The 57,671-nt window shown below is 46.0% G+C and carries 48 protein-coding genes (2 of these 48 running past the window's edge); 15 read left to right on the top strand and 33 right to left on the bottom strand.

Going from position 1 to position 57,671, the window contains the following annotated elements; all coding sequences use genetic code 11:
• The 4 genes from L3Q72_RS07360 to potA form a co-directional block, all read right to left on the bottom strand.
• On the bottom strand, positions 1-733 hold the 5' portion of the coding sequence (locus L3Q72_RS07360) for an extracellular solute-binding protein (protein WP_275132001.1). The gene continues 323 nt to the left of window position 1, outside the view; the window shows 733 of its 1,056 coding nt (coding positions 1-733); the start codon lies at positions 731-733; its stop codon lies beyond the left edge, outside the window.
• An 82-nt stretch (positions 734-815) separates the two neighbouring features.
• The gene (potC, locus tag L3Q72_RS07355; protein WP_275132000.1) at positions 816-1,586 is read right to left on the bottom strand and encodes a spermidine/putrescine ABC transporter permease PotC; all 771 of its coding nucleotides are present in this window, start codon (positions 1,584-1,586) and stop codon (positions 816-818) included.
• On the bottom strand, positions 1,583-2,446 hold the full coding sequence (potB, locus tag L3Q72_RS07350; RefSeq protein WP_275131999.1) for a spermidine/putrescine ABC transporter permease PotB: 864 nt from the start codon (positions 2,444-2,446) through the stop codon (positions 1,583-1,585). Before potB ends, potC begins: the two co-directional genes overlap by 4 nt.
• The gene (gene potA / locus L3Q72_RS07345; protein WP_275131998.1) at positions 2,433-3,548 is read right to left on the bottom strand and encodes a spermidine/putrescine ABC transporter ATP-binding protein PotA; all 1,116 of its coding nucleotides are present in this window, start codon (positions 3,546-3,548) and stop codon (positions 2,433-2,435) included. The genes potB and potA overlap by 14 nt, the downstream gene beginning before the upstream one ends.
• Positions 3,549-3,886: 338 nt before the next feature.
• Between potA and L3Q72_RS07340 the strand changes: the two genes are divergently transcribed.
• The gene (locus tag L3Q72_RS07340) at positions 3,887-4,726 is read left to right on the top strand and encodes a hypothetical protein (protein WP_275131997.1); all 840 of its coding nucleotides are present in this window, start codon (positions 3,887-3,889) and stop codon (positions 4,724-4,726) included.
• Positions 4,719-5,516, top strand: coding sequence for a glucosaminidase domain-containing protein (locus tag L3Q72_RS07335; protein WP_275131996.1), 798 nt, complete (start codon positions 4,719-4,721; stop codon positions 5,514-5,516). Before L3Q72_RS07340 ends, L3Q72_RS07335 begins: the two co-directional genes overlap by 8 nt.
• Positions 5,517-5,720: 204 nt before the next feature.
• On the opposite strand, the gene ttcA is transcribed toward L3Q72_RS07335, so the two are convergent.
• The 11 genes from ttcA to ccoN form a co-directional block, all read right to left on the bottom strand.
• Complete coding sequence (gene ttcA / locus L3Q72_RS07330) at positions 5,721-6,581, bottom strand: tRNA 2-thiocytidine(32) synthetase TtcA (RefSeq protein ID WP_275131995.1); 861 nt, start codon at positions 6,579-6,581, stop codon at positions 5,721-5,723.
• Positions 6,582-6,704: 123 nt separating this feature from the next.
• Positions 6,705-7,652, bottom strand: coding sequence for a universal stress protein UspE (gene uspE / locus L3Q72_RS07325; protein WP_275131994.1), 948 nt, complete (start codon positions 7,650-7,652; stop codon positions 6,705-6,707).
• Positions 7,653-7,805: 153 nt separating this feature from the next.
• Positions 7,806-8,558, bottom strand: a complete 753-nt coding sequence (locus L3Q72_RS07320) for an FNR family transcription factor (protein WP_275131993.1) — start codon at positions 8,556-8,558, stop codon at positions 7,806-7,808.
• Positions 8,559-8,691: 133 nt separating this feature from the next.
• Positions 8,692-9,360, bottom strand: coding sequence for a sulfite exporter TauE/SafE family protein (locus L3Q72_RS07315; RefSeq protein WP_275132083.1), 669 nt, complete (start codon positions 9,358-9,360; stop codon positions 8,692-8,694).
• Positions 9,353-9,523, bottom strand: a complete 171-nt coding sequence (ccoS, locus tag L3Q72_RS07310) for a cbb3-type cytochrome oxidase assembly protein CcoS (RefSeq protein ID WP_275131992.1) — start codon at positions 9,521-9,523, stop codon at positions 9,353-9,355. Before ccoS ends, L3Q72_RS07315 begins: the two co-directional genes overlap by 8 nt.
• Entirely contained in the window at positions 9,516-11,891 is a 2,376-nt protein-coding gene (locus L3Q72_RS07305) for a heavy metal translocating P-type ATPase metal-binding domain-containing protein (protein ID WP_275131991.1), read from the bottom strand. The genes ccoS and L3Q72_RS07305 overlap by 8 nt, the downstream gene beginning before the upstream one ends.
• A 32-nt stretch (positions 11,892-11,923) precedes the next feature.
• On the bottom strand, positions 11,924-12,397 hold the full coding sequence (locus tag L3Q72_RS07300) for a FixH family protein (RefSeq protein ID WP_275131990.1): 474 nt from the start codon (positions 12,395-12,397) through the stop codon (positions 11,924-11,926).
• 23 nt (positions 12,398-12,420) lie between these two features.
• A complete protein-coding gene (ccoP, locus tag L3Q72_RS07295; protein WP_275131989.1) occupies positions 12,421-13,398 on the bottom strand; it encodes a cytochrome-c oxidase, cbb3-type subunit III in 978 nt (325 codons plus the stop codon).
• Entirely contained in the window at positions 13,395-13,580 is a 186-nt protein-coding gene (locus L3Q72_RS07290; RefSeq protein ID WP_275131988.1) for a cbb3-type cytochrome c oxidase subunit 3, read from the bottom strand. The genes ccoP and L3Q72_RS07290 overlap by 4 nt, the downstream gene beginning before the upstream one ends.
• A gap of 10 nt (positions 13,581-13,590) precedes the next feature.
• Positions 13,591-14,211: a cytochrome-c oxidase, cbb3-type subunit II gene (ccoO, locus tag L3Q72_RS07285; RefSeq protein WP_275131987.1), complete on the bottom strand. Its 621-nt coding sequence runs from the start codon at positions 14,209-14,211 to the stop codon at positions 13,591-13,593.
• A gap of 12 nt (positions 14,212-14,223) precedes the next feature.
• Complete coding sequence (gene ccoN / locus L3Q72_RS07280; RefSeq protein ID WP_275131986.1) at positions 14,224-15,651, bottom strand: cytochrome-c oxidase, cbb3-type subunit I; 1,428 nt, start codon at positions 15,649-15,651, stop codon at positions 14,224-14,226.
• A 370-nt stretch (positions 15,652-16,021) separates the two neighbouring features.
• Between ccoN and L3Q72_RS07275 the strand changes: the two genes are divergently transcribed.
• The 7 genes from L3Q72_RS07275 (at position 16,022) to L3Q72_RS07245 (ending at position 24,598) form a co-directional block, all read left to right on the top strand.
• Complete coding sequence (locus L3Q72_RS07275) at positions 16,022-17,236, top strand: FIST N-terminal domain-containing protein (protein WP_275131985.1); 1,215 nt, start codon at positions 16,022-16,024, stop codon at positions 17,234-17,236.
• Positions 17,233-19,305 carry an ATP-binding protein gene (locus tag L3Q72_RS07270; RefSeq protein ID WP_275131984.1) on the top strand — a complete coding sequence of 691 codons (2,073 nt, stop codon included), beginning with the start codon at positions 17,233-17,235 and terminating at the stop codon, positions 19,303-19,305. Before L3Q72_RS07275 ends, L3Q72_RS07270 begins: the two co-directional genes overlap by 4 nt.
• 110 nt (positions 19,306-19,415) lie before the next feature.
• Positions 19,416-21,167, top strand: coding sequence for an acetate--CoA ligase (acsA, locus tag L3Q72_RS07265; protein WP_275131983.1), 1,752 nt, complete (start codon positions 19,416-19,418; stop codon positions 21,165-21,167).
• A gap of 10 nt (positions 21,168-21,177) precedes the next feature.
• Positions 21,178-22,161, top strand: a complete 984-nt coding sequence (gene pdhA, locus L3Q72_RS07260) for a pyruvate dehydrogenase (acetyl-transferring) E1 component subunit alpha (protein ID WP_275131982.1) — start codon at positions 21,178-21,180, stop codon at positions 22,159-22,161.
• A gap of 1 nt (position 22,162) precedes the next feature.
• Entirely contained in the window at positions 22,163-23,143 is a 981-nt protein-coding gene (locus L3Q72_RS07255; protein WP_275131981.1) for an alpha-ketoacid dehydrogenase subunit beta, read from the top strand.
• 10 nt (positions 23,144-23,153) lie between these two features.
• Entirely contained in the window at positions 23,154-24,377 is a 1,224-nt protein-coding gene (locus L3Q72_RS07250) for a dihydrolipoamide acetyltransferase family protein (RefSeq protein ID WP_275131980.1), read from the top strand.
• Positions 24,359-24,598: a phosphopantetheine-binding protein gene (locus L3Q72_RS07245; protein WP_275131979.1), complete on the top strand. Its 240-nt coding sequence runs from the start codon at positions 24,359-24,361 to the stop codon at positions 24,596-24,598. The genes L3Q72_RS07250 and L3Q72_RS07245 overlap by 19 nt, the downstream gene beginning before the upstream one ends.
• A 70-nt stretch (positions 24,599-24,668) precedes the next feature.
• On the opposite strand, the gene L3Q72_RS07240 is transcribed toward L3Q72_RS07245, so the two are convergent.
• From L3Q72_RS07240 to matP, 5 genes are all read right to left on the bottom strand, one after another.
• Positions 24,669-25,253: a hypothetical protein gene (locus tag L3Q72_RS07240; RefSeq protein ID WP_275131978.1), complete on the bottom strand. Its 585-nt coding sequence runs from the start codon at positions 25,251-25,253 to the stop codon at positions 24,669-24,671.
• Positions 25,254-25,269: 16 nt separating this feature from the next.
• The gene (locus tag L3Q72_RS07235) at positions 25,270-25,551 is read right to left on the bottom strand and encodes a DUF211 domain-containing protein (protein ID WP_275131977.1); all 282 of its coding nucleotides are present in this window, start codon (positions 25,549-25,551) and stop codon (positions 25,270-25,272) included.
• A 251-nt stretch (positions 25,552-25,802) separates the two neighbouring features.
• The gene (locus L3Q72_RS07230; protein WP_275131976.1) at positions 25,803-26,066 is read right to left on the bottom strand and encodes a hypothetical protein; all 264 of its coding nucleotides are present in this window, start codon (positions 26,064-26,066) and stop codon (positions 25,803-25,805) included.
• A 29-nt stretch (positions 26,067-26,095) separates the two neighbouring features.
• Positions 26,096-26,404, bottom strand: a complete 309-nt coding sequence (locus tag L3Q72_RS07225; protein ID WP_275131975.1) for a DUF3634 family protein — start codon at positions 26,402-26,404, stop codon at positions 26,096-26,098.
• Positions 26,405-26,415: 11 nt separating this feature from the next.
• A complete protein-coding gene (gene matP / locus L3Q72_RS07220) occupies positions 26,416-26,865 on the bottom strand; it encodes a macrodomain Ter protein MatP (protein WP_275131974.1) in 450 nt (149 codons plus the stop codon).
• Between the two features lie 173 nt (positions 26,866-27,038).
• Here matP and L3Q72_RS07215 point away from each other — a divergent pair, with 173 nt between their 5' ends.
• Positions 27,039-28,688 carry a Lon protease family protein gene (locus tag L3Q72_RS07215; RefSeq protein WP_275131973.1) on the top strand — a complete coding sequence of 550 codons (1,650 nt, stop codon included), beginning with the start codon at positions 27,039-27,041 and terminating at the stop codon, positions 28,686-28,688.
• A gap of 66 nt (positions 28,689-28,754) precedes the next feature.
• The gene (gene fabA, locus L3Q72_RS07210) at positions 28,755-29,273 is read left to right on the top strand and encodes a bifunctional 3-hydroxydecanoyl-ACP dehydratase/trans-2-decenoyl-ACP isomerase (protein ID WP_275131972.1); all 519 of its coding nucleotides are present in this window, start codon (positions 28,755-28,757) and stop codon (positions 29,271-29,273) included.
• Between the two features lie 139 nt (positions 29,274-29,412).
• On the opposite strand, the gene rmf is transcribed toward fabA, so the two are convergent.
• From rmf to proQ, 12 genes are all read right to left on the bottom strand, one after another.
• A complete protein-coding gene (gene rmf / locus L3Q72_RS07205) occupies positions 29,413-29,586 on the bottom strand; it encodes a ribosome modulation factor (RefSeq protein ID WP_275131971.1) in 174 nt (57 codons plus the stop codon).
• A gap of 164 nt (positions 29,587-29,750) precedes the next feature.
• Positions 29,751-31,784, bottom strand: coding sequence for a DUF3466 family protein (locus L3Q72_RS07200; protein WP_275131970.1), 2,034 nt, complete (start codon positions 31,782-31,784; stop codon positions 29,751-29,753).
• A gap of 4 nt (positions 31,785-31,788) precedes the next feature.
• The gene (locus L3Q72_RS07195) at positions 31,789-33,705 is read right to left on the bottom strand and encodes an ABC transporter ATP-binding protein (RefSeq protein ID WP_275131969.1); all 1,917 of its coding nucleotides are present in this window, start codon (positions 33,703-33,705) and stop codon (positions 31,789-31,791) included.
• 22 nt (positions 33,706-33,727) lie between these two features.
• Positions 33,728-35,848 carry a bifunctional 23S rRNA (guanine(2069)-N(7))-methyltransferase RlmK/23S rRNA (guanine(2445)-N(2))-methyltransferase RlmL gene (rlmKL, locus tag L3Q72_RS07190; protein WP_275131968.1) on the bottom strand — a complete coding sequence of 707 codons (2,121 nt, stop codon included), beginning with the start codon at positions 35,846-35,848 and terminating at the stop codon, positions 33,728-33,730.
• A 534-nt stretch (positions 35,849-36,382) separates the two neighbouring features.
• Entirely contained in the window at positions 36,383-36,925 is a 543-nt protein-coding gene (locus tag L3Q72_RS07185) for a cell division protein ZapC (RefSeq protein WP_275131967.1), read from the bottom strand.
• Between the two features lie 168 nt (positions 36,926-37,093).
• The gene (gene pyrD / locus L3Q72_RS07180) at positions 37,094-38,104 is read right to left on the bottom strand and encodes a quinone-dependent dihydroorotate dehydrogenase (RefSeq protein ID WP_275131966.1); all 1,011 of its coding nucleotides are present in this window, start codon (positions 38,102-38,104) and stop codon (positions 37,094-37,096) included.
• Between the two features lie 277 nt (positions 38,105-38,381).
• Complete coding sequence (locus L3Q72_RS07175) at positions 38,382-43,223, bottom strand: NAD-glutamate dehydrogenase (protein ID WP_275131965.1); 4,842 nt, start codon at positions 43,221-43,223, stop codon at positions 38,382-38,384.
• A 173-nt stretch (positions 43,224-43,396) separates the two neighbouring features.
• Positions 43,397-43,615, bottom strand: a complete 219-nt coding sequence (locus tag L3Q72_RS07170) for a DUF2835 domain-containing protein (protein ID WP_275131964.1) — start codon at positions 43,613-43,615, stop codon at positions 43,397-43,399.
• Between the two features lie 226 nt (positions 43,616-43,841).
• Complete coding sequence (gene pepN, locus L3Q72_RS07165; RefSeq protein ID WP_275131963.1) at positions 43,842-46,448, bottom strand: aminopeptidase N; 2,607 nt, start codon at positions 46,446-46,448, stop codon at positions 43,842-43,844.
• Positions 46,449-46,595: 147 nt separating this feature from the next.
• Entirely contained in the window at positions 46,596-47,258 is a 663-nt protein-coding gene (locus L3Q72_RS07160; RefSeq protein ID WP_275131962.1) for a lipocalin family protein, read from the bottom strand.
• Positions 47,259-47,399: 141 nt separating this feature from the next.
• A complete protein-coding gene (gene prc, locus L3Q72_RS07155) occupies positions 47,400-49,394 on the bottom strand; it encodes a carboxy terminal-processing peptidase (RefSeq protein WP_275131961.1) in 1,995 nt (664 codons plus the stop codon).
• A gap of 17 nt (positions 49,395-49,411) precedes the next feature.
• Positions 49,412-50,053: an RNA chaperone ProQ gene (gene proQ / locus L3Q72_RS07150; RefSeq protein ID WP_275131960.1), complete on the bottom strand. Its 642-nt coding sequence runs from the start codon at positions 50,051-50,053 to the stop codon at positions 49,412-49,414.
• Between the two features lie 265 nt (positions 50,054-50,318).
• On the opposite strand from proQ, the gene L3Q72_RS07145 reads away from it, so the two are divergent.
• The 3 genes from L3Q72_RS07145 (at position 50,319) to rsmF (ending at position 55,762) form a co-directional block, all read left to right on the top strand.
• Positions 50,319-51,623 (top strand): paraquat-inducible protein A, encoded by a 1,305-nt coding sequence (locus L3Q72_RS07145; RefSeq protein WP_275131959.1) that lies wholly within the window; start codon positions 50,319-50,321, stop codon positions 51,621-51,623.
• The gene (locus L3Q72_RS07140) at positions 51,616-54,255 is read left to right on the top strand and encodes an MlaD family protein (protein WP_275131958.1); all 2,640 of its coding nucleotides are present in this window, start codon (positions 51,616-51,618) and stop codon (positions 54,253-54,255) included. The genes L3Q72_RS07145 and L3Q72_RS07140 overlap by 8 nt, the downstream gene beginning before the upstream one ends.
• A 79-nt stretch (positions 54,256-54,334) precedes the next feature.
• Positions 54,335-55,762: a 16S rRNA (cytosine(1407)-C(5))-methyltransferase RsmF gene (rsmF, locus tag L3Q72_RS07135; protein WP_275131957.1), complete on the top strand. Its 1,428-nt coding sequence runs from the start codon at positions 54,335-54,337 to the stop codon at positions 55,760-55,762.
• Positions 55,763-55,916: 154 nt separating this feature from the next.
• Here rsmF and L3Q72_RS07130 read toward each other — a convergent pair whose 3' ends face one another.
• Positions 55,917-56,750: a S1-like domain-containing RNA-binding protein gene (locus tag L3Q72_RS07130; protein WP_275131956.1), complete on the bottom strand. Its 834-nt coding sequence runs from the start codon at positions 56,748-56,750 to the stop codon at positions 55,917-55,919.
• 193 nt (positions 56,751-56,943) lie between these two features.
• Between L3Q72_RS07130 and L3Q72_RS07125 the strand changes: the two genes are divergently transcribed.
• Positions 56,944-57,671, top strand: partial view of a 3-deoxy-7-phosphoheptulonate synthase gene (locus L3Q72_RS07125; RefSeq protein WP_275131955.1) — the 5' portion only. 325 nt of this gene lie beyond the right edge of the window; only the first 728 of its 1,053 coding nucleotides appear in the window; the start codon lies at positions 56,944-56,946; the stop codon falls past the right edge of the window.

The following is a 57,671-nucleotide window of genomic DNA, read 5'->3' as shown; positions in this document are numbered from 1 at the left end:
TGGCACCTTCCTGACGCGCTGTATAAGCTGAGCCGTTCCAAAGCATACCAAGAGGTGTTTCACCTGCCAGGTATGGGTTAGCCGGGTAATCAGAGTTAAACACCAGAACGTTAGGCATCAGCTTCTTTAACTCTTCATAGGCCGCTTTGATTTCATCCGGATTGGTTGTGTTAGTGGAATAACCAAGCTTAACCAGTGCGATATGGAAAAACTCACGCGAGTCATCCATCATCATCAACTGACCTTCCCACTTCTGATCCCACAGGTCATCCCAGCTGCGAATGTTGGTTGCATCGAGCATATCGGAGTTAATGCCGATACCGGTTGCGCCCCAGATATACGGAATAGAGTAGTCGTTGCTCGGGTCGAAAGATTTGTCCAGATAGTTTGGATCCAGATCGTTAAAGTGAGATAGCTTTTCCTTATCTATCTTTTGCAGCATGCCTTCTTTACGCATTTTGGAGACAAAATAGGTAGAAGGAACCACAAGGTCATAACCTTTGCCCTGAGTTTTCAGCTTGGCATACATGGTTTCGTTTGACTCATAAGTGGAGTAGATAACCTTGATGCCTGTTTCTTTAGTAAAGTCCTGCAGGACAGAACTCGGGATATACTCAGACCAGTTATAAAAATAGAGCTCTTCGTCGGCAGCAAAGCCAGGAGCCGAGATTAACGCACCGGATACCGCTGCAACTCCCAAAGCCCGAGCAAAAAGTTTAGACCAGTTGTTCATGATATTTCCATCTCACTGATAATTGTGTTGACACATATGTACATGATTTAATGCAAAAATACAATTGATTCATTATCTGTATTTATCGGATTTTTTCTCTTGCCAGAAACTGGGAAAATATCACCAAAACAAGAGAAACCAATAGCATAACGGTAGCCAGAGCATTTACCTCTGGGGATATTCCCACTTTAACCATGGAATAGATTTTTAACGGCAGTATTTCATAGGTCGGCCCGGTAACGAAGGAGCTGATAATCACATCATCCAGCGACAGGGTAAAGCTCAGTAACCAGCCTGCGGCCACCGCAGGTTTAGCCAGGGGAAAAATGATTTGCTTAAGGATGACCCATTCACCGGCTCCCAGATCCTTCGCCGCCTCAAGCATTTTTACATCAAAACCATTCAGGCGGCTGTAAACAGTGACCACAACAAACGGCAGACAAAAAGTGATATGAGCAACCAGAAGAGTTAAAAAGCCAAGCTGGGCGCCAAGAACCAGAAACAGTGCCAGCAGAGAAATCGCCATTACGATATCCGGTGACATCATCACGATAAACAGCAAACCATTTACCATACCTTTGCCCCGGAACTGATAGCGGAACAGGGCGACGGCAGTAAGGCTACCCAGCACAGTTGCAGCGGTTGCGGAAAACACAGCAATATTTAACGAATGCCAGGCGGCCTGAATCAGACTGTCGTTATTTACCAGTGCGCTATACCATTTTGTGGTAAAGCCTCCCCATTTAAAGCCAAACTTATTGGCGTTAAATGAGTTGGCAATCAGCACAATAATCGGCAGGTACAAAAACAGGTAAACCAGGCCCATAAAGCTGAAGTTAAATAATTTTTTCATGATTCCAGCTCCACTTTGCGATTTAGCATGCGCCCGGCTCTGTAGTAGGCATAGAGCAACACCGCCATTGCCACAGTAAGAGAGATACTGGTGGCTGCGCCAAATGGCCAGTCTCTGGCGTTTAGCACCTGACTTTTTATTACGTTACCGATCAGCAGATTCTTGGCTCCACCAAGCAGGTCTGAAATATAGAACATGCCAAGGGCAGGGAGCAGTACCAGCAGGCAGCCACCGATAATTCCCGGCATAGTCAGCGGCAGAATCACTCGGATAAACGTCTGGATCTTATTTGCGCCCAGATCTCTGGCCGCTTCAATATAAGTATGGTCCAGTTTTTCAATCGCAGAATAGAGCGGCAGAATCATAAACGGCAGCAGAATGTAAACAAGGCCAATCATCACCGCAGATTCGCTGTACATAATCCGAAGCGGTTTGTCGATAATATCAAGGGCGATCAACGCCTTATTAAACACGCCCTGAGTGCCGATGACCGCTTTTAATCCGTAGGTACGGATCAGTGAGTTGGTCCAAAAGGGAACAATCACAAGAAACAGCATCACCGGACGCCACTTTTCAGGCATTTTGGCCACGATATAGGCAAACGGGTAGCCAATCAAAAGGCAGAGCAGGGTAGCAACAGACGCCATATAAAAGGAGTGCAGCAGAACCTTTGCGTAGAGCGGATCAGCCAGCCTTGCGTAGTTGTTAAGAGTGAAGGTTAAATCAATAAGACTGGCTTCGTCACGGGTCAGAAAACTGGTACCGATTATCATCAGGTTTGGCAGCATGACAAACAGCAGCAGCCAGGTAACGATAACGTAAACAATGACCTTTTCCAGGCTCAGCTTATTCATTTTCATCTTTTAGTACCACTTCCCAGCTTTCAACCCAGCTAACCGACACCTTCTGGCCAAGAGAGTGGTCCACATCCGGGTCGTCCTCGTTAAAGAACTCGCTCACCATCACTTTAGTGCCGGACTCAAGTTCAACGACGGAATCCAGTGTCATCCCTTTGTAGGTTCGTTCAATCACTTTTCCCACAATTCCGCGGTTTTCGTTCTCGCCAATCTCTTCCAGACGCAAGTCTTCCGGACGAAGCAGAACCTGAAGTTTTTCTTCAGTGTTAAGTGCTTTATCGTAATGGACAACGGACTCAACCCCCTCGATTTCCGCAAGAATCTTAGACTGATCCAAGCGCTTTAATGGCTTTGCGCTGAAGAGGTTAATCTCACCGATAAAGCGCGCAACAAACAGGTTGCACGGCTCTTCATAGATCTCTTTCGGTGTACCGTCCTGCTCAATAACGCCTTCGCGCATGACGATGATACGGTCGGACATGGAAAGTGCTTCTTCCTGATCGTGAGTGACAAAGACAAAAGTGATACCCAGTTGTCGCTGCAACTGCTTAAGCTCTATCTGCATCTGCTTGCGCAGTTTATAGTCCAGAGCGGACAGGGATTCATCCAGCAGCAGCACCCTTGGTTTATTAACCACAGCGCGGGCAATGGCGATACGCTGCTGTTGTCCGCCCGATAACTGGTGTGGCTTTCTTTGTGCCATGGCCTCAAGCTTCACCATCTTTAAGGCGTCGTTTACTCTTAGCTCGATATCTGCTGCCGGGACCTTTTGCATTTTCAGGCCAAAAGCAACATTTTCAAAAACCGTCATATGTGGGAAGAGGGCATAGCTCTGAAAAACCGTATTCACCGGACGAAGCTCTGAAGGGGTATCTGTGACATCTTCGTTATCCAGTACGATATGGCCGGAATCCGGAGACTCAAAACCGGCAATCATTCTTAAAACGGTGGTTTTACCGCATCCCGATGGTCCCAGGATAGTAAGAAACTCGCCGTTATTAACGGAAAGATTCAACCCGCTGATAACGTCTTTACCATCAAAACTTTTAGAAATACCTTCCAGCTTTACAACCGGATTATCTGAAACTGAAACATTGTTTTTCAATGCAACGAATCTCCAAAACAGGGAAAAAAATAAGTATAAGATAGAGAAACTTGGTTTCGGCTATTGATACTACGACGCGTTGTGAACAGATTCCTGCAACCGCAGGAATGACTAATCGATTACAATAGCGGACAAGATATTACGCTTCTATTTTGTCCTGATAAAGCTTTTATCCAAGATTATTACTGCGCTTTCTGTAAATTTTACAGATACAGTACGAGCGAAGATTTAACAATGATTTGAAATAGATTATCTTTCAAGAAAGCGCAACAATTAAGTATACTTACAATATCGACAACAGAGAGGCAGCAAAGCAGTTCGCTGCCTCGGAATTATTTATGAATAACAATATTGAAAAAAGCTTTACTCTTGGTGGCTCCGTAGAAAAAGCCCTGTCGGGCAATTACGAGCTCAGTCCGGTAGCCGTTTTCCAGGAAGCGTGGAAGTTTACTATCCGGAATTTTCTTTCGTTTTCCCCGTCCATTCTTACTTTACTTATGGTTCAGGGAGCCATTTTCTATATTGCCCTGAAATTACAGGTAGGTGATCCGGCAGCTTTGCTGGAGATGTTTCTTCACCCTGAGACCTTAGACCCTGCCATATTTCAGGCAATCTTTGTGGCTAACTTCAGCTATGAAGTCATTAGTGCACCTATTTACGCCGGAGTCAGCCTGATGGCAATGAGCCATGCTGCCGGTTTAAAAACGTCACCAAGACATATTCTGAAGGGGTTGCAGTTTACCGTACCTCTGATTCTTGCAACGCTTGTGGCACTGACTCTGCAGGGCATTGCCGGCACCATAGTTCCTGTTTTATCTATGTATCTTGGTCTGGCATTTAGCAACTCTGTCCTGCTGATTTGTGAAAAACGCGTGCCTCCGATGCAATCTCTTCTGCTCTCTTTAAGAGCGATTAATAAGAAGCTGTTCCCAATAATTGCGATTTACATGCTGCTAATGTTGCTATTTATCGCATCTGTTGTATTTTACGGCATCTTTTTAGTGGTAGTTCTGCCGCTGTTTTTCCATGTAAAAGGCATTATTTACCGCAATATGTTTGGCATTTCATTGAAGATCATCGCCACTGACAACAGTGACGATACAACGCCACCGGATAGCACCCAAACCCCTGACAACAACACTGAAAAACCGACAGGTTCAGACACTTTTGATGCGTAATTTAGTTAGTATTTTCGTAGCGATATTTATTGGTATCGCTACGCTTTACCCTTTTCTTAACCCTGATTATCTTCCGGACAACCAGACAGCTCAGACAGAGCCCGAAACGGCTCCAGCTCCGGACTTTACTGCTCACACTGACGTAAATCAGAAAAAGCAGGCTTTCTTTGACTTTATGAGACCAAGTATTGCAAAAGCAAATGCCAACGTATTAAAACAGAGAGCAACACTGGAGGGCATTAGCAAGTCGTTTGAAGGTGGCTCCATAACTCCAGATCAACTGACAGAAGCTAAACGCTTAGGAAAGCTCTATAACGAAGCCATAGTTAGTGACATTGTCACAGATGTGTGGCTGAAAAATATGCTTCTAAAAGTCAATGTGTTACCCGAGTCTTTAGTGTTAACGCAAGCCGCTAACGAGTCAGCATGGGGAACATCCCGTTTTGCCAGAGAGGCAAATAACTACTTTGGCCAGTGGTGTTACACCAAAGGTTGTGGTCTTGTTCCTCTTCAGAGGGTGGAAGGAGCAACCCACGAGGTAGCGAAGTTTGATTCTGTGTATGGTTCGGTTAACGCCTATTTCCTGAACGTAAACCGGAACAGAGCCTACAGCGAGTTAAGAGAGATTCGCAGCCAGCTTGCGCAGCATGGTGACAGCCTTACCGATGTGAACGCGGCTAATCAGCTCACACAGGGATTACTTCGTTATTCGGAAAGAGGGCAGGAATACGTTAATGATCTTCAGTCTATGCTCAGAGTAAACAGCAAGTACTGGAAAACAGAATCCTGATAACTTTTCAGAATTAGCAGAGAACAGTTAATTTTTGTATAACCAACCCCCTCTAATTCCTGGCTCTTATACACAAGTTTAAGGAGTCAAAGAATGCTCCTCCCCTTAGCCTCGAAAAGCCAGATTTTCGAAGAAGTAACATCGAAGGGGAGGCAGGGAGGGGTTGTTTCTCATGGGTTTAGTTTTAGTGGTTTAATCATGAGCTTAAAGGTTGGTAACATCCAGCTTTAGTGTATCACCTTCACCAACTGCTTCCTGCTTTGAAATCGATTTAAAGTCATGCAGTTCTGAGTCTGCAAGATGGCTGGGAACGACATTCTGCATTGCTCTGAACATAGTCTCCAGTCTGCCCGGGTGCTTTTTGTCCCAACCGCTCAGCATCTCTTTAATACTTTCTCTCTGACTGTTTGGCGTGATATCGATACCGCACAGGTTACCCGGAATAATCGGGTAATCACGCACGTTGGCGTACTTAATAATGTCTTTTTCACGGCAGTAAGCCAGAGGGCGGATCACAACATTTTGCCCGTCATCGGAGATCAGTTTAGCCGGCATACCTTTCAGCTTGCCACCGTGGAACATATTAAGGAAAAGCGTTTCCAGAATATCGTCTCTGTGGTGCCCAAGAGCGATCTTTGTTGCTCCAATCTCTTTCGCTGTACGGTAGATAATGCCACGGCGCATACGAGAGCAGAGCGAACAGATCATTTTCCCTTCTTCAAGCTTTTCATTAACCAGAGTATGGATGTCTTCTTCAACTATCAAATAAGGTACGCCCATCTCTTCAAGGTACTCAGGAAGAATGTGAGACGGGTGACCCGGATGCTTTTTATCGATGTTAACGGCGATAAGCTCAAAAGAGACCGGCGCGCTTCGCTGCAGGCTGATTAGGATATCCAGCATGACATAACTGTCCTTACCACCTGAAAGACAAACCATGACCTTATCGCCTTCCTCTATCATGTTGTAGTCGGCAATGGCTTTACCGGTTGCACCGCGAAGACGCTTCTGAAGTTTGTTGATGTTGTACTGTTGCGATTTAGTAGGCTGTTGCTGTTCGGTCATGGTATTGATGTTCTTGAAAGTAAATCGAGACGGGTATGATACAGATAATTGCCGGGATTGGTATTAATCCAGTGATAAAAATCCCCGGAGCAGGTCCGGGGATTGAGATGTTCAGATGTGGAATTAATCAACCTGATTAGGATCGAGAGGGCTGATATATCCCTTTGGTTTCAGGGCGAGAATGTCACAATTGATTTTATCGATAACATGCTCTGCGGTGTTACCGATAAATACCGCTGACAGCCCGGTTCTTCCCGTTGTTCCCAGAATCACTAAACCGGCATCCAGCTCTGTTGCGATTTCAGGGATAATGTCTTCCGGTAATCCTTGCTCAACTTTAGTCTGCTCTTCGCTGTAACCGTGCTTATGTCTGAGCGCTTTCATAGACTTAAGGTGATGTCCGCGCACCGCGTCAGTATAGCTGGCCGGATCAAACTCAGGAAGCTCAATGGTGATATTTGCCGGTGTCACCGGGTAAGTATTAACAAGGCATGGATTCGCATCCAGCCGGTTACACAGACTTTTCAGCTGCTCGACAATACAGTCATTGAGCTCCAGATGGGTCGGATTTTCCGATCCCACATGAACCGCAGCGATGATATTACCGTTTTCCGGCCACTCATGGTTTTTAACCAGAAGCACAGGGCAGGGACACTTGCGCAGCAGGTGCCAGTCGGTCGGAGTAAAGATAACGGATTCCAGTACATCGTGTTTCCGGGTTCCTTTAATTAATACATCATGCTCACCAGAGAACACTTCGGTAATAATTGCTTCATAAGGACGGTTATGCCAGACCACCTTAACATCGAAGTCGACACTGTCATCAACATAAGGCTCGGCGACTTCACGCATCCAGCTTTCACGCTGATGAATGACGCCTTTTCGCATCGCATCACGCTCTTCGCTGGACAGCATTGACGTCATTTCATAGGAGAAATCATAGATAGAGAGGAAAAACGTGATATGGCTTTTCGTGGTACTCTTCTGAGCAAGTTGCATAGCCCGGGACAATGCAGATTGAGTTTCATTGTTGACATCAGCAACAACCAGAATCTTGCTATAAATACTCATAAAAACTCCTTTTTTATGGAGAATAACCAACGAGTTAAAAGATTATTATTTGATCTAACTGTAGCTTATTTATGGGATATTTATTAGTAAATTAGGCAGTTAAGGGGCAGAAATATGAAGTGGCTCTTGCGAGCCACTTCAAGGATAGGAGAATTACTCTTCGCTTGTTGCAATTCCGGCAAGAATTTTAAGCTCTTCGTGGTCAAGGATGGTGATGTACTTGCCTTTTACACTCAGAATATCGGACTTCTGGAAACGGCCAAGCAGACGGCTGATGGTTTCAACAGTCAGGCCCAGGTAATTACCGATATCACCACGGGTCATTGTCAGTCTGAATTCACGAGGGCTGAAACCACGCTGCGAAAAACGGGTGGATAGATTGTAAAGGAACGCAGCCAGTCTCTCTTCGGCATTCTTCTTTGACAGAAGCAGGATCATATCCTGATCGCCTTTAATTTCACTGCTCATCAGACGCATGATTTGCTGACGAAGCTTAGGCATTTTTCCTGACAGGTCATCCAGAATTTCATATGGAATTTCACACACCATTGACGTTTCCAGAGCCTGAGCAAAAGAGGGGTGAGCACTGCCGTTAATCGCATCAAAACCCACCAGATCACCTGCAAGGTGGAACGCTGTGATCTGCTCATCACCCTGTTCGGTAATGGTGTAGCTTTTTATGGTGCCTGAACGGATGGCGTACAGTGACTTGAGTTCGTCACCAGCTTTAAACAGTTCCTGACCCTTCTGGATTGGCTTTTTACGTTCAATTATCTGGTCGAGCTGATCAAGCTCAGATTCACTCAGGGTGAATGGGATACACAATTGAGAAATACTACAGTCTTGGCAATGAATTGCACAACCGCCGGATTGAATTCTTTTTGTTGCTGGTTTTTCCGAAATCATAACTTCCAAGTCACTATTTGATATACATCAATATTTTATCACCGCAGCCGAATAAAGGATAGTTAAAAAAGTCTTTACATTACAGTGGGATGATTAAACATGGTGAATGTTCTTGAGTATTTGCATAAAAATCTTATAGGAGTGGTGCCGTACTGACAACGATATAGATCCCATAAGCCAAAAGTATTAGAGCACCAATTTGCCTAAACCAGACCGAATTTCTGAGCTGATTTGCATGAGTGGCACCAAAACCGACCAATAGCATGGAAGGTAAGGTGCCAAGGCCAAAGCAGAACATGATCAAAGCACCATTAAGCGCACCACCGGAAACGGCAGCCCAGGTTAATGTTGAATAAACCAGACCACAGGGAAGCCAGCCCCATAAAAAACCAAGCGGCAGTGCGTGAAAAGGGCTACGCAGCGGCAACAGTTTTTTAGTAACGGGCGCAATGTGCTTCCAGATATGTTGTCCTGCTTTTTCTACAGTCAGCAAACCCTGCCACCATTTACCTATATACAGAGCTAATACGATCATGACGACAGCGGACAGAAGCCTTAGCCAGTTAAGCGCAGAATTGCCCGTTAAGATTTGTGAGGCTGAAGCAATGGCTCCTCCAACCACCAAACCCATCAGCATGTAACTGAGTAACCGGCCAAGGTTGTAAAAAACAGGCGTCAGATATTTACCGGAAGAGGAGAGAGAGCTCATTCCCACAGCCGATGCAATACCGCCACACATACCAACGCAGTGAGCAGAGCCCAGCAGCCCGATCATCAGTGCGCCAATCCAGTCGTTATTTATCATTTTCGTTTAGCTCTGACGTTTCATCTTCTTCAAACAAAATATTTGAACCCTGCCGTTCCAGATCTTCATATTGATTGCTTTTCACTGCCCATAAAAACACGGCAACCGCGATGCAGACAAATAAGATAGCGATAGGTATCAGAATATAAAGGCTAGCCATTTCGTTTTAATAACCTTAGTGAGTTTGAAACCACAATAATTGAGCTTGCTGACATACCGACCACAGCAATATAAGGCGCAACCAGGCCAGATACTGCAAGCGGCAGTATCAGAACATTGTACCCCAGTGACCAGAGTAAGTTCTGCCTGATAATGCGCCTGGTTCTTAACGCCAGCTCGCGGGCCTCAAGCAGCTTTATCAGCTTATCACCAAGAAGCACCATATCGGCAGAGGCTTTGGCGATATCGGTTCCGCCCCCCATAGCCACAGACAGGTGAGCACCAGCCAGCGTGGGGGCATCGTTAATACCATCACCGACCATCAGAGTAATATCATCCGCTTTTAACTGACGCAGATAAGCAAGCTTTTCGTCAGGAGATGCCTGAGCCACAACCGAATCAATACCGATTTCTTTTGCAACGGCAAGCGCATTACTTTCTGAGTCTCCGGTCAGCAAAGTGGTTTCTATCCCTGCAACGGATACTTTTTCGATAAACTCCCGGCTTTCTTTGCGAATAGGATCTTTATAGGTAAAAGTGGCGATATGCTCGTCATCGATCGACAGATAGACAGATGAACTGTCCGCTGTACTCTGACAACTTAATGCAAAATCTGCGTTACCGATTTTACACACCTGTTTATTCCAGATCCCCTGAACTCCTGAGCCTATAATGTTTTTGGGTTCGCTTATCTGAACATCAACCAAGCTGAATTTTGCAAACGCTTTTGCGATAGGGTGATTAGCGTTTTTTTCCAGGGCAGAAGCAAGGGCAAGTGCCTTATTTTCTGTCCAGCCGTTAAACACTTCCACAGAATCTATCTCGATTTTTCCCTCTGTTAATGTACCGGTTTTATCGATAACTAAGTGGTTAACCTTGCACAAGGTTTCAAAAACATGGCTTTTGCGTAACAAAATGCCGATGTCACCCATTCGCGACGTAGAGCAGGTGATGGCGGTAGGCGTTGCTAAAGAGAGGGCGCAAGGACAGGTAGCAACCAGCACCGAAAGCATCACCCAGAAGGCATCTTCAGGCTGGTGTTGCTGCCAGTAAAGCCAGGTAGCGCTGGCGATTAACAAAATCGCGCCAACAAAGTAACGGGCAACCACGTCAGCTATCTGGGCTATCTTAGGCTTGGAGAGTTGCGCTTCGTCCTGCAGTCTGACTATATTGGAGAGCACCGAATCAGATTTGCCGGAGAAGACTTCCAGCTCAAAGGTTTCATCGGTATTTAACGTTCCGGCATAAACCTTATCGCCGGGCTCTCTGACCACAGGAACGGATTCACCGGTGAGCATAGATTCATCCACATGAATACGGCCGTTTTTAATCACCCCATCTGCCGGTATATGTTCGCCTGCCAGAACGCGAATTTGATCGCCGGGTTTCAGTGAGCGAACCGGGATCTGCTCTCCATCCAGTTTGGTTGCCATATTGGGCACAAGTTTTAACAGGTTGGAACTGGCGGCTGCCGCTTTTCGCCGGGCTCTTAACTCAAGAAAACGCCCCAAAAGCAGAAAGAAGGTAAACATCGAAACGGATTCGAAATAGACTTCGCCCTGCTCAGTCACCACCGCAATCAGGCTGGCAACATAAGCAAAAATCAGCGCGATGGAAACCGGAACATCCATCCCAAGAGTTTTCCCGCGGATACTTCTCCAGGCATTCAGATAAAACGGCAGGGCAGAGTAGAGCAATACCGGCGTAGCAAATATCAGGCTTACTACCCTCAGGTATTGTTTAAACTCCGCATCAAGATCGCCAAATATCTCAAAATAGAGCGCAACGGCCAGCATCATTACCTGCATGGTCGCAAGACCTGCAATTCCCAGCCGGTAAAGGTACTGCTTCATCGATTGCTGATAACTGGCTTCCTGACGATCCGATTCAAAGGGCGATGCTTTATAACCAAGCTGGTGAATAGCCGAAAGAAGCTCACTAAGTTTTGCGGTTGAATTGTCCCAGCGGAGAATGGCCCGGTTTGTAGTTGTATTTACCCGGATGGAATCCACACCCGACTGATCGTTAATCTGTTTTTCAATAAGCCAGGCACAGGCAGCACAGGTAACGCCTTCAAGGGAAAGGGTCACCTCTGAGCAATTCTCACTGGTGCGGACAAATTCTGACTGAACCTCTTCGTTGTCATAATTCACCAGAGACTGCAGCTGCTCAGGAACCAGTTCTGCTTTTTCAGCCACCTCAGTACGGAACTGGTAATAACTTACCAGTCCACTGCTGACAATGGTTTCCGCCACGGCCTGACAACCGGGGCAGCACATCTGGCGAACTTGTCCAAGTATTTCCACCTGAAAGTGACTGCCTTCAGGCACGGGTTCTCCGCAGTGATAACAATTACAACTTTCTGTCATCGGCGTTTTCCAATTTTCTAATGGAACGTTTTTTATAATGGGACAGGTTCAGACGACGGGAAGGTCACCTTTCCCTGAATTAGCCACTCTTTTGAATAGGGCTCCAGTTCAATAAACCAGGGGCCGGACAGCGATTTATCCAGCGTGTGCCTGTATACCCCCTTGGCATCTGCCGTAAGCAGAAGTTTAAAGTCTTTATCTGCTAATGTCCGGTGGGTAAAAGTAACATTAAGCGCGACAAAATGCTCAAGCTGGCCTTTATCCAGAGTAATACGGAAATCTTTACCGTCGGATTTAACAACCGCTTTTAAATCCAGGCTTTTTGCCGCTTTTACCCGGGTAAGGTCGATGTTAATCGCCTTACCCTTTTTATAATAATCTTCAGCAACCAGAGAAACGCTATTACTGGAAAAAATGGAGAGTGTAACGAAACTTCCTATCACGGCGCAGGAAGGAAGCGTTATCAGAAACCATGGCCAGAACTGCTTATACCAGGGATGTTCCATATGTTTGACCCTCAGTTTTCCGGTTATTTCTCTTTGTTTTGCAGGCTCCACACATAAGCAGAGACAAGCTGAACCTTATCCTCGCCAAGTATGTCCTTCCAGGCCGGCATTACACCTGCGCGGCCATTGGCTACGGTATCGGTGATTTCTGCACGGGAGTCACCAAACAGCCAGTATCTGTCCGTTAAGTCTGGTGCACCTACCGCCGGGTTACCTTTACCATCTGTACCGTGACATGCCGCGCAGACTACGAAGCGTTTTTTACCGGCTGCAGCCTCACGGGCATTGACTTTGCGTCCGGAAAGACTCAGCGTATAAGTAACCACTTCCTCGATTCCCTGTTCTCCAAGAGCATCTATCCACGGCGGCATCTGACCGACACGGCCATGCAGGACAGTGTTCAGAATCGCTTCAGGTTCACCACCGTACAGCCAGGATTCATCTGCAAGGTTAGGGAAGCCTTTCTGCCCCCGGGCATCCGAGCCGTGACACTGTGAACAGTTTTGCAGGAACAGACGCTGGCCCACTTTTAGTGCCTCTTCATCTTTGGCAATTTCCGGCAGAGAGCGGAAGTCAGAGCCGTTATCCTTATAGGCAAACTGTTTAAAGGTTTCACCGTAATGGGACTCTGCGGTATCCAGCTCTTTGGCATACTCATCTAGCTGTTTGTTCTTCTGAGCATTGGCAATTGACGCTTTTGATTCCGCCAGGTTTTTTACGCTCTGATCTGAACTGGTCCAGCCGAGAAAGCCTTTAAAATTGCCAAGACCGGGATACAAAGCAAGGTAGATAACGGCAAACACAAAGGTTCCGATAAACAGAAAGCTCCACCATTTTGGAAGAGGGCTGTTAAGCTCACGAATACCATCATATTCGTGGCCCATATCTTCACCTTCGGGAACGCCCATATCATCCTTAAGACACCAGGCAAGAATGACAGCACAGCCAACCAGAGTGCCAATCGTAATTACAATAATCCATAGACTCCAGAATGTTGTCATTTGTTGGTCACTCCCTGCTCTGATTCAGAAGAAGAGGATTCTGATTCTTCATCGTCAAATATCAGATTTGCATCTTCTTCAAAACGGGCCTTGCGTTTTTTTCCGTAAGCCCACCAAACCACACCAAGGAAACTGACAAAGATAATCAGGGTCCAGATGCTGTGAAAAGTACCAATATCCATCTCTTTCCCCTTACTTCATTGCGTGACCAAGCGATTGCAGATAAGCAATCAGTGCTTCCATTTCGGTTTTACCGGCAACGTCCTGCTCAGCGTTAGCAATCTGTTCGTCGCTGTAAGGCACTCCGAAGTTGTCGCGGAAAACTTCCAGCTTTTTCTGAGTCAGCTTTCCGTCCAGCGTGTTTTCCTCAAGCCAGGGGAAGCCGGGCATATTTGACTCAGGAACCAGAGCACGCGGGTCGATAAGGTGAACACGGTGCCACTCATCGGAATAACGGCCGCCAACACGGGCCAGATCCGGACCGGTACGCTTAGAGCCCCATAAGAAAGGATGCTCCCATACCGATTCACCGGCAACGGAATAGTGACCATAACGCTCGGTTTCAGCCCTGAAAGGGCGGATCATCTGACTGTGGCAGACGTTACACCCTTCGCGGATGTAGATATCACGGCCTTCCATCTGCAGGGCGGTATAAGGCTTCAGATTATCTACAGGTTCATTAGTCTGCTTCTGGAACATCAGGGGAACAATTTCCACCAAGGCTCCCAGGCTGATCGCAAATATAATTAAGATCGCCAGCAGGCCAACGTTCTTCTCGACAATCTCATGGCGATTATTTGAATTATTACTCATTCATCAATCTCCTTATGCCGTCTGTTCAATAGCCTTAAGGCTATTTTTCGGTGCTGAAATTGTCTTATAAGCGTTATACGCCATTAAGAACATGCCAAGCAGGAATACAAGCCCGCCGATAAAGCGAACCGTGTAGAAAGGATAGGAAGCCTGAACCGATTCGATAAAGCTGTAGGTCAGGGTGCCGTCATCGTTCACTTTGCGCCACATCAGACCCTGCATTACACCGGAGATCCACATAGCTACGATGTACAGAACCGTACCAATGGTTGCAAGCCAGAAGTGGACATTAATCAGGCCGACGGAGTACATTCTCTCCTGACCAAACAGTCTTGGAAGCAGGTGATAGACCGAACCGATGGAGACCATAGCAACCCAGCCAAGCGCGCCGGAATGGACGTGACCGATAGTCCAGTCGGTATAGTGGGACAGGGCATTCACTGTCTTGATGGACATCATAGGCCCTTCAAAGGTAGACATACCGTAGAAGGAGAGAGAAACAATAAGGAAGCGCAGAATCGGATCATAGCGCAGTTTATGCCAGGCTCCCGACAGGGTCATGATACCGTTAATCATACCGCCCCAGGACGGCGCAAACAGAACCAGTGACATCACCATGCCCAGAGACTGAGTCCAGTCCGGAAGTGCGGTGTAGTGCAGGTGGTGCGGTCCCGCCCAGATATAAAGCGCGATTAATGCCCAGAAGTGGACAATAGACAGTCGGTAAGAATAAACCGGACGCTCGGCTTGTTTAGGCACAAAATAGTACATCATACCCAGGAAGCCGGCGGTTAACAGAAAACCAACCGCATTGTGTCCGTACCACCACTGAACCATGGCATCCACGGCACCGGAATAGACGGAATAGGATTTAGTCAGTGAGACAGGAATCGCCATGCTGTTCACAATATGTAACACAGCTACGGTCAGGATAAATGCGCCAAAGAACCAGTTCGCTACATAGATGTGCGAGGTTTTCCGTTTAATCAGGGTGCCGAAAAAGACAATGGCATAGGCAACCCAGACTAAAGCGATGGCGATATCAATCGGCCACTCCAGCTCTGCGTACTCTTTGCTGGTGGTATAACCCAAAGGCAATGAAATCGCAGCGGAGAGTATGATGGCCTGCCAGCCCCAGAAAGTGAAGGGGACCAGAGGTCCGCCAAACAGTCTTGTCTGACAGGTGCGTTGTACCACGTAATAAGATGTTGCAAAAAGGGCGCTGGTTCCGAAAGCGAAAATCACGGCATTGGTATGCAGCGGACGCAGGCGACTGTAGGTTAGCCACGGTGTATCAAAGTTCAGCTGTGGCCATACGAGTTGTGCAGCAATCAGCACACCCACACCCATTCCGACAATTCCCCACAGTATGGTGACTAAGGTGAATTGGCGAACAACAGTGTAGTTATACTTATGCTCAAGTTGGTTTCCCTGGCTCATTATTGTGCTTCCAATTTTAGGTTGACTTCTTTACTTAGAATTTTTTACAAATAATAAGTCATTTAACATTTTAATGACAATCATTTAACCTTTAATTTGTCAGCAAACCTGTCAGTTAATCCAAAAACTTTGAAGTTTGTTACAACATAAAAACCGATGTTGTGACAATGTCACTCCAAAAGCAGGGGCTGAAAAATTTAGAAGCAAAGTACAGTCTGACTACCCTGAACTGAAATAACTCAATAAAATTGTGATACCACTATACTAAATTTGAACATTAACGGTTCTAATACCGACCGCTAACCGATAACATGTATTGATACATTGGCTTAATGGAAAAAGCCGAAACAGAAAAATTAAATTATTAATAATGAAAATCACGTCAAGCTATTCACATATCAGGGAAGAAGAAAAAGCCGTTAGTGATATCTGTAACAGGCTAACCATTTCTAATCCCGGCTTTATCGTCTGTTACTACACAGAAGAGTACTCTGCGGCCGCGCTTTGTGATGCCTTAACTAAGGCATTCCCTAAGAGCAAAATTCACGGCTGCTCATCATCATCAGGGGTAATGACCGATGAGGGCTACCATGAAGGCCCGGTGGTTGCTGTACTTGCCATCGCTGACGACGCGCCTTTTTCCTCCTACGGCACCGCTATTCAACACTTCCCTGAAAAAGATAAATGTAACAAACAACGAATAAAGCTGCTTACACACCAGGTACTTGAACAGGCGATAAAGAATGCTGACCGGATTGGTGAACTACCGGATTTGGTGATAATTCATTCCACCTTTGGCTATGAAGAATTTATGGTCGAGCAGGTGGAAGAGCAACTGGGTGGCAGAATAAAACTTATTGGTGGTAGTGCTGCCGACAATAACCTTACCGGCGACTGGTCGATTATAACTGAAACGGCTTCGTCTGACAGTGGCCTCTCTATCTCTGTCCTCTATCCGTCCAAACCTTTACTTACCGCTTTTAGCAGCGGTTACGCACCCAGCGTTTACGGCGGCACGGTAACAAAAGCCAAAGGAAGAGATCTGATAGAGATAAACGGTAAAAATGCCGGAGAGGTGTATACAAACTGGGTCGATGAATACCTGATGCTAAGTGAAAACACCTTTAACAGCGAGAATATTAATGCGCTGTTTCCACTGGGAAGGATAGCCGGGCGGATATTTGGAAACCCTTACTACAAACTATCACATCCACAAATGGTGAACCCAGATGGTTCAATCACCCTGTTTACAGATATTGACCAAGGGGAGCATATTCATCTTATGGTCGGCGGACAAGAGCAGCTTGTTAACCGCGCAGCTCAGGTAACCATGTCTGCAATCAACTCTCAGCCAACTGAAATAGACCTTAAAGGTGGCATCAATATTTTTTGTGCCGGTTCACAGCAAGTCATCGTAGACGAGCTTGACCAGATCCACAAAACAACAAAGCAAGCCTACAGAAATGCTCCTTTTATCTGTCCTTTCACCTATGGCGAGCAGGGCTGCTTTGCCAACGGAGAAAACGCACACGGAAATCTGATGCTTTCTTCGGTGATTTTTTATTCTGAAGTGACCCCTTTATGACCGATTTTTTAAAAGAAGAGTTACAGGAAGCTCTGGTAGAGCTCCAGAAAAGCAGATTAAGGGAAAGAAGGTTTGCCGAAGAAAATGACGCCATCTTAACCGCCATTTCAGCCTTGAGTGACGCCCAGACTAAGCAGCAGATGTTTAATGCTCTGCTGGTGGCGCTGAAAAAATACATCCATTTTGATGATGCTTTAGTCCTCTCTAAAGCTGAAGAACAACCCAATTTTTGCAGTTTCCTCAGCACTAACCCGGCTTTTGACGATACCTGCTGGTCACACAACAGTAAATTTGCACGAGCCCTTGCCGGTGAGTGTCTGGTTATGTATGACCCTGCGAAAATAAGTTTCTTCGAAACCCTGAACCATATGGGCAGTGGCGAAATCCAGTCTGCGCTTATCTGCGGCGTTTCTTCAGAAATAAGTCAGTCAGTCATCATTCTGGCCGGGAAGGAAAAAGGGCAGTTCAATTCCGACAGTAAACACACCTTATCCCGGCTTATGCCACTGGTAAGGCGAGCGATGCAGGAGATCGATCAGAAAGAGAAGCTCCAGTTAATGGTTGATTTAAGAACCAGAGAGCTTGAGAACAACCGCCAGCGATTCATTGACTTTGCGCAATCCACAGGTGACTGGTTGTGGGAGACGGATCATCTGCTGAATATCAGCTACCATACAACCAGCACCAATAGCGCAATTTTGCAGATTAAAAAGAATCTGCTGATCTCGCTAAATAGCCTGAGCAAAGGATCTGAAGCAAAGAGAATTTCTGCTGCTATTGCCAAGTTTGAACCCTTTGTTGATATCGAGCTGGAAACCGGTGATGGCCAGTTCATCAGCATCAGCGGTAAACCGTACTTTACCGACAAAATGAACTACCTTGGTTACCGGGGAACCGCCAAAGATATTACCAGTAAAAGAAAACAGATACTGGCACTAAAACAGGCGCAACAACAGGCGCTGCAAGCCAGCCAGGCCAAGTCTGAGTTTCTTGCTGTGATGAGTCATGAAATCCGGACTCCGCTCAATACTATTTTCGGCTTTATGGATATTCTCAGAGACCAGATGCAGGATGAGCAGATTGATATTCTGAAAAAAGTAGAGTCTTCCGCAAGCCTGCTTGGTGTATTGATCAGTGATATCCTGGATCTGTCCAAAATCGAATCAGGGCATTTTGTTCTGGACCCGCAGACAACCAATCTCCCCGAACTAATTCGCGACAGTGTCACGCATCATATCGCAACAGCGCAGAGTAAAGGCATTGATCTTCATGTTGATATCACCCCTGATGTGCCAGAGCACATTGATGTGGATTCAACCCGTTTAACTCAAATCCTGTTCAATCTGGTAGGCAATGCGGTGAAATTCACTACAGAGGGAGAGGTACGCCTTACTGCCGCCTGTACAGACGACAACCAACTGCTTATAAAAGTGAAAGACACAGGCATCGGTATTCCGGAGGATTCCATCGATAGTCTGTTTAACGCATTCCAGCAGGCGGACAGCTCAATTACCAGAACATTTGGTGGAACAGGCCTGGGTTTAGCCATCACCAGACAACTGGTCAGCCTGATGGGAGGAGAGATCAAAGTTAACAGCGTTATTGGTCAGGGCAGTTGCTTTATCGTTCAAATGCCAATAACAAAGATCCTTTCCGGGCAAAAAAGCGAAGCCATTTCAGTAGACCATCCGGCGCCAAAATCGCGGAAGATACTGCTTGTTGAAGATAACAAAACCAATCAGATGCTTATCGAAATGCTGCTGAAAAAGCTGGGGCATCATGTGGAACTGGCTTCCAACGGCCTGGAGTCAGTAGATATTCTGACCAGGAAAAAACAACAGTTCGACCTGATTTTTATGGATCTCTCCATGCCCGTTATGGGCGGTCTTGAAGCGACCTCCATCATTCGTTCAAAAGCAATCCAGACTCCAATAATAGCCTTAACCGCGCACGCCATGGAAAGCGATAAAGAGAGCTGCCTGAATGCAGGCATGAACGGATTTGTCACCAAACCGATAAGATCGGCAGACCTGAGACAGGCGTTAAAAGAAGTATTTGGTGACGAGTGAGTCTTAATGACGCAATTATCAGCAAAAAATTGATTAAAACCATTTTTCTCTCCGGCAAATTTCCCCGCGTCTCCTAATCTTTAAGTAAATGGAGACGATAGGAGAGAAAAATGGACTTTCCTGAAATCAGAAAAGATCCGGGTGTTGCTGAAAAGCACAACTTAGTATCTTACGATGACACATGCCAACATTTTAACTGGCATGAAGCCAAAGCTAAGTACATCGACCCCGAACATCCCCTGAATATCGCCTATCAGGCAGTTGACCGGCATGTTGCCGCCGGATACGGCAGTCAGACCGCGATTCGCTGGCTGGGAAAAAACAACGACATTCGCGATATCAGCTACCGGATGTTAATGGATCAGACCAACCGCTTTGCCAATGTGCTGGAAGGGATAGGGATCCAACCCGGAGATGTGGTATTTGCACTTTGTCAGCGCGTTCCTAACCTCTATTACGCCATGCTTGGCACGGTAAAATACGGCGCGGTATTTTCCCCTCTGTTTTCTGCATTCGGACCAGAGCCGATTCACTCCCGGATGGAGATTGGTCATGGTAAAGCGCTGATCACCAGCGAGGCCCTGTATCGCAAAAAAGTGATGCCCTGGCGTGATGAACTGGAATGCCTGAAGTGGGTCTTTCTTTACGATGTTTCCGGAGAGCTGCCGGAAAACTGCCTGGATATCGACGCACTGCTGCAAAACGCAAGCCCTGATTTTACCGCAAAGGATACAGACCCCGAGCAACTGGCTTTGCTGCACTTTACCTCAGGCACAACAGGTAAACCGAAAGGTGCTATGCATGTTCACAATGCCGTGCTCTGGCATCAGATTTCCGGACGTTACGCACTGGATATGCAGGCGGAAGACGTTTACTGGTGCACTGCCGACCCCGGCTGGGTAACAGGTACATCCTACGGAATTATCGCACCGCTTTGTAACCGCCTGACCATGATTATCGATCAGGCTGAGTTTGACGCTGGGCGCTGGTATCAGATCCTGAGCGAGCAGAAAGTTAATATATGGTATACGGCTCCGACCGCTATACGGATGCTGATGAAAGTGGGCGGGGAACTGGCACAGGATTACGATTTAAGCCAGCTCAGATTTATCGCCAGTGTGGGAGAGCCCCTGAATCCTGAAGCGGTTGTCTGGGGACAAAAATGCTTTGGACAGGCAATCCACGACAACTGGTGGCAAAGTGAGACCGGCGGGATCCTTATCGCCAACTTCGCCACCAGTGATGTACGTCCCGGCTCCATGGGCAGACCACTACCGGGCATCGAAGCCAGCGTATTTACAGGCCCGGATGACAACAAACACCTGAGCATAAAGTCAGGTGAAGTGGGTGAACTGGCAATAAAGAAAGGCTGGCCCTCCATGTTCCGCGGATACTTAAACCAGGAAGAGAAATACAGAAGCTGCTTTAACGGAGACTGGTACTTAACCGGCGATCTGGCCTACAAAGATGAAGACGGTTACTTCTGGTTTGTCGGCCGGGCCAATGACGTCATAAAAAGCTCCGGGCATTTAATCGGTCCTTTTGAGGTAGAAAGCGCACTAATGGAAAACCCGGCAGTAGCAGAAGTCGGGGTGATTGGGCTTCCTGATGATGTGGCCGGAGAAATCGTCAAAGCCTATGTGGTACTCAAACCGGGCAACGAAGCCGATGAAAAAATGCTGAAAACCCTAATGGGGCACGCGCGCAAGCGTTTAGGTCCTGCTGTTGCCCCACGGGAAATCGCATTTCGGGAAAACCTGCCGAAAACCCGCAGCGGCAAAATTATGCGCAGGCTTTTAAAAGCACGAGAACTGGGACTGCCTGAAGGTGATATTTCCACTTTAGAAAGTGACGAGCACTAAGGAGGCGCAGATGGTTCAGAATAAAACACATATCAGCCGGGAACATTTGCATTACCTTCTCACTGAAATGATAAGGATCCGCCGCTTTGAAGAAGCGTGCGTCGGACTGTACAACGAGCAGAAAATCCGAGGCTTTCTTCATCTGTATAACGGTGAAGAAGCCATATCGGTCGGCGTAATGCAGGCTCTGACGAAAGACGATTCTGTACTGGCAACCTACAGAGAGCACGGTCATGCGCTTGCCAGAGGAATGTCCATGGAAGCCATCTTTGCCGAGATGTTTGCCAAAATGGAAGGCTGCAGCGGGGGACGTGGCGGCTCTATGCATCTGTTTGACAACGAGCTTAAATTCTACGGAGGCAATGCCATTGTCGCAGGTGCGCTTCCTTTAGCGGTTGGCATGGCTCTGGCAGATAAAAAGCAGAACAGAAACAACGTCACCTGCTGCTTCTTCGGAGAGGGAGCGGTAGCAGAAGGCGAGTTTCATGAAAGCATGAACCTGTCCAAACTCTGGAACCTGCCGATCCTCTTTGTCTGCGAAAATAACCTCTATGCCATGGGGACAAAGCTTTCCATTGAAGAGTCCAACCAGCAAATCTATACCAAGGCGGCAAATTACGGACTGGCCGCTCAGCAGGTTGATGGCATGAATGTGGTCGATGTGGAGGCCGCCAGTCAGTTAGCCTGTAATGCGATCCGAAACGGGGCAGGGCCACACTTTATCGAATGCCGGACTTACCGGTTCCGGGGACACTCGATGTTTGACTCACAGCAATACCGCAATAAAGAAGAAATTCAGGAATGGCAGAAAAAAGGCCCGATTGTGCAGCTCAGTCACTGGCTGCAGAACAACCAGCAGATCTCTGAATCTCAGATAAGAGAAATCGAACAGCAGGCCGACCGGGAAATTGAAATTGCCGCCAGAAATGCACTTCAGGGTACAGATGAACCCATCAGTGACTTGCTAAAACACGTCTATGCAGAGGAGGCTTAAAATGACTGAACTTTCATACAGAGATGCATTTAAAGCCGCCATTGCCGAGGCGATTGAAAATGATCCCAGAGTATTTCTGATGGGTGAGGATGTGGGCGATTACGGTGGTTGTTATGCGGTAAGTAAAGGGCTTATCGAAAAGTTCGGCAGTGACCGCATTATGGATACGCCGCTTGCTGAGTCTGGTTTTGTCGGTGCGGGTATCGGCGCCGCAATGGGTGGTATGCGGCCTATTGTTGAAATCATGACGGTAAATTTCAGCCTGCTTGCGCTGGATCAGATCATCAATAACGCTGCGACCTTGCGGCATATGTCCAACGGTCAGATAGGCGTGCCTGTTGTTATCCGTATGGCTTGTGGGGCAGGCAAGCAACTTGCTGCGCAGCACTCACACAGTTTTGAAGGCATTTATGCTCATATTCCGGGTATCAAGGTGCTGTTCCCCGGAACCATTCAGGATGCCAGGCAAATGCTGAAAATGGCGCTGGATGACCCTGACCCTGTGATTATTTTTGAGCATGTTATGCTCTACAATCGCATTGAAGAGTTCGATGAACAACTGCCACCTGTGGATATGCATAAGGCCGTGGTTCGCCGTGAAGGGAAAGATCTTTCCATTTTCGCATGGGGTGGATGCTTGTATAAAGCAATGGAAGCGGCAGATAAACTGAAAGAGAAAGGTTTCGAGACTGAAGTGGTCGATCTTCGTTGCCTGAGACCATTAGACAGAGAAAGCATCATCAAATCTGTACAAAAGACCCATAAAGCCATCATTGTCGATGAGTCCTGGAAAAGTGTGGGCATGTCGTCAGAGATCAGCGCAACGCTTGCCGAAGAAGCCATTTACTACCTGGACGCACCAATATGCCGCATCAACAGCAAAGAAGTTCCGATACCTTATCCCGAACACCTGGAGCAGGCTTCTATTCCGCAGGTGGATGACATTGTTACCGCAGCGCTAAATATGCTGGAAGGTCATTGAGGAGGCGGTTATGACGCAACAAACTCATGATTTAACTATGCCGGCTTTTGGCGCAGATATGGCAACCGGTACGCTTATCGAGTGGCAGGTAGAGCAGGGGCAAGAGGTCAGGCGCGGGGATATTATTGCGGTAATTGAAACCAATAAAGGCGCTATTGAGCTGGATATCTTTGAAGATACGGTTATCGAAGGGCTGCTGGTAGAAGTGGGTGAAGAGATTAGCGTTGGTACACCGATAGCTAAACTCAGAGGGCCAGCCACTCAGGAATCCGAAGATACACCGGATGAAGCAGTTGAGGCTGAGTCAGAAGAGTTAGTCATAAATGCTCCGGATCCAGTTCAGAGTGTGCCTGAAATCGCTGTGGTCGAGACCTCTTCTGATTTTATTCTGGCATCACCAGGAGCAAGGTATGCAGCCAGACAGAACAATATAAACCTCGCTGAAGTATCCCGAGGCAACACATCGCCTGTCACTCTGAAAGATCTTACGGTTTCAGGAACAGCAACTGAAACAGTGACAAAATCCCAGTTAAAACCAGAGCCACAGAGCGATCCGGAAGCCTTAATGAGGCAGGCAATAAGTGATACTGTCACTTTATCAAAACAGACGATTCCTCATTACTATCTTAGCCAACGCCTTGATATTACGAAGCTTCAGGAATATCTCATCGATTATAACGGCGATAAAGAACCAGAAGACAGGCTGCTGCTTGCAGCCCCACTGATAACGGCGGTAGCCCGGTTACTGGCTAAGCATAAAGCACTAAACGGCCAGTTTATTAACGGAAAATTTGTTCAGTCTAAAACTGTGCACCTTGCTCATGCTGTCAATATCAGAGGCAAAGGTTTAATCATGCCGGTTATTCGGGATGCACAGACCTTCAACGCTATTACGGTCATGCAAACCATCACCAGACAGGTAGCAGAAGCCAGAAGAGGCATGCTTCCAATGTCGCAACTGACAGGGGCTACCTGTTGTGTCAGCAGTATAGGTGAGCGGGGGGCTGAGCAGATGTCTGCCATTATTCAGCCACCTCAGGTAGCGATTATTGCACTGGGCAGCCCGCACCAGGAGCCTTTAGTTATTAACAACCAGGTAGAAATAAGGGACGTAATTACTTCAACTTTGGCAGCGGATCACCGGGTCAGCGACGGCCACGTTGGCGCGAAGTTCCTGTATCAACTTAACCAGCTAATACAAAAACCGGAGCAGCTATGGACAGTAAACAATTAAAACAATTGATCATCAACCAGCTAATTGCCATCGCGCCAGAGCTGGAGGGAGATGAGTTAGTAACAGATGAAGATATGCGCGATGCATTTGATCTGGACTCAATGGATTTTCTGAATTTAGTGGCAGCAGTAACTAAGAACACAGGGATAAATATTCCGGAAAAAGATTATCCTAGGGTGATGACTATCGACGATATGCTTAACTATCTGATAAACCGCTAATCAATACATAACTTAAACAGCAGGGCTCAAGGGTTACGCAGTAACTTTTTGGGCTTTGTTACTTAAAGCGCTAACTGGTAAACAGATAGATCAACGCCATTGTCAGAACCGCAATTATCAGGGTTTTAATACCACTGATTAACCAGGTTTCACCGGAAATCCGGCCAAGAAACACCCCAAATAAAAAGATGATAAGCACGGCAATAATTACTGCCATCAACAACGGGGAGATCATTAAGCTGATACCCTGATTGGCAATCCATAGGGGCGCGATAATGAGCAACGAAATAATAAGTGGAGCAGAACCGTTAACGATAGCAATTAAAACAGGCACCCAACGCGCCGCTTCAGCATGAGCTCCGCTCTGCAGTTTTGTCAGCATCGCATGCTGAAGGTTGCTCAGAGCCAGACGCAGTTCTGCCTGTTCGCTGACATAAGCACTGCTGGTGCCGCTTACAGCCAGAGCAATTGTGGCTCCCATACAGGCATTAATGATAACCTCCAGACTCGCGGGGGTACTGAACAGGAAACCAATGATAATTCCCAGCATAGTAAGAGCACCGTCAAAGCCGTTAACAACGAAATAGCGGCGCATTATGCCCTGAGAGCTGGTGATTTGCAGGTAAAAACTGATCTGACTAAAGGGGTTCAGCAATAGTTACCTCTGAAATCTACTCAAATTTACGTACATCCGATTTTTCATTTTTAACATCCACCACATCAACGCTGTGTAGCGAACTACTCATTTTGCTGATCATGGCCTTTATGGCTTCAAAATCAAGGTCATAGCCTTCAATAGATACTGAAACCGTTTCGGTATCCTGATCAATTTCAATGACAGATAAACTCACAGAGTAGTCGTCTCCAACTTCTGCAAGCTTGGTGCAAAAATCAATAGAAGTAGGCAGGTGTGGCTTAAGAACATCCAGTACTAATCGTTTAACTAACACCATATCTTTTCCTTAGGCTGGTAAAAGGAATAAGCGCAGTTTGGTCTTATTAGTAAGTATAGTGGAATTATCGGGTGCTCTTGTACGCCTTGATTCAGAGAACGCACCGGAAGAGAGATAAAAGAAAGCCGTAATGGGAATACGGCTTGAAAAATAGCGTTTAACTCGAAAACGGGCTCTCTAGAGCAGGTGAGAGAACGTCTTCTTACAGGAACAGTGCAAAACTCTATTTAACATAATATACATAATACGCACTAACGAATCACACCCTGAATTCGCGTCATTGTCGGATCCGAGTGCAATTCTGCCTCCCAGCCAAACTCATGGAACTTCTCGTTGAGCTTTTTCACCACGTAATTGGTAACGCCTGGTTTGATGTCTTTATCTAGAGCAAGATCAACCTCAGTGTATCCGCGTTCGATCAGTTCTTTTGCTATTTCGGTAATACACTCATGAGTTAAGTCTTCGATAAGCCGCTCGTTGTTCTTAATAAACACTTTCTTAGATGCAGATTCCATTTCATATCCTCCGAAAAACGCTCAGGTTCTCAGGCTTTTTTTCCTTTGGTGGTTTTAAAGCCCTGATGCGGAAATACGTTTCTTATCCGTTGCTGAATTTTACCCGGTACATCTTTAGAAAAATTAAGCTTTGCGCCTGAGCGCGTCATGTAAACTTTAACGATGCCGTCAAATGGTGTTCTATGGCCGATTTCTTTACAGTTATGGGCAAACCCTGAAGGAAGTCGTCCCTGATGCTTTACTAGATCTCCTTCCTTAAACGTCATTTTTAAAACTGGTCTGTCGATAAATACCAGCCAACAAACGACAGCTGCACCAATTAAAATCACGTACATCATAGTAAAGCCTCCTAATTTGAAAGTAATTTGCTCAAATCTTCTTTTAAACTGCTTACCGTCTGATTTGCTTTTTCGCTTTTTGATGCCTCTGACAGCAGATATTCAATGGCATCAGACAAAGTACAATCAAGCTCGTTAGCTCTGACTGAAAGCTTTTCCCAAACCCGGTAATCAAGATCTATCGATTTCTTTTTAGTATGGACCTGTTCTGCATTAAAGTGGCGTTTTCGTTTTGCACGAATGGCCTGCTTAAGCTTATTATCCAGCTCCAAAGACATATGTTTTTCAATCCACTCAGGCACTTGAGTCGGTTCATGCTCAATCTGTTTAAGTAACTCAACAGCCTGATCAGCTTCACTGGTATCTATGTGCTTTGTTATTGCTTCGCCATCACGCCACTTTTTCATGAGATATTGCCATTTCCAGCCACACTCAAGGTTTTCAAGTTGTTGGTATTTCATTGAATCATGCCCCTATAAAAACTACAGCTTTACTGTGACAGCGTAACCCAAACCTAGCATAATGAACAGTTTATTTATCCAACACACTTCGCATATTCATTAACTCAACTAAACTCTATATAGGGTTTCTCTTTTTCTATATAATCAATCTCTTTATCAGTTTTGAAGTACGTATGATCCAAGAAGACTGGCGTTCCGTCACACCACAATTTGAAGCCTATACTGATGCTATTCACCAGTATGACTCCTTGTCTCCCCTAACCTTTTTAGATCTGCAACCCAGGCTGCGTAACGCGCTGGAGCGTTTTGAGCAGTTAAAGAACTGGACAAAGGTTTTGCTGGTCAACTCAACGGACAACGCTATCTACAGAAATGCGGTAATCGACGCACTGCAGGAAATTACAGATAACAGACCAGTAGTTAAAGCCGAAACACTTGAGATTGATGCGATTCTGGGTCAGTACAAAGCAAGAGACGGTGAAGTGGTTTCCTCAACTCAGGGACTGCTAAACAAAGCCCACGGCGGTTACCTGGTTGTTTCGGCCAATCTGATTATGGTGAACCCTTCTTCCTGGATGGTACTTAAGTCAGCATTGCTGGGAGAAGCGGTATCTCCGGTTAATATTGATCCTAAACATATTGCACTTGAACCGCCTGCACATAAGGTTGATGTAAAGCTTATTGTGGTTGGCGACAGAGAGCAGATGAGCGAGCTGGATTATTTCGATGCTGATGTTCAGTCCGGCTTTTGTATATTCAGTGAAATAGAACTGGATCTTAAGCTTAATGATACCTCCATCAATGATTATCTTCGCTATATAAAAGGTCTGTCAGACCGGTTTAACCTGCCTCATCTGGATGAAACCGGTATTAAAAGACTTATGGTCGCCGGTGCGCGTGAAACAGAAGATCAGGAATACATGCCGCTTTGCCTCCAGTGGTATAACTCTCTGCTTTCCGAGGCGGCTATTGAGTCCGGCGGAAAAACTCTGACTGAAGAGAGCTTTGATAAAGCACTTGATAACAAGTTCTACCGCGAGTCATACCTTCCTAAACGGGCTCTGGATGATATCCTCGACGGACAGGTCATCATTGAAACCAATGGCGAACAAGTTGGTCAGGTTAACGGCCTGACAGTGATTGATGTTCCCGGTCATCCGGTTTCTTACGGTGAACCTGCGAGGATCTCCTGCGTAATTCATTTTGGTGACGGCGATATTTCCGATGTAGAGCGAAAAGCTGAACTGGGCGGTAACCTGCATGCCAAAGGCATGATGATTATGCAGGCTTTCGTCAGCAGCGCTTTAGATTTGGATGAACCTCTGCCCTATGCTGCCTCCATTGTATTTGAGCAGTCCTACAGCGAAGTAGACGGAGACAGTGCTTCTCTGGCGGAGCTTTGTTCACTGGTGAGCGCCTTATCCGAGTGCCCTATTAATCAGCAGATAGCCGTTACCGGTGCGGTGGATCAGTTTGGCCGCGTGCAGGCAGTTGGCGGACTGAATGAGAAAATAGAAGGTTTTTACCATGTCTGTGAGCATCAGGGGCTGACCGGTAACCAGGGTGTCATACTACCGAAATCAAATTTAAAACATCTGTCGTTAAACAGAGATGTTGTTGAAAGTATTCGTAACAATCAGTTCCATATCTGGTCTGTTGAAAACGTGGATGAAGCCATTGCGTTAATCACAGGAAAACAGTTCAGAGGAGAGGAAGAAGATACGATACTAAATAGGATTTCCGACAGAATTGAGAATTTTGCCCGAACCGAGATGAACGAAGGGCTGATTCAGAGAATTAAAAATCGTTTCTCATCAAACTGATCGGAGTTGTTAAGCGTACACGTGTTCACTAAGATGCACCTACAATAATTTGGAGTAAATATTACAATGCAGAACAAACGCAGCTCATACAATCGTGAAGACCTACTGGCATCAAGTCGTGGTGAACTATTTGGTCCGGGTTACCCTCAGCTACCAGCACCAAACATGCTGATGATGGACAGAGTAAACCTGATGACCGAAGATGGCGGTGCATATGGTAAAGGTTATATCGAAGCTGAACTGGATATTACACCAGACCTTTGGTTCTTCGACTGTCACTTCCCAGGTGACCCTGTAATGCCTGGCTGTCTTGGCCTTGACGCAATGTGGCAACTGGTTGGATTCTTCCTTGGCTGGGTTGGCGGCGAAGGTAAAGGCCGTGCACTGGGTGTGGGTGAAGTGAAATTTACCGGCCAGATTCTTCCTACAGCGAAGAAAGTAACCTACCAAATCGATATGAAGCGCGTAATCAACCGCAAGCTTGTTATGGGTATGGCTGATGGCCGTGTTCTGGTTGACGGCAAAGAAATCTACGTTGCTAAAGACCTGAAGGTTGGCCTTTTCCAGGATACATCTTCGTTCTAAATTAAGAATTTTGATAAAAACAGCTTTCGGGCTGTTTTTATTTTGCTCAACTCGGTTAGTTATAGTGCATTATATATCTAAAAATATGACCCCTTTCGGGGCCAGACCTCAGTATAGTGGGTTGTATGGGATTTATATGTTATTTATAGAGACCAGAACTTTTGTCATCTCTGGCATCACGCCATCCGCCTAACCAAACCGACCTCGCATCTGTCTGTTGATATGGACAATCTTCCATTGATCTTCCGTTCAGACCAGCTTTATAGCCTTGAGATTGAGCTCGTTCCAGGCGATCACGCTTCTGTCTCTTCATAGTGCAGTTCCTCATACATTTCGTTGTCCTAACGTACTACTATTACTACTTTGTGGAATTTTTGTTATCCCACGTTTAAAGAATGCGATATCTGAAAATTTTTCTCAAGCACAAAAAAAACACAGACTCATTTTTGTGAGCCTGTGCCTTTTTTCAATGAAAGCTTATTTTCTTCTTCTGAATCCTAATAAGCCTAGCAGGCCTATAGAGAACCAGCCTAACGAACCACCACTTCTGCTAACTGTAGTGCTTGAAGAAGTTGAACGCGCTGAGATGTCTGAACTGGTTGCACCAGCAATAGGTACCAGTTTAACCGCAACAATCCTTTCTTGAGTTGAACCGCCACCACAATAAGCAAAATGATCTGTACTGTCATAGCCAGAAGAACATTTCAGGGCCGTAGCGGAAATCACACCGGCATCATTGATATCAGTAGCATCAATAATACGGTATTTGTTGTTATTGTCGCTGTATGTTCCACCGTTAGTCAGGTCATCTAACCACCAGGCTTTATTACTGAATATCGCCCTTCGGGTTGTTTCGGTGCCACGGGTATGACTGTAAGGATAGATAAAGCCTCGAATATCCCTGGCCTTACCGCCTGACTCACTATGGTTTTCCGCATCCACAGAGCCAACTATCTCATTGTAGTTGTTTATGGCATTTGCCTGACCACCCGCGCCAGTAAAGAAAATATCTTCCGACATATCGTTGAAATAGACGGCTGTAGGTGTGCTTGTCGCATCGGCAATAAACATCTTATTGGCATAAGCACCATTTTCAGGCGTTTTTAATTTTGCTTCACCAATAACAAGCAAGTTATCGTTTATATCTGTCGCGACTGAATTGCGATAGGTGCCTGATGTGGCCTTTGCATTTTCAATAAAAGTGGATGTCCACTTTTCATTACCATCAATAGCAAACGAGCTTGTACTTGCCGGTCTGAAAACTGCAGCCTGCATATAAAAGGCACTACTGTACTCGTCAGTGTTGTAACCAACAAGAACCGGAAGCCCGTCATAAGCAGAAGTGCTGACATCTGCAATGGTAGCAGCTCTCACACTTGCCTGAGCGGCAGTATCATCATCCAGAGCTGTTGTCGCTGAATCCAGATCCCAGTCAGCAACATAATATTTGTTGCTGGTGTTACTTGAATCCCAGATGTATGCACGGTTAGCGAAAGCAAAATTCTGGCAATCCTGATACAGAGCCGGATCAGTGTAATCAACACATGCTCCAACATCACCCGTGTAATCTTTGTCATCATAGCTATAGGAAAAAGGTGCTACGGACGCACTACCAACGATATACCGTGTTCCACCATAACTAAAAGAATCAAAGGCCATAGTCCGGCCCATCTGATTTACTATTGTAGAATCTTTAGAACTGTCACTGGTAACACTAGAATCATAATCTGGTTCAAGAACTGTTATTGATGAACCATCACTATTGGTAAAAAAGCCACGCTGACGATAAAGCTGAGCGTAATTACTATTTCCATCAGTAGTCGTATAATAGCCACTGTTGGTGATACCTGTTACACCAACCAGCGTACCACTCGTATCAGTCATAATGTTCGTAACAACCTGCTCAGTTGTTCCACTGGTGGGAGCACTACTGATACCGCTTGATGGAGCGCTACTTCCCTCATCAGGATCAAAAGGAAAAATACTGCTGGTAAAGGCTTCAAAGAATGAATCTGCGTTGGTGCTATAGTCCTTATCGCTAAATGCGTTCCGCTCTTTCTCTAAACCACCTATCCCTGTATCCGTATCACCAGACCAATGCCATGTAGCCCATGAGTCACAAGTTGAGTAACCAAGATAAGCATTACAATAAGTTTCCAGATCATCCTGAGTAAGGATATCGTAGTCACTATCAATACCAAAAGGCACTTCTTCTTTATAAGAGATACCTTCGATTGCTCTGTAAGTCAGCTTACTTGACATACTTGTCGACTGACCGGCATTAAGAGTGTCTCCTGCCAGATTATAGCTACTACCGCTACAACCAGAACCTGAGTCAAAACAAGATGTAGGTGAAGAGCCAGCCCCTTGAATTGCACTACTATAATAATCACCAGCTGTAGTCAGTGATGAAGCATCGGACTCAACCACCTGGTACAGTGCAGCATTAGCATTAGTAGCAGCTAAAACAAAAGCGGCTACCGTAGTTAGTTTAAAATTTTTGACACTCATTTATTTAAAATTCCTGTTGCATCGCTTCCAGTTCTTCCCAACGTTCGAAAGCGATTTCCAGTTCCTGCTCCGATTCAGACAGTCTGTCTAAAATCGGTTGTGTTTCCTCTACCGGGCGAGTAAAGAATTCCGGTGAATTCACCGTCTCCTGCAGAGACTCAATTTCACCTTCCAGCTCTTCCAGTTTACCTGGCAGGGCTTCTAACTCGCGCTGTAGCTTATACGATAACTTGTTCGGTTTATTGCGAGATGGGTTGTTTTTGGGACTTTCTTCAACCACTTTCGCTTTTTTCGCCGGCTTTTCATCCAGCCGGCTCTGTTTTACCTGTGCTCTTTGCTGCTGAGCATCGTGGTAACCACCAACAAACTCTTCAATAACACCGTTGCCTTCGAAGATCCAGCTGGTAGTCACCGTGTTGTCTACAAACTGACGATCGTGACTGACCAACAACAAAGTACCCTCATAGTTGGCAAGTAAATCTTCTAAAAGTTCCAGTGTTTCGATATCTAAATCGTTAGTTGGTTCATCAAGCACCAGTAAATTGCTTGGTTTTAGGAAAATACGCGCCAGTAACAGACGGTTTTTCTCACCACCAGAGAGTGCTTTTACCGGCGTTCTGGCCCGTTTCGGCGGGAACAGGAAGTCTTGCAGATATCCCAGCACATGGCGCTGTCTGCCGCCAATCATCACTTCCTGCTTGCCGTCAGCAAGGTTGTCCATGACCGTTTTTTCCGGGTCCAGAATCTCACGGTACTGGTCAAAATAAGCCACTTCCAGCTTAGTACCGCAGCGCAACTTGCCGGATTCCGGCTTTAGCTCTTCAAGCAACAGCTTCAAAACCGTACTTTTACCGCAACCGTTAGGACCGATAAGCGCGATCTTATCTCCGCGCATAATATTAAAACTGAAATCCGATACCAGATTCTTGCCGTCAATGGAGTAATTGACCGATTCCGCTTCAAATACCACCTTTCCTGAGCGGGCTGCGTTGTCGATGTTGATATTGGCTTTACCCTGAACCTCAACACGCTCTTTGCGCTCTGTACGCAGCTTTTTAAGGGCCCTTACCCTGCCCTCATTACGCGTCCTCCGGGCCTTGATTCCCTGACGAATCCACACCTCTTCCTGCGCCAGTTTTTTATCAAACTCAGCGTTCTGCATATCTTCAACACGCAGCGCTTCTTCTTTATCAATAAGATACTGATCGTAGTTGCCAGGAAAAGAAGTCAGATTACCGCGGTCAAGGTCAACAATTCTTGTTGCCATGGACTTGATAAAAGCACGGTCGTGCGAAATAAACACGATAGAGCCTCTGAAATCCTTCAGAAAGGTCTCCAGCCATTCAATGGTGGTAACATCCAGGTGGTTAGTCGGCTCATCCAGCAGCAAGACATCTGGGTCACACACCAGCGCCTTAGCCAGAGCGGCTTTTCTCTGCCAGCCACCGGAAAGATCGGTCAGCAAGGTGTGGCCGTCCAGTTTCAGCGCAGCCATTACGTTCTTGATTCTGTCTTCAAAGCGCCATGCGCCAGAATGTTCGAGCCTTTCCTGTATTTTTGCCAGCTTGTTGATATTGCTTTCACTCGGGGCTTCCGCCACAAGATCAAGTTGATCCTGATAGATCTTCAGCTGTTCCCCAATGCCAGCAAGGCCGGCGGACACATAATCAAATACCGTTCCGCTCTGATTTCTTGGCGGGTCCTGCTCCAGCCTGGAAACCACCACGTCCTGAGTGATCTGAAATTTACCATCGTCCATTTGAACTTCACCGGCCAGCACCTTCATCAAAGTTGATTTACCGGCTCCGTTTCTGCCCACAAGACAGACTCTTTCGTTCTCCTGCAGAGCAAAATCAGAGTGATTTAACAGAGGATGATCGCCAAACGCTAGCTGGCCATTGTTTATCGTAAGTAATGCCATGATTCTTTACTGTATTACCTTATTATTCTGCGTGCTCTATCAGCCAGCAGTTATGAATCTGTTTGTTCCTTGAAAAATCCATCGGCAGTGTCTGAGAAGAGATATTCCGGGCCGACAGTCCCAGCTCTTTCAGTGCTTCCTGGTCCATTTTAAAATGACGTTTGTTGTTTGAGAAAACAATGGTTCCCTTCTCTCTCAGCAGCCTTTTCAGGTCCTTCATCAACAGGATATGGTCACGCTGAATATCGAAACTCTGCTCCATGCGCTTTGAGTTTGAGAAAGTTGGCGGGTCAATAAAAATCAAATCATAACTACCCTGAGCACTGCGCAGCCATTGCAGACAGTCAGCCTGCTCAAATTTATGCTGGCGTCCAACCTTACCATTGAGTTCAAGATTTTTCTTAGCCCAGTCCAGATATGTTTTGGACATATCCACTGTTGTCGTTGAGTTAGCGCCGCCACAAGCTGCATGAACAGTGGCCGAACCGGTATAAGCAAACAGATTAAGGAAATCCTTGCCACCAGCCAGTTCACCGATTTTCTTTCTGGTGATCTTATGATCCAGGAACAGACCCGTATCCAGATAATCATGCAGATTCACCAGCAGCTTAACGCCATACTCATTCACTTCCAGGTATTCAGAGCCCTGATTCAGCTTCTCGTACTGAGATTTACCCTTCTTCTTCTCACGGGTTTTCAGCACAACATTATTGGCAGCAACACCTGTAACCTGAATAGCCGCGCGGATAACATCCGTCAACCTTCTCTTGGCTTTCTCTTCCGGGATGTTCTTAGGAGCGGCGTATTCCTGAATAACCAGATGATCCAGATAAACATCAATAGCGACATTGTATTCCGGAAGGTCTGCATCGTAGATACGGTAGCAATCCAGCTCTTCTTTCTTCGCCCACTTGCCTATTTTGGCAATATTCTTCTTAAGGCGGTTTGAAAAGTCAGGAGCCACTACAGCCGTTTCACCTGAAGAAGCCGGATTATCATTGCGCTGAGCAATATTGTAGTTTTTTTGGTGACATTGTAACGCACCATTATGCAGTTTAAACTGCTTATCGGCACGCATTCTCAGGCAGCTCAGCAGATCATCTGAACTGGAGAAGATAGAGGCATTACAGCCGCCAAACTCAGCCTTAAGCTGTGCGCCAAATGCAGTATACAGCGCAATCAGACCCGGCTCGGTACCCAGTCTCTCACCGTATGGCGGGTTACAGACGATAGTGCCCTGCTCAAAGCCCGCAGGCTTGGTGATCACAGAGGCGTCACCGCTGCCAAATTCAATCAGTTCACTGACACCTGCTCTTTTAGCATTTTCTTTTGCTGTAGCAAGCACTCTTTTATTGTTATCAAATCCATAAAACTTAGCGTCAACTTTTTTGACACCGCGTCTTGCCTGTACATTGGCCTCAGATTTCAGCTCAGCCCAGACGTCCGGCTCAAAGTCATTCAGAGCTTCAAAAGACCAGCTTTTTCTGTTTACACCCGGTGCCATATTAGCCGCAATTAACGCCGCCTCGATAAGCAAGGTGCCGGAGCCACACATTGGGTCAAGCAGTGGTTTGTCGGTTTCCCATCCGCTACGCATAACAATAGCAGCCGCCAGTGTCTCTCTAAGCGGAGCGCGGCCAGATTCAGTTCTGTAACCACGCTGGTGAAGACCTGAGCCAACCATATCAATGCCCAGAATCGCTTTCTCTCTGTGCAGGCGAACATGTACGCGCAAGTCCGGACGCTCTTTACTTACCGAAGGTCTCTGCTGCCCTTTCTTATTAAAGCAGTCAACGATGGCATCCTTCACTTTCAGTGCGCCGTACTGGCTGTTTCTGATCTCACGGTTGGTACCGTTAAAGTCCACAACAAAACTCTTCTTAGCATCAAAGTACTGTGACCAGTTCACTGCTGAGGCTGACAGGTACAAATCCATATCATCCTGGCAGTTAAATTCTGATAAGACTCTTACAAATCGTGAAGCAATCCGGCTCCACAGGCAGACTTTGTACACATCTCTGTTACTTGCCTTAAATCTTACGCCTGCCTGAACAGGTTTTGGATCAGAAATGCCCAGTGCTTTTAACTCTTCAACAAGAAGGTTTTCGAGCCCGTTAGAAGTGATTGCTAGGTATTGATTCATATTGGTCTTCAGGTGCAAAAAAATGGGTTTGATTATACCTGAGAAAGCTATCAATTTATAAACTTAACCTGACTTTTCTCTTCAAACAGAGCCTGTTCGGCTAAATATCCTTCATTTCTGGCGCTTATCTTTCTGCTGCTCAGATATTTTCCTATTAAAAATATGTAAGTGTTCACTATTCACTTTATTCTACGTTCATAAAAAGCCAATCATGAAAGTGCATACTTATTCGCGTCATTATTGGTATATACCACCACTCTATTTGCATCGTAATTTAATTACATTTATCAGGTAAAACAGGAATAATTTGATTAAAATGCACTCAATTCACGTCTGAAACGGGAAAAAAATAATTAAAAAAATATTAGCTTTGGTGGCTATGTCTCACTGCTTAGAGAAACAGAAATCAAAAATTACGATTAGGTTTGACCGGTTTGAGAAGAACTGCGGAGGCAGAAAACTAGCAGGCAAAAAAAAACGGCCCTCTGCGGGCCGAAAGTACTACTTTGGAACGAGTTAGCTAAAGGGAGGGTTTCAGCCAACCAGAGCGACCAGGGGCTCCTCAAAGACATGATTAGCACACTCCATCCGGTCGTGCATTACCTTAATAGGCTGTCCGAACTGAAGCGATTTAACGCCGTCCAGAGAGAACTCATCCTGCTCGATAAAAGCGCAGAGACTTGCGTTGTCGCAAACCTCTACCACCATAAAATAACCACTGCTTAATCTGTTTTGTAGATGTACGATATCACCTTCTTGCGGTTGATATCCTTCGCCCTGGCGATCAAAGAACCAGCTTTTTGGCTGAACCGGCTTGTGAAAACGCTTTGCGGCAACGCAATTTAGCACCAGTTCGGCCTGTCTTGGCTCGCTAAGGTCAAGTTGTTCGGTTTGTTCTTGGAAAATTTGGTATGCAGATGCATCGTCAACGTTAAAATCACTGTAATGAAAGGCACAGTCGACCAGCATCTTTTGAGGAAGGTTGACACGAAACAGCATGTCATTTCCAAGGTCCAGCATCAAAGCGCTCTCACACTTATCAAAGTACCAATTCCATGTATCTCTGGGTTTAAGCATCGTTCCGTCTCATGTTTTTTACATATGATCAGTCAGTTAGACAACCAAGAGAATTGCCTAGCACTGACGTTACAAATAAGTCTACAAGCGGAAAATCAAAAAAAAAGAGGAAAACTAATCCCTCTTTCTTGTTAAAATGCTTACAAATTTGACTACTGATTATTCAGGTTACAAATTTTTCACGATATCACGAACCAGACCAGGTCCATGGTAGATAAAACCAGAGTAAACCTGCACCAGTTTGGCACCAGCCATCATTTTCTCTTTGGCAGAAACATAGGAGTCAATACCACCAACACCGATAATCGGTAGTTTATCACCCAGCTCCTTGTTCACCATTCTGATCACTTCAGTGCTGCGCGACTGTAATGGACGTCCGCTAAGACCGCCGGTCTCTTCTGCGAATTTCATGCCCTTCACAATACTACGGTCAAGCGTGGTATTTGTGGCGATAACACCATCAATATTGTGTCTTACCAGAGAGTCACAAATCTGAACAATTTCTTCATCACTCAGATCAGGTGCGATCTTAAGTGCCAGCGGAACATATTTTCCGTGCCTGGCTTCCAGATCTTTCTGCTTCGCTTTCAGATCTGACAGCAAATCGTCTAACGCCTCACCGTATTGAAGCGATCTTAGTCCCGGCGTGTTTGGAGAAGAGATATTAACGGCAATATAGCCAGCATGCTGGTAAGTCTTTTCCATGCAGATCAGATAATCTTCACTGCCTTTCTCCAGCGGAGTGTCTTTATTTTTACCTATGTTAATGCCAAGAACGCCGTCATAATTGGCTTTCTGAACATTCTCAACCAGCTGATCAACACCTTTGTTGTTGAATCCCATGCGGTTGATAAGCGCTTCTGCTTCAGTAATTCTGAAAAGACGCGGCTTGTCATTACCTGGTTGCGGTCTTGGTGTTACTGTACCCACTTCGATAAAACCGAATCCCATTGCGCCAAATGCGTCAATGCACTCACCGTTCTTATCCAAACCAGCGGCCAGACCTACCGGATTTTTAAAGGTAATCCCCATACAGTCAACCTGACGGTTTGGCAAAGTCTGACGGTATACAAGATCGAGTGGTGTTCCCTGGATACGTTTGAAATTTTCAATGGCGAGATCGTGTGCCTTTTCGGCATCAAGTTGAAAAAAGCCAGTCCTGGCTAGGCGGTAGAGCATTTATGCCTCCGAAAGATGTGAGCCCCGTGTAAACGGGTGAGTATTATTGTTCTATTTCAACAATAATTCAATTCAAATAGGAAAGAATTCACACAAATGGCTGAAATATTGGTGATTTCAGTATGATTTTAACCTTAAAGAACATGTTACAGCGTAACTCAAAGAAGATAGTAAGCTTTACAACGCGCTCCTGCCTCCGCAAGAATGACGTCTGACTAACAAATGAGGCGCAAGAAAGCGCCTCATCTACTACCCGAAATATCAACTACTTTCAGGATTAACTTCTGGTTGAACAACTCAAATTCAGCAACATCAGCTCACGTAATGCCACGGAGAATTTTGCGAATTCATGTGCAGAACCCACTTTGAACTCGTTAAGAATATTTTCCCAGCGCACCAGTGCATTACTGTTACTGCTCATCCAGCTTTCAAGCGCAGATTCCGGTTCAAACTGATCAACAGAGCAACTGCAGCCTAAAACCTGAGCGGTTAACTGCCGCTGTTGCCAGTCCAGATCTTCTCTGAATGCTGCCCTTGCCAGTGCCTGCCAGTTATTATCAACCGGCTGTGCATTGATCTGTTTCAGGAACCAGTGCAATGACAATCTGTCCCCAAGAGTAAAGTAAAGCTTGGAAGCATTTTCGACCGTTTTAGCACTTTCTTTGGCAATGGTTGAAATATCAAGTGCAGAGTTCAGGCTAGACAAACGTGAAACATAAGTGGCAATTTCTTCGGACACGCCTTGCTCTATCCAGCTGTGTGCCAGTTCATTATGCTCTTGCACTTCATCAGGAACCAGTGAATCATCCAGGCACTGAATCACTCTTGTTACATCACCATTATAAGATGCAACCAGCTCATGAACCGATGAGTTCGCCGAACGGTTTCTGATTAACCAGCGGGTCAGCCTTCTTAAGGTTCTTCTGACAATATAAAGAATCTCGTACTGAACCTGGGTCGTTGCAACATTATCCAGTTTTCGGATCTGCTCAAATACATCGGCAAAGCCATAAATTTCACGTGCAGCAGCATAGGTATTGGCAATCGTTGTCACCTCTGCCCCGGTTTCTTCTTCCAGTCTGGTGACAAAATTGCAGCCCATCTCATTAACCATCTGGTTTGCGAGCGATGTTGCGATAATTTCCACCTTAAGAGGATGATTTGAGAAACTTTTTTCATAGTTACCGCGTAACTCCGAAGGAAAATATTCCGCCAGTAACTGCTTGTGGAACTCATCTTCAGCAATTGCGTTACAGGCAAGCTGCTCTTTTAACAGCATCTTACTGTAAGCCACCAGCACAGACAGTTCCGGACGGGTGAAAGCAACGCCTTGTTTTTCCCGTTCAAGCAGAGTTTCATCATCAGGAATATTCTCAAGCTGGCGGTCAAGATACCCGCTCTTCTCCAGAGTATGAATAAAACGCATCTGCTCTTTAACCAGTGAAGTGCCCTGCTGCTGGCTTACAGAAATGGATTCAGCCTGGCAATATGCCTCTTCAAGAACAATCTCGCTGACTTCATTTTCCATCTTATCCAGGATCACATTACGCTGCTTAACGGTCAGATCACCGTTAGTAACCAGGGTGTTTAAAAAGATCTTAATGTTCACTTCTTTATCGGAGCAATCAACACCGCCAACATTGTCAATAAAGTCCGTATTTACCCGGCCTCCTTTCAGTGCATATTCAATACGCCCCTGCTGAGTCATACCAAGGTTTCCGCCTTCACCGACAATTTTGGCCCTAAGATCACAACCGTTAATTCTTAAGCCATCATTTGCCCTGTCTCCGACCTCACTATTTGATTCCGAAGCACTCTTCACATAGGTGCCGATCCCACCATTCCACAGAAGATCCACTTCCATCTGCAACAGCATCTGAATCAGATCATTTGGCGCCATCGACGCTTTACGGGTTCCCAGCATTTTCTGGATTTCTGGCGTTAATTTGATCGACTTGGATCGTCTTGAAAATACACCGCCACCGGAAGAGATCAACTTGGTGTCGTACTCTTCCCAGGATGATCGTGGCAGATCAAACAACCGCTTACGTTCATTCCAGCTTGTTGCGGAATCCGGAGTTGGATCTATAAAAATGTGCATATGGTTAAACGCCGCCTGCAGGCGAATGTGTTTAGAAAGCAGCATCCCGTTACCAAAGACATCACCGGCCATATCCCCGATAGCGATACAGGTAAAATCTGTCTTCTGGCAGTCAATGTTCATTTCTCTGAAGTGACGCTTAACTGACTCCCACCCCCCTTTAGCGGTAATACCCATGGCTTTATGGTCATAACCGTTGGAGCCACCGGATGCAAACGCATCACCAAGCCAGAAGCCGTATTCTTCAGAAACCGAATTGGCTAAATCAGAAAAGGTTGCCGTGCCTTTATCTGCGGCAACCACCAGATACGGATCATCTTCATCATGCCTGACCACATTCTCCGGGTAAGCCAGTTTGCCGTCGATAATATTGTCGGATACATCCAGCAGTGCGCGGATAAAGCGTTTATAACAGCGCTTACCTTCCGCAAATATCGCATCCCGGCCTGAGAACGAAGCCTGTTTCTTACAGACAAAGCCCCCTTTTGCGCCAACAGGAACAATAACGGTGTTTTTCACCTGTTGCGCTTTAACCAGACCAAGGATCTCGGTACGGAAATCTTCCTGTCTGTCTGACCAGCGCAACCCGCCACGGGCGACCTTTCCGCCTCGCAGGTGAACACCTTCAATATCCGGCGCGTAGACAAATATCTCAAAGGCCGGAACCGGCGCCGGAATATCTGGAATTTCAGCCGGTTTTAGCTTTAATGACAGCCACGGCTTATGATCATTCTTTTCATTTGTCTGGTAGAAATTGGTTCTCACCGTTGCCTGGATCATTTCCATATAACGGCTGATGATCCTGTCATCATCAAGGCTCTCAACAAGATCAAGCTGGGCGGTGATATGCCTGGTAAGATCCGCCTGACCTTTCGCTCCGCCTTTATATTTTGGATCAAAGCGACGGGCAAACAGATCCACAAGACTCTTGGCAAGACCCGGATGATCAGACAATGTCTGCTCAATATAATTCTGACTGAACGGGAAGCCAACCTGACGCATATAACGGGCATAGGCGCGCAGTATGGTCACTTCTCTGCCGGTGAGATCGGCGCCCAGCACCAGACGGTTAAAGCCGTCACTTTCCAGATCGCCGGACCAGATTTGGGCAAATGCCTGCTGAAAACGATCCCGCGCTTCTCTAAGATCGACGGAAGTTTCGCTGTTATGAATCATGGAGAAATCCAGGATCCAGTAAACCGTACCGCTTAACTTTCTCACTTCATACGGTGACTCACCCACAACTCTGAGCCCCAGATTTTCCAACATAGGCATAACATCAGACAGGTGTATCGGCTCATCACGGTGATAGAGTTTCAGGTGAACCACTTTGGAATCCACCCCCTCTTCCTGAGGCCGGTAAAACAGCATGCCTAATTTGTTGTCATCACTGAGTTTCTCTAGCCGCTGGATATCATCCACCGCAGAGCCCGGCATAATGTCCCCTTTATAGGAACGCGGGAATGCGCGCATATATTCTTTGGCAAGAGACAGTCCCTTACTCTCTCCCATATTAGCAATGATTGCATCACTTAAACGGTCATCCCAGGTTGAAGATGCTTCCATCAGATTCTGCTCTATCGTTTTTACATCGTAATTAATATTGTTGTTGTCAACGCGCACTATGTAGTGAGTTCTGGCAAGCGGACTCTCGGAAAAGTAAGTGGTGAACTCCACTTCCTGTCCGGATCTAAAATAGTTTTTTAGGATCTTTTGTGTCTGTTTTCTCAGCTTGGTGTTGTATCTGTCTTTGATCACGTAAACCATGCAACTGAAGAATCGGCCGAAGGGATCCTTTCTGATAAACAGCCTGACAAGATCACGATCCTGCATCTGCACCACACCGGTTCCCACTTCCTGCAGCTCTTCTTCTTTTGCCTGAAGCAGTTCATCTCTCGGATAGTTTTCAAGAATATTATGCAGCGCCTTGTAGGAATAAGATCCCTTGCGATAGCCACTGGATTCCAGAATACGTTCTACCTTTTGGCGTACCAGCGGAATATTGGCAACACTCTGGTTGTACACCGCCGAAGTATAAAGCCCGGTAAATCTGTGTTCGCCGATAACATTGCCGGCAGAATCAAATCTCTTAATTCCGATATAGTCGGTATAAGCCGGGCGGTGAATTCTTGATGCATTCTTACCCTTGGTTAGGATCAGCATATAAGGTTTGATTGCTTCGCTTCTTGCTGACTCGGCAAATTCTGAGAACTTAACACTCCTGACTCTTCGGGAGACAGAAAACAGACCAAGCCCTTCGTCTTCGGTTGGCTTGAGTTGCAGCTCCCCTTTTTGTTCCACAACATCAAAGGACTTATAGCCCATAAAGGTAAAGTTATGATCGCCCATCCAGCGAAGAAACTGCAAGGTTTCCTCAACCTGTTCCTTCGGTACCGGTAACTGACTCTTTTGCTTTTCAATCTCGTTGATGACATCGGAAAGCTTTTTCGTCATCTTCTTCCAGTCATTTACAACCAGGCGGGTATCAGCGAGCACTTTTTCAATTTCAGCTTTCAGTTCGCTGCGTTCCTCTTTGGTGCCAAGCCTGTCCACTTCAAGGTGGAAAAGGGATCGCATTTCACCTTTGCCACTGTTAAGTGAAAGCACACTGCCCGATTCATCCGTCTCGATTTGGGTCGGTCCATGAAGGATAAAGTGGCAGGTAAGATCCATTCTGGTTAACGCCATTTTTATGGAATCGACCAGAAACGGACTATCAGGAATGACGATCTCAACGATGGTATGAGTGGACTGCCAACCATGACGGCTGACTGTTGGATTAAAAACACTCACCGACATATCGTCGGTTTCGGTTTCGGATATGTGGTGCCACAGACTGATGATCGCTCCGTAAAGATCTGAATCGTTACGATGAATGATGTCATCCTGAGATATATGACTAAACAGATGCTTAGCAAGTTGAGCAACCAGAGGTTTTTGACCAGTTTCAAGCTTGTCCTGAATAAGCTGATACACTTTTTCAAGAAGAACCGGCACTACTTTATCACGCTCGGTCATTTTTCCACTCCGTTATTGGCTGATTATAGTTATTTATGCAGGGATATTGTGTTGAGTATATACACAGTGTAAAAACATTATTGAATACTCGTTAACACTTTAATAACTAAGCGGAGGGAAATATCTGAATATGTGACTGAACTAAATAAACAAATGACCAGCAAATCTGGCTTTTATAGAGATTCTAACTTAACAAACTTATTATTCTGGTCAGTTATCAAGCGAAACCGGCCTTTGATGCCTAATTGTGAAAGGAAAGGCCTTAGACGTGATGCCGGGATCTGGATTTTCAGGCCTTGTTCGGAAAGCACCATAACACTACTCGCGGCACCGGAGTAATGCTGCAAGAAAGTTTGGTAGGTTATGTTTAGGCGGAATGTGTATTGGTTCATGGGGTTATTATTAGGTTATAGGTTGCAGGTTGCAGGTTGCAGGTTGCAGGTTGCAGGTTGCAGGTTGCAGGTTGCAGGTTGCAGGTTGCAGGTTGCAGGTTGCAGGTTGCAGGTTGCAGGTTGCAGGTTGCAGGTTAAAAATTACAATTTATGCTGGTAATGTCAACACTTAAAACCTTTTTCCTGCCACCTTTTACCTGTAGGACAAAGTCCGTCCTGTTACCTATTAAGACTCCAACGCCTTAGTCACTTTCTCATAAAGATCCTTCGCCAGATTATCCATCCCGGCCAGTTTCTCCAGTTCCTTACGCATTAGTGCTTGACGATCTTCATCGTAATTACGGTATTTCAGCAGAGGATCAATCAGGCGTGATGCCACCTGAGGGTTGCTTTCGTTCATCTCTTTTAGGATCTCACCTGCGAACTCATAGCCCGAACCGTCTTTTGCGTGGAAATGCACCGGGTTGTTAGCAAGGAAAGAGCCAATCAGGCTGCGGGTTCTGTTTGGATTTTTCAGGCTGAACGCCGGGTGCTGCATGGTTGCTTTCACCACTTCAAGTGCATTTGATGCAGGGCTTGTGCCCTGAAGCGCAAACCACTTGTCCATTACCAGACCATCTTCAGTCCATTTATCGCTAAAGTCTTTAAGCAGATCTTCACGGCAAACAAGTTCTGACTGGTTTGCCGCGCTCATTGCCGCCATGGTATCTGTCATATTATTCGCGGTTTTATACTGCGCATTGACCAGATCATTGCCGTTTTCAAGACAGGCCAGATAGCTCAGGCAACGGTTACGCAATGCCCTTTTACCGATTGCCGCATGCTCAATGGAATAATCCTGCTGAGCCAGAACTGCATAGGTTGCTGCCAGCTCATCTTCCAGACTTTTAGCCATTGCAAGTTTGACAGATTTCAGCACGCTATCAATGGCATCCACATCGACCGGTTTAAACCAGCCGGAGACTTCATTGAAACTTGGCAGAGAAAGTACTTCCGCAACAAAAGCAGGTTCCAGATCCTGATTCAGCAACAGACCACGGAATGCATCCAGTACTGAGTCAGACATCTCAAACGCTTTACCGGACTGTACATTTGCAACATTCGCTTTAATGTACTTGGCCAGCAGCATCTGACTTGCATCCCAGCGGGCAAATTCATTTCTGGCGTGAACCATCAGGAACATCAGCTCCTGGTCGGAATATTCATACTCCAGTTTAACCGGAGCAGAAAACTCACGAAGCAGTGAAACGACCGGCTTTTCCTGAATATTTTCAAATACAAAGCGCTCTTCTTCCGCCTTAATATCCAGTACATTCGCTACATCTTTACCATTACAGCGTAACTCAAATACTTCGCCGTTCGGACTATATAGCTCAACATCTAGCGGAATATGCAGAGCAAGTTTCTCTTCCTGATCCTGAGTTGGCGCGGTTGACTGACTTACATTCAGAGTAAATGTCTTTGCCTTTTCATCATAGTTTCCGTCAACCTTCAGCGTCGGCGTTCCGGACTGGCTGTACCAACGACTGAACTGAGACAGGTCGACACCTGATGCATCCTGCATTGCAGCAACAAAGTCATCACAGGTTGCGGCGGTTCCATCGTGCCTTTCGAAATATAGCTTCATGCCCTTCTGGAAATTTTCTTCTCCAAGAAGTGTGTGCATCATGCGAATAACTTCACTGCCCTTTTCATACACGGTAAGCGTGTAGAAATTATTCATTTCAATCACTTTATCCGGGCGGATCGGATGCGACATAGGGCTGGCATCTTCAGCAAACTGAGGGCCGCGAATAATGCGGACATTGTTGATGCGGTTTACCGCTCGAGAACCCAGGTCTGAGGAAAATTCCTGATCGCGGAATACGGTCAAACCTTCTTTCAGGCTAAGCTGGAACCAGTCGCGACAGGTAACCCGGTTGCCGGTCCAGTTGTGGAAATATTCATGGCCGATCACCGCTTCAATGCCCAGATAATCCGTATCGGTTGCGGTTTTTTCATTGGCAAGAACAAACTTAGAGTTGAAAACATTCAGGCCTTTGTTTTCCATTGCTCCCATATTAAAGAAGTCAACGGCAACTATCATATAGATATCCAGATCGTACTCCAGACCAAAGCGCTCTTCGTCCCACTTCATTGAGTTAATCAGTGAAACCATGGCGTGATTAGCTCTGTTCAGGTTGCCTTTATCAACAAATATTTCAAGCTCAACATTGCGGCCTGACTGAGTGACATACTTATCTTTCAGTACATCAAAGTCGCCGGCAACCAGAGCAAACAGATAAGCCGGTTTCGGATGCGGATCTTCCCACTTAACAAAGTGTCTGCCGTTTTCAAGCTCACCTTGTTCAATGCGGTTACCATTACTTAGCAGGTAAGGATACTCTGATTTATCTGCGATCACCTTTGAAGTAAATTTCGCCAGCACATCAGGGCGGTCCAGATAATAGGTGATACGGCGGAAACCTTCTGCCTCGCATTGCGTGCAGTATGCACCCCCAGATTTATACAAACCTTCAAGCGCACTGTTTTCCTGCGGATTAACTTCGGTGATAATTTCTAAATCAAACTTCTCAGGTAGATTGCTTATTGAAAGCTTACCTTCACTCTCTTCATATTCTGACCACAGCTGTCCATCGATTTTCACCGATACCAGTTTTAGCTGCTCACCATCCAGTAGCAGTGTATTACTTTCTTTTAACTGAACCACTTTTGACAGCGCAGTTACTTTGGTCTGGGTATCATCTAAATCAAAAGTCAGGTCGATATGCGTAATGGTGTGATTTGGTGACTGATAGTCTTTACGATATTTGGCTTGAGGATTCGTAGACATTTTCTAATCCTTTTATTCTGCAGAGCGGCTATTTTGATCTCATTTAGCAGAAGACAACCGGACCAAAATACCTAAATAAAAAAGAGAGGTGCATTTTCTGCACCTCAATGGACCTAACATATCATAAGTAAAGGAAATTTGTTGCTGCTATTTTACCCTGTTAAGCACCGCCAGCATGTCAAAGTTGTCACTTTGCAGGGTTAACTTATCGTTCTGAACTGAGTATCTGGAATCTTGCTCGCCATTCTCGTACATAAGTACAAGGTGGTCATGTTCATAATAGAAAATACCTTCGTGGACCACATGCTCACCACTGCTGGATTCAACGGTAAATGAGAACAGAAAATCAGGTTGCAGCGTCAGCGCCATATGGGCAACATCACTGGCAAGAATATCATCCCCCATGATCGCCTCACTGCTCCAGCTACCCACAAGATTCTCCGGCAAGCCCTTCATAAAGGTAATCCCGTTTAGTACAAGCTGGTTATGATTCACCATATAGTCGTACTCTTGCGGGGTATCACTGTCCAGACCCAGAATTAAAGTATTGTTGCTGGCCGAGTACAAGCCTTCCCATTGCTCGATACTCAAATCGGTTTTCTGTATTTCAATAAAAAAGGTGTAATTTGAAATTATCGCCAGCCGGATAGTCAGAAAATCCTGATCTTCAACATTTGGATACGGATTGACTAAATACCAGTTCCCCAATATAAACGGGTAGTCAAATGATGTTAGATCGCCTTTATTCCTTAGCTCCGAACTTGCTACCTGCAGCGATATACACGCCATCAATAAAACAAGCCATCTCATAACAGATCCCTCTCACTTTTCTTTAAGCTTAGGTACTGTTTTGAAATAACGCGAAATTAATTAACATAAATAACACTATTAGTTAACAACAAAAGGCGAGCATAATGCTCGCCTTTCTCACAAAATCAGAATAAAAATCTACTATTTTGAAATCATGTCAACCATGATTCTGACAGACTCGTTAAGGTAAGCATCAGGTGCTTCGTAATCCTTTGGCAGATCTTCAATAGATTTATACTCGTCCTGGTTGTTCACTTTCTGTCTGATATTAATCCGAGCCAGGCGCTCAGACTCCAGCTCGTCACTCTCTTTTTTACGGATCTCTTCATTCAGTGAAAGCGTCTTATCATCTTTTTCAGCTCTGTATTTTTCAATATCCTGCTGAATAAACTGAAATTCAAGATCATCCGCTATACGGGTTTTGTGCTTACCATCCAGCATTTTGATCTGTTGAGCACGTTCCATCAACTTAGCGTATTTTGCTTTATCGATGCTGTCCCAAGGCAGTGCATTATCTTCCACACTCTCGCCAGTTTCTGAAGGTTCAATCGCTGTCGGGTATGCAATATCCGGAACTACGCCTTTATTCTGAGTACTGCCACCATCAATTCGGTAAAACTTCTGAATGGTGTACTGAACATAGCCCAGCTCTTTATCGAACAGATCATAAATGTGGTTTAGCGAGCGGTGCTGCTGAACCGTCCCCTTACCAAAAGAATTTTCACCAAGAACAACGGCGCGGCCATAATCCTGCATCGCTGCGGCAAAAATCTCAGAAGCAGAAGCACTGTAGCGGTTCTGAAGAACAGCCATTGGTCCCTGATAGCTGACTTTACCGTCAGTATCGCTGTTTACATTCACGCGACCATAGCTGTCACGTACCTGCACAACCGGACCACTCTCAATAAACAGACCAGACAAAGCGGTGGCTTCGGTTAGCGCACCACCACCGTTATTTCTAAGATCAACAATAATGCCGTCAACTTTATCCGCTTTAAGCTGAGAAAGAAGTTTATCGGTATCTTTAGACAAGCCTACATAGAAACTTGGTACTTCAAGCACACCAATTTTCTTACCGTCCTGCTCGATGATCTCGGACTTAACCGCTCTGTCTTCTAAGCGAACTTTGTCACGAACAATTGTGACAGTGTGACTTTTAGCATCCTTTCCTTCCGGAAGGATCTCAAGCGTCACCTTAGTTCCCTTAGGACCTTTAATCAGTTGCACAACATCATCAAGACGCCAGCCGATAATATCGACAACCTCTTCATTATCTTGGGCAACACCGATAATACGGTCACCTTCTGAAAGCTGTTTGCTCTTCGATGCCGGACCACCAGCAACCAGTGAACGAATCACGGTATAATCGTCATTGATCTGCAAAACGGCACCAATCCCTTCGAGAGACAGGTTCATTTCAGACTGGAACTGCTCTGCATTACGCGGAGAGAGATAGCTGGTATGCGGATCCACTTCACGGGCAAAGGCGTTCATGTAGACCTGAAACGCATCTTCACTATGAGATTGCGTCAGCCGCTTAATCGCATTGTTGTAACGCTTTTCAAGCGTCTCTTTGATCTCAGCCCACTCTTTCCCGGCAAGCTTCAAACTAAGTGCGTCATACTTAACGCGCTTGCGCCATAACTCATTCAGCTCATCGATATCTTTAGGCCATGCAGATTCCGAACGATCCAGCTCAATGCTTTCATCCACATCAAAACGGATTTCCTTGTCCAGAAGCGTTAAAGCGTAAACATACCGCTCGTATCTTCTCTGCATAGACAAGTTGTACAGATCAAAGGCTATCTGGTTATTTCCGTTTTTTAGCTGTTCATCCAGTTGGGTTGACCACTTTTCGATATAGTCGATATCAGACTGAGTAAAAATATTCCGGTTGAAATCCAGCATTTCCAGAAAGCGTGCAAACACGGCTTTGGAAAAATCGTCATTCAGATTGAAATGTTTATAGTGAGAACGGGTAAATCGGGAGGTAACTCTTTTGCTCGCCGTTTCATGCTGTACTTCAGGAGCCAGAGTTGGGAGGTCTTCTTTAGAGATTTTAGCTTCTAAAGCGTTTGCAGAAGCTGCCAGCGTTAAGCTGACAGCAACAAATATAGATTTTAAACGGCATTTCATGCGTAGGATTATCTCCTTTATGCGCGCAGGTGCTCCACTTTCACAACCATTTGCAAGCCGTTGCTTAGCTGCACGCGCACATCATCCTTATTAAGTTCAACTATCGTTGCGGCCATGTTGCCTTTGCCCATGTTCACGTTAACTGCTTTGCCGACAGCAAGTTCATCAGCATTCAGGGCTCTGGTTTCCGTTACCACTTTCTTAGTGTTTGTATTTGGTTTTTGTTGCTTATTTGGCTTAGCACGGCGTGGCTGCTGTGGCTTTTTCGATTTAGGCTTAGTTTTGCCTTCTTCACGAGCCTTTTCAGCCTGCTCTTTACGGCGAGCCTGAACACGCGCTTTGCTCTCTGCAAGAGCGGTCTGTGCGTGATCAATGTGTTCCTGCTCAAGTTCACCACATTCATTGCCGTCAAGGTCAACTCGTACTGCACCAGGCTTTACACCATGAAGATAACGCCATGAAGAGGTATATTGTCTAAGCGCCGCTCTAAGCTGAGTTTTGCTCACCTTAGGATCTTCAGCCAAACGCTCTGCTAGATCTTGAAAAATACCAATCTTAAGCGGTTTTGCCTCACCTTCTAGAGTAAAGCAGTTAGGGAAACATTCAGCAATATATGCAATCACTTCTTTGCTGTTTTTTAACTTTTCGGTGTTTTCCATGAGGATTCCTGGTTAGTGCGGCCTTTTTCCGCCAATCAATCTGATAAATATCTGGGCTATTATAGTGACATGCTTGTGAAAAACCACAGTCAATCTTGATTTTGTTGCCTGTTAGCATGCGAATTGACCAGCTTTTCTGTTTTATTAACTTCGAATCTATGACTATTAGCGGGGTTTTACAAGTAAATCTTTATAAAGCATAGAATTAATTCTTTAATATTATTGCCACTTTTCAATTGGTTAAATTTACTCTATAAATGACATTATGAGTAAAAAGCAGACGAAACATACCAGAGCGTCCCCTCTTCTATTCCACCGGGTAAGTGGAGTACAGCTGTGTCGCGGATGTGAGTTACCGATAGAGACAAAAACACTTCCCACAGGTAAGAGTGCCTATTGCCCGCAATGCAATATGAAACTTTATCGCGGAGGTAAACAGCCGCTGTCCGGTAATCTGGCTATTGCTATTACCTGTCTGTTTCTCTTTGTGCCTTCTCATTTTTTCCCTTTTATCAGCATACGCCTGTTTGGGGTAATGATTCCGGCCACCTTACCTTCGGGCACTTTTACTCTGATAGAAGAGGGATTTGTGCTGCTCGGTCTTTTAATTTTTTTCTGCAGTACGCTGGCACCCTTATTAGTCTGCATGGCAGTCATCACTGCGCATTGCGCATTACACTATCGCAAATTTAAGCCCTTCCAGCTTGCTCTGAATGTCATTCAGAAGTTAAAACACTGGATGATGCTGGATGTTTTTCTGGTCAGTATCGCAATCTCCTGTTTCAAACTTCAGGATTATTCCGATATTTTTGTCGGCACAGGATTAGCAGGACTGGTTCTGCTGCAATTATTCACCCTGATGTTAGTTTCCAGAGTCAATATCCGCCGTTACTGGGAAACCTGGCAGCAAGAGAGTCAATACCACTTTTCAAAAAAAACCGTCCACTGCTACCAATGTCATTTATCCCAGCCGGAAGGAGAAGTGTGTGTACGCTGCAAGCATAAGCTAACACACAGAAAGCCCCGTTCTCTGCAAAAAAGCTGGGCCTATCTGATAGCCGCTACTATCTGTTTTTTCCCGGCTAACCTCTATTCCATCTCTATCTTATTTTCCAATGGTCAGCGGTTAGAAGACACCATCCTTTCCGGGGTAGCCTCTCTTATCACCAGTAATATGCATGGTATTGCTCTGATCATTTTTGTCGCCAGTATTTTAGTTCCAGCTGCCAAGATAGTCGGGCTGGGTTACATTCTGGTCAGCATTTTCTTTAATCAGAGCAGCATGAAAAAACAGCGCATGGTTATCTATTTTGTAATCAAATGGATAGGCAAGTGGTCGGTTATGGATCTGTTTGTTATTTCGATTATGATGACCTTAGTAGACCGTGGTCAAATTTTGGACTTTACCCCCGGATACGGAGCCGTCGCTTTTGGTATGGTAGTGGTTTTAACCATGCTGGCGACAGATAATTTTGACCCCAGATTAATCTGGGACATTGCGGAAAAATCCAGTCATAAGGATAAATCCGGCTTAAAACCAACAGTTGTAAACGAGTTGAGCAATGAGTGAAACGGAACGAAAGCAGAAATCTTATTCACCTAAAGTCAAAAAAGACTTTGGTATTTCCCCTCTCTGGATACTGCCACTGGTCACGATTGCTTTGGCCGGATGGCTGGTTGTAAAAGCTATCAATGATTCCGGCCAGCGCATTCAGATCTATTTTTCCGATGCTCAGGGCCTGGTAGCCGGCCGGACAACGATTCAATATCAGGGCCTTGAAGTAGGCATGGTAAAAAATATCTCACTGGCTCCGGATCTTACCAGCATCTATGTTGATGCCGATATTTACCCTCAGGCCACCCAACTGCTTGGCGATAATACCCGCTTCTGGCTGGTTAAGCCTGTTGCCAGTATTTCCGGCATTTCCGGTCTTGACGCTCTGGTGTCGGGTAACTATATCTCCATTGACCCCGGCGAAAAAACAGACAGTGACGAGCTAAAAACCGAGTATGTCGCATTGGACGGCCGCCCCAGCGATCTTCAGGCAGAAGAAGGGCTGAACGTTACGCTTATTTCTAAAAATCTGGGCTCTATCTCCGTTGGCTCCCAGATTATTTACAAAAAAATCCCTATTGGTGAAGTCTTTAGCTACAGCCTTGATGAAGAGGCAAATAATGTTTTAATCAAGGCTTATATTAAGAACGACTTTGCCCATATTATTACCGATAAAAGCCGCTTCTGGAATGTCAGTGGTGTGGGTGCAAATATCGGGTTTGATGGTATTGATGTTCACTTTGAAAGCCTGAGTGCTATGCTAGTCGGGGCAATCGCTGTGGATTCTCCCGATGGTGGGGAGGCTATCGAGCAAGATCGTTTGTTTAAGCTCTATCCTGATCTGAAAACCGCCGGACGTGGTATCCCGATTGAAATCAAGCTTCCGGATAACAGCGGTATCAGCCCCAATGGTGGCCCTATTATGTACCGTGGCCTGAGAATTGGTGAAGTCAATAAGCTTTCATTGAGTGAAGAGCGCGACCATATTATCGCATCTGCCGCTATTCAGCCTGCGTTTGTGGATATTCTGACAACCCGGACAAAATTTATTTTAGAAGAAGCCGAAATTTCCGTATCGGGTGTGGAGAATATCGCCAACCTGGTTAAAGGAAATTTCCTGTCTGTCATTCCTGGCGAGGGTGAGCAATCACGACAGTTTACAGTGATTAAAAAGAAAGAACTGTTAAGCCAGCAACCTCACTCTGTCACTATCACCCTCACTGGTGAAGACTCCTACGCAATATACGAAGGTGCTGAAGTTCTCTACCGGGGCATCCCTGTTGGCTCTATTACTAAGATTGCTCTTGCGGATGAAAAAGTGCAGTTCACACTGCTTATCGATGCGAAATACAGCCAGCTTATAAAAACCAACAACCGCTTCTACGTTACTGGCCTCTTCTCTGCCAGTATCGAAGAAGGCAGCCTGAATATCGATATGCCGCCAATGAAAAGGCTGGTTACTGAGTCCATCAGCTTTATCAGTGAAGGCAAACCCGGAGCCAAGCCTGTGTATCACCTGCACGGTAGCCGCTCCCTTGCCGAAATTGCACGCTACGATGAATCGGGAACACAAATCATCAGGCTATTCGCCAATGAGCTGCCTTCTGTCTCCAAAGGTGCTCCTCTGCTATACCGAAATATGAAAGTCGGTAAGATTTCAGGCTATAAACTGACTGCTAAGGGCGTGGATATTTCAGCTAAAATCGAAAAACGCTACCGGCATCTTATCAAGCCTGATACCGTATTCTGGAACCGCTCCGGTGTTGAAATCGATGCCAGCTTAAGTGGCATTCATGTAAAAGCCTCGCCATTACAGGCGATGATCAAAGGTGGTATCGCCTTTGATTCCATTCCGGGCATTGAAAATAAAATCAATAAGCGCTGGAAGCTGTACGCTGATTACAAGCAGGCAAGCAGATACGGCAAAGAGATTACCCTGCTCACAACCCAAAGTGCTCCGGTATCTGAAGGAACGCCAATCAAGTTCCAGGGCGTCAGTATCGGTGAGGTGTCACGTATTGTGCCTGACTTTGATAACAGCCGGATAGAAATCAAAGCCAGAATCATGCCTGAATATCTTTCAAGAATTGCTACCAGCAACAGTTATTTCTGGCTGGTATCCCCTGAAGTCGGCCTGAGTGGCATTAAAAACCTTGATACGCTGGTTGCCAACTATATCTCGGTAAAACCGAGAAAAGGCAAACCTCATTATGAGTTTGACCTTAACGAACATCCATTTAAGGCAAGCGGTGTAAGGTATATTCTGCAAAGCGAAAGCAGGGATTCCATCGAAGCCGGAACCCCGGTTCTTTTCCGCGATTTCGAAGTTGGACATGTCATTTCTGTAGAGCTTGGTACTTTCGCCGATCGCGTCATCACCACAATAGAAATAGACCACGACTACGCCTACCTGGTGCGTAAGAACTCGGTGTTTTGGAACACCTCAGGATTAAATGTCTCGCTTGGGTTATCCGGTGCAGAGATTAAAGCCGGCACAGTGGACAGCCTGATAAGAGGCGGAATTACCTTTGCCACCCCTGAAGGCTCCAGCCTTGCGCCTGTTGCTGAGGTCAACCGGTCATTCTATCTGCATTCTGAAGCTAAAGACGAGTGGAAAGAGTGGCGCACACCAATCCCAGGCAAATAAGAAGTGATCTTGTGGCTGCAATTTTCTGGTAATCGTATAGAATTGGGCGGAATTTTTTCTAGTTACCAGAGTAATTGCAGTGCACGAAAACATAAAACTGCCGGAAGGTTTTCTAACCCAAATTGAAGAAATCATGCCATCTCACCTGAGCATGGATGAGTTTATTGCCGCCTGTAAACGTCCCCTTCGCCGAAGCATCCGCGTAAACACGCTGAAGATTTCGGTGAATGACTTTCTTGCTAGAGCGGCAGAAAAAGGCTGGAAACTCACACCGGTTCCCTGGTGCGACACAGGTTTCTGGATCGAAAGGGATGAAAACGACACCACACCTCTGGGAAACACTGCCGAACATATGGCCGGCCTTTTCTATATTCAGGAAGCCAGCTCCATGATGCCTGTCACTGCTCTGCTATTTGAGCAGCAGGAAGCGTTCAATACGGTTCTTGACGTTGCTGCCGCACCAGGCTCGAAAACCACTCAGATTGCAGCGGCGATGAACAACAATGGCGCACTGGTTGCCAATGAGTTCTCTGCTAGCCGTATTAAAGGCCTTTATTCGAACATTCAGCGTTGCGGCGTCCGTAATGTTGCACTGACTAACTTCGACGGCAGGGTTTTTGGTGGCTGGCTGCCAGAGCAGTTTGATGCCATCTTATTAGACGCACCATGCTCCGGTGAAGGCACCATACGTAAAGATGCCGATGCCATGAACAACTGGAGCAAAGAGTCGATTCAGGAAATTGCGCACACCCAAAAAGATCTGATTGAAAGTGCCTTCCATGCCCTGAAGCCTGGCGGCGTTATAGTCTACTCAACCTGTACCCTGAACCTGGAGGAGAACCAGCAGGTTTGCCATCACATTAAAGAGAAGTTTGGTGACAAAGTAGAATTCGAAAGGCTTGATCAGCTGTTCCCGAACGCATCGGATGCCATTACCGAGGACGGTTTCCTGCATATCTATCCGCAAATCTTTGATAGCGAAGGCTTCTTTGTTGCCAGGATCAGAAAGCTGGCTTCGGATGAAGCACCAACGGTGAAAAAGCGTCTGGGTAAATTCCCGTTTGATAAAGCATCAAACAAAATAATGACTGATATTCAGTCTCAGCTAAATTCCACGCTTGGGATCTCGCTCCCAGAGTCAGCGGATATCTGGCTGCGGGACAATGAAGTCTGGCTGTTCCCTTCTGCCCTGCAGCCGATGATTGGCGAAATACGCTTTGACCGCATGGGCGTTAAACTGGCTGAGTCACACAAAAAAGGTTACCGCTGGCAGCACGAAGCTGTGATGGCCCTGGCTGACGGCAGTGAGGAAAAATCTGTTGAATTATCAATAGAGCAAGCACGCGAATGGTACATGGGCCGGGATATCCGCCCGGAAAACCTTAGCGGCAAAGGGGAAGTCATTATCAAGTTTGCCGGCGATATTATCGGCTTGGGTAAATGGGTTGGCAACAGAATTAAGAACGGCCTGCCAAGAGAGCTGGTAAGAGATGGCAACCTGTTTTAATAGAGCCTTAGCTCTATTAAAACGGTAACCTGGGCTTCGAAAGATGGGGAAAGACTGGCAAAGCCAAAAGTCTGTACTAAACTATCAATAATGATTAGCGCAGGCTCCTTCCGGAGCCTTTCCCCTAAGCCCGGCTCTACGCTGGGCTCTTTTTTTAGTTAAGACGGATACCCTCTTTTTCGATGGTAATCTTGCCGCTCTTATACAGTCCGCCAATCGTCTTCTTAAATGTCCCTTTACTGGTTCTGAAAACGGCGAAGATCGCTTCCGGAGCAGACTTATCATTTAACGGCAGAAATCCATCCTTTTTCTCCAGCATATCCAGAACCTTCTGGCTCAGATCGTCCATCTTAGCCGTACCGATTTTTTGCAGAGACAGGTCTATTTTGCCATCTTCACGGATATTCTTGATATAGCCCTTCAGGCGTTTACCGATAAACAGCTTTCCAAATACGTCAGAGCTGAAAATCATGCCCCAGTGCGCACCATTGATAATGGCTTTGTAGCCAAGGTCGCTTCTCTCAGCGACAATCAGATCCACCTGCTGGTTTTTCGTATAGTTTGCAGGCGTCTTATCCAGCAACTTATTAAACTTAGTGGTGCCCACGATCCGGCCGGATGCGCGGTCGGTATAAACGTAAACCAGAATCTCCTGACCCGCACGGAAACGGGCACGCTGCTCGCTAAACGGAACAAGAAGATCTTTCTTCTCAATGCCCCAGTTTACAAAAGCACCGGTTGCGTTAACGCCCTCAATCTTCATCAGGCCCCACTCACCCACCTGAGCAACAGGCTTTTCAGTGGTAGCGGTCAGTTGGCTGTCTGAATCGAAGTAAAGGAAAACATCCAGCTTATCGCCAGGCTTAACGTCCTCAGGAGCACGTTTATTAGGCAGCAAAACGCTACCGTAATCATCTGCATCCAGAAACAGCCCGAACTCTTCCTTTTTTACCACTTCCAGAGTATTAATTTGACCAACTTTAATCATCTACACACGTCTCATAGTTAAACCGGCGGTGATTATACGTTATCTGGGGGGTAGAGCAAAGCTTGTCCTGTCACCTATTACCTTTATAGACAACCGTTGCCTTTAAGATTAACTATTATCAACTAAACGAGTTTATTCCTTATGTGATTTCCGTTATCTTTACCGCTTCGAAATTACAAGAACAGGCGCGAACATGCCATTAAAAACAGACGAATTAAGAACTCAGCCGCTTGGCCCTATGCCGGCTCCGGCTGAGTTAGTTAACCAGCATCCGCTAACGGATGATGTTGCCGAACGAATTGAAGCCTCCCGTCGTCAGATTGAAGATATCCTGCTGGGAAAAGACGACAGACTATTAGTTATTGTTGGCCCCTGCTCTGTCCATGATACAGAGGCGGCTCTGGACTATGCCCACCGCCTGAGTGCGATACAGAAACAGTACAGTGACGAGCTGTTTATCGTTATGCGTACTTACTTTGAAAAGCCGCGCACCGTTGTTGGCTGGAAAGGCCTGATTACCGATCCCAATCTGGATGGTTCTTATGCGCTGGAAACCGGTCTGCTAAAAGCCCGTAAACTGCTTCTTGATATCAACAAGCTTGGCCTGGCAACGGCTACCGAGTTTCTGGATATGATCACAGGTCAGTACATTGCAGACTTAATCAGCTGGGGCGCTATTGGAGCCCGCACCACAGAGTCGCAAATTCACCGTGAAATGGCTTCTGCACTTTCCTGTCCGGTGGGCTTTAAAAACGGCACCAACGGCAATGTTAAGATAGCTACTGATGCCATTCGTGCTGCAAAGGCTTCTCATTACTTTTACTCACCGGATAAAAACGGCCGTATGACGGTATACCGCACAAGCGGCAACCCGTTTGGGCACGTTATCCTGCGTGGTGGTGATACAGGCCCGAATTATGA

Source organism: Vibrio sp. JC009 (genome assembly GCF_029016485.1).
Classification (GTDB): domain Bacteria; phylum Pseudomonadota; class Gammaproteobacteria; order Enterobacterales; family Vibrionaceae; genus Vibrio.
Note: the sequence above shows the minus strand (reverse complement) of the source record. Positions and strands in the feature narration are given on the sequence as shown.

Bases quoted from the DNA above. Each gene is read 5' to 3' on its own strand.
- matP (WP_275131974.1), bottom strand. From the start codon at position 26,865: ATGAAATACCAACAACTTGAAAACCTTGAGTGTGGCTGGAAATGGCAA.
- L3Q72_RS07305 (WP_275131991.1), bottom strand. From the start codon at position 11,891: ATGACAGAAAGTTGTAATTGTTATCACTGCGGAGAACCCGTGCCTGAA.
- pepN (WP_275131963.1), bottom strand. From the start codon at position 46,448: ATGTCTACGAATCCTCAAGCCAAATATCGTAAAGACTATCAGTCACCA.
- rlmKL (WP_275131968.1), bottom strand. From the start codon at position 35,848: ATGAATCAATACCTAGCAATCACTTCTAACGGGCTCGAAAACCTTCTT.
- uspE (WP_275131994.1), bottom strand. From the start codon at position 7,652: ATGAGTATTTATAGCAAGATTCTGGTTGTTGCTGATGTCAACAATGAA.
- L3Q72_RS07235 (WP_275131977.1), bottom strand. From the start codon at position 25,551: ATGGTGTTAGTTAAACGATTAGTACTGGATGTTCTTAAGCCACACCTG.
- L3Q72_RS07270 (WP_275131984.1), top strand. From the start codon at position 17,233: ATGACCGATTTTTTAAAAGAAGAGTTACAGGAAGCTCTGGTAGAGCTC.
- potC (WP_275132000.1), bottom strand. From the start codon at position 1,586: ATGAAAAAATTATTTAACTTCAGCTTTATGGGCCTGGTTTACCTGTTT.
- pyrD (WP_275131966.1), bottom strand. From the start codon at position 38,104: ATGCTCTACCGCCTAGCCAGGACTGGCTTTTTTCAACTTGATGCCGAA.
- ccoP (WP_275131989.1), bottom strand. From the start codon at position 13,398: ATGACAACATTCTGGAGTCTATGGATTATTGTAATTACGATTGGCACT.
- ttcA (WP_275131995.1), bottom strand. From the start codon at position 6,581: ATGACCGAACAGCAACAGCCTACTAAATCGCAACAGTACAACATCAAC.
- L3Q72_RS07170 (WP_275131964.1), bottom strand. From the start codon at position 43,615: ATGAACCAATACACATTCCGCCTAAACATAACCTACCAAACTTTCTTG.
- L3Q72_RS07290 (WP_275131988.1), bottom strand. From the start codon at position 13,580: ATGGATATTGGTACTTTTCACAGCATCTGGACCCTGATTATCTTTGTC.
- L3Q72_RS07185 (WP_275131967.1), bottom strand. From the start codon at position 36,925: ATGCTTAAACCCAGAGATACATGGAATTGGTACTTTGATAAGTGTGAG.
- L3Q72_RS07200 (WP_275131970.1), bottom strand. From the start codon at position 31,784: ATGAGTGTCAAAAATTTTAAACTAACTACGGTAGCCGCTTTTGTTTTA.
- L3Q72_RS07335 (WP_275131996.1), top strand. From the start codon at position 4,719: ATGCGTAATTTAGTTAGTATTTTCGTAGCGATATTTATTGGTATCGCT.
- L3Q72_RS07130 (WP_275131956.1), bottom strand. From the start codon at position 56,750: ATGATTAAAGTTGGTCAAATTAATACTCTGGAAGTGGTAAAAAAGGAA.
- fabA (WP_275131972.1), top strand. From the start codon at position 28,755: ATGCAGAACAAACGCAGCTCATACAATCGTGAAGACCTACTGGCATCA.
- ccoS (WP_275131992.1), bottom strand. From the start codon at position 9,523: ATGGCTAGCCTTTATATTCTGATACCTATCGCTATCTTATTTGTCTGC.
- L3Q72_RS07140 (WP_275131958.1), top strand. From the start codon at position 51,616: ATGAGTGAAACGGAACGAAAGCAGAAATCTTATTCACCTAAAGTCAAA.
- acsA (WP_275131983.1), top strand. From the start codon at position 19,416: ATGGACTTTCCTGAAATCAGAAAAGATCCGGGTGTTGCTGAAAAGCAC.
- ccoO (WP_275131987.1), bottom strand. From the start codon at position 14,211: ATGAGTAATAATTCAAATAATCGCCATGAGATTGTCGAGAAGAACGTT.
- potB (WP_275131999.1), bottom strand. From the start codon at position 2,446: ATGAAAATGAATAAGCTGAGCCTGGAAAAGGTCATTGTTTACGTTATC.
- prc (WP_275131961.1), bottom strand. From the start codon at position 49,394: ATGAAATGCCGTTTAAAATCTATATTTGTTGCTGTCAGCTTAACGCTG.
- L3Q72_RS07245 (WP_275131979.1), top strand. From the start codon at position 24,359: ATGGACAGTAAACAATTAAAACAATTGATCATCAACCAGCTAATTGCC.
- pdhA (WP_275131982.1), top strand. From the start codon at position 21,178: ATGGTTCAGAATAAAACACATATCAGCCGGGAACATTTGCATTACCTT.
- L3Q72_RS07195 (WP_275131969.1), bottom strand. From the start codon at position 33,705: ATGGCATTACTTACGATAAACAATGGCCAGCTAGCGTTTGGCGATCAT.
- L3Q72_RS07225 (WP_275131975.1), bottom strand. From the start codon at position 26,404: ATGATGTACGTGATTTTAATTGGTGCAGCTGTCGTTTGTTGGCTGGTA.
- L3Q72_RS07300 (WP_275131990.1), bottom strand. From the start codon at position 12,397: ATGGAACATCCCTGGTATAAGCAGTTCTGGCCATGGTTTCTGATAACG.
- L3Q72_RS07255 (WP_275131981.1), top strand. From the start codon at position 22,163: ATGACTGAACTTTCATACAGAGATGCATTTAAAGCCGCCATTGCCGAG.
- L3Q72_RS07160 (WP_275131962.1), bottom strand. From the start codon at position 47,258: ATGAGATGGCTTGTTTTATTGATGGCGTGTATATCGCTGCAGGTAGCA.
- L3Q72_RS07230 (WP_275131976.1), bottom strand. From the start codon at position 26,066: ATGGAATCTGCATCTAAGAAAGTGTTTATTAAGAACAACGAGCGGCTT.
- ccoN (WP_275131986.1), bottom strand. From the start codon at position 15,651: ATGAGCCAGGGAAACCAACTTGAGCATAAGTATAACTACACTGTTGTT.
- L3Q72_RS07340 (WP_275131997.1), top strand. From the start codon at position 3,887: ATGAATAACAATATTGAAAAAAGCTTTACTCTTGGTGGCTCCGTAGAA.
- proQ (WP_275131960.1), bottom strand. From the start codon at position 50,053: ATGGAAAACACCGAAAAGTTAAAAAACAGCAAAGAAGTGATTGCATAT.
- L3Q72_RS07320 (WP_275131993.1), bottom strand. From the start codon at position 8,558: ATGATTTCGGAAAAACCAGCAACAAAAAGAATTCAATCCGGCGGTTGT.
- L3Q72_RS07250 (WP_275131980.1), top strand. From the start codon at position 23,154: ATGACGCAACAAACTCATGATTTAACTATGCCGGCTTTTGGCGCAGAT.
- L3Q72_RS07175 (WP_275131965.1), bottom strand. From the start codon at position 43,223: ATGACCGAGCGTGATAAAGTAGTGCCGGTTCTTCTTGAAAAAGTGTAT.
- L3Q72_RS07275 (WP_275131985.1), top strand. From the start codon at position 16,022: ATGAAAATCACGTCAAGCTATTCACATATCAGGGAAGAAGAAAAAGCC.
- L3Q72_RS07215 (WP_275131973.1), top strand. From the start codon at position 27,039: ATGATCCAAGAAGACTGGCGTTCCGTCACACCACAATTTGAAGCCTAT.
- rmf (WP_275131971.1), bottom strand. From the start codon at position 29,586: ATGAAGAGACAGAAGCGTGATCGCCTGGAACGAGCTCAATCTCAAGGC.
- L3Q72_RS07145 (WP_275131959.1), top strand. From the start codon at position 50,319: ATGAGTAAAAAGCAGACGAAACATACCAGAGCGTCCCCTCTTCTATTC.